This is a genomic window from Microbacterium sp. NPDC089320, from assembly GCF_040684875.1.
Taxonomy (GTDB): Bacteria; Actinomycetota; Actinomycetes; order Actinomycetales; family Microbacteriaceae; genus Microbacterium.
This window is the reverse complement of the sequence record NZ_JBFBGY010000005.1, coordinates 376,928-433,754: the sequence shown is the minus strand read 5'-3', so window position 1 is coordinate 433,754 and position 56,827 is coordinate 376,928. Positions and strand designations below refer to the sequence as shown.

Genomic DNA, 56,827 nt, shown 5'->3' with positions numbered 1-56,827 from the left:
CGATCGCGGCCATCGGAGCAGCAGCGACCCTGACCCTTGCCGGATGCAGCGGCGACGGCATGGGCGGCACCGGAGGCGGCACGGGCGGCGGAGACACCGGATCGGGCGACAAGGGCACGATCACGCTGGGCTTCCTGCCCTCGTGGACCGACGGACTCAGCACGGCATACCTGCTGCAGGACCAGCTCGAGAAGATCGGCTACACCGTCGAGATGAAGACGCTCACCGAGGCCGGCCCGCTCTACACGGGTCTCGCCCAGGGCGACGTCGACATCTACCCGTCGGCCTGGCCCGAGCTGACGCACGCCGAGTACATGAAGACCTACGGCGAAGACATCGAGGACCTCGGTGCCTACTACGACAACGCGAAGCTGACCATCGCGGTTCCGGAGTACTCCGACCTGAACTCGATCGAGGATCTCGCGGGCCAGAGCGCCGCGCTCGACGGCAAGATCTACGGCATCGAGCCCGGTGCCGGATTGACCGCGCAGACGCAGAAGATGATGCCCGAGTACGGCCTCGACAGCGAGTACGAGCTCGTCACCTCGTCGACCGCGGCGATGCTCACCGAGCTGAAGTCGGCGACCGACAAGCAGGAGGACATCGTCGTGACGCTCTGGCGTCCGTTCTGGGCCAACGACGCCTTCCCGCTGAAGGACCTCGAAGACCCGAAGGGCGCGATGGGCGAGTCCGAGGCCCTGCACTTCCTGGGCACGAAGGGCTTCGCCGAGGAGTTCCCCGAGGCCGCCGAGCTGATCGAGCAGATCCGACTCGACGACGAGCAGTACGGCTCGCTCGAGGACATGGTCGTGAACGAGTACGGCGAGGGCAACGAAGCGGATGCCATCGACGCGTGGCTCGAGGAGCACGGCGACGACTTCGACTGGGTCGTGAGCTGACCTGACGCACTGAGCTGATTCCGCCCGCGGTTCGGGCGGACTTCTCCGCGATGGGCGGGGGATCCGTGATGGATCCTCCGCCCATCGGTGTCTTCACCGCCGGATGCGTCTGTCGCCCGCTCGGCCTGTCGACGCTCGGCCTGTCGCCGTATCGATGTACCGAAACAGCGCCGTCGAGCCCTCGTCACGAACATCCCCGGCCTCCGTCCTGTGAGGTGCCGTCGAAAGATCGACGACACTCCAGACATGCGTCGCCGGGGCGGAATGCCGCGTGCGTCGGTCCGTCGCACGGATCGCGATCTCCCGCGGGCATGTCCCTGTGATTGAGGAAGCGATGACAGCACCAGCCCCCGCATCCGCACGTGTACCCCAGAGGCGCCACCGCCTGCGAGCGCTCTCGGGCCTCGCGCTGATCGGTGTGATCCTGCTCTCGGGAGGACTCCCGATGACGCAGGAGCCCGCCGAGGCCGTGGAGGATGCGACCAGCACGACCCGCACCGCCACCACCGCGACGATGAACTACCGCGGTGGGGTCACCGCCACGCTGACGCTCGCCCCCTCGACGACGCAGTACGGAAGCGCGGGCGTGCAGTTCCTGACCACGACCCCGCACTCCGGATACGGTGCGACGCCGGCCATGTTCGCTCCGGGGCTGGACCCGGCGAACACGCCGACGGTGGGTCTCGAGGCCTACGCCGGCATGTGCGGCGGCCTCGACTACACCGGGTTCTGCCCGGGAAACGGCACGCTGACGGTCGCGTTCAACCGACCCGTCACCGATCCGATCCTCGACATCTCGGGACTCGGCGGCTACGCCCAGTGCTCCGAGAAGAAGAACTCGTCCGAGACGTACTGCAACATCATCACGGGCAACGGCCTCACCGTCGGGACGAACGCCGACGGTGATCGCACGGCGGCGGGGTGGATCGCCATGCAGCTCGACATCGTCACCCCGGGCGTGACGTTCTCGGCGTTCGCGGGAGCGCAGAACTTCCAGACCACCCCGACGACCCTGACCACCGTGTCGAAGTCGAGCGGGTCGCGATGCGACACGATCCTGCCTGACGCCGCAGAGCTGGGCGGGCGCACCATGACCAGCACGTCTCTCGCCGGGTGCGGATCGGTCGCGCTGAAGGGAACGTTCCAGACCGTCACGTTCAGCCTCGGCACGCACATCCAGCGGGCGCCGGTCGCCGACGGCTGGGCGAGCGGCTACAACACCGCCGACCTGGGCACGAGACTCGCCGATCTCTTCCGGCTCTCGATCCGCCTGCACGAGGACATGGGCGATGCGCCGAGCAGCTACGACGCGGCTCAGGCGGCGGTGCACGTGCAGGGCCCGCTGCGCCTGGGCGCGGGCATCACCTCGGATGCCGATGCGACGGCCAAGCCGACGCTGTCGCCGAACGCCGGAGCGGGCGCCTCGCTCGACACGGACGACGCGATCGCCGACGGCATCCGGGCGCCGCGCGCGATCCGCGGCACCGCGTATTCGCTGCCGATCCCGCTGTCGGGCACCACGTCGCCCGGCACGGTCGCCGGATGGATCGACTTCAACAAGAACGGCACGTTCGATGCGACCGAGCGGGTGCAGGCCGCGTTCCTCGCCGGTGCGACGTCCGTGAACCTCGCGTGGACGGTGCCGGGAACGGCCGTCGTCGGCGACACCTACCTGCGGCTGCGCGCCTCTTTCACGGCATCCGAGGTGACCGATCCCCGCGGCATCTCGCAGTCGGGTGAGGTCGAGGACTACATCCTCACCCTCGCCGCGGCCGCCCCGGCGATCGAGGTCGTCAAGCTCGTGAACGGCGACGACGCGAACACCGCTCCGGGGGTCGCCGTCGACGCCGGGTCGGCGATGGCCTTCGAGTTCCGGGTGAAGAACACCGGCAACGTCGTGCTGACCGCCGTGCAGCTGGCAGACGACGTCATCGCCGCTGCCTCGATCCTTCCGATCGGCGCGTGGGACGGCACGCTCGATCCGGGGGAGTCGGTCGTGTTCGCCGCGACGTACCCGGCGCCGACCACGGGCGGCGCGCTGCACCGGAACACGGCGACCGCCTCAGGGCAGCCGGCGTCGGGCGGAGCGCGGGTCACCGACACCGATTCCGCACACGCGACCACGCGCGAGGTGCTGGCGTCGATCATCGTCGAGAAGCTCGGCGAAGACGTCAACGGCGACTGGGTGCGGATGGACGGCTCGGGCTTCCGTCTGCTCGCAGACTCCGCAGGACGCCCTGGTGCGCCGGTGACTCCGGGATTGATCGCGGGGACCGAGGTCGGGGTGTTCACCGCGGCGGGTCTGCGCCCCGGCGCCTACTGGCTCGAAGAGACCATGGCGCCCGACGGCTTCGCGCTTCTCGCCGAACCGGTGAAGATCATCGTGTCGGCGGCCGGGGCAGTGTCGATCGCCGACGGGCAGTCGAGTCCGCAGGTCACCCTGGCGGGCAGCACGCTGTCGGTGCGGGACGTGCCCGTGTTCGAGCTGCCTGCGGCGGGCGGCACGGGGTCGCAGGGCTTCACGCTCACCGGAAGTCTGCTGATCGCACTCGCGATCGCCGGCGCGGTCGTGGTCGAGGTCCGTCGTGCCCGACGCGGCCGACGCGAGGAAGTGCTCGACACCGTCGGCTGACCGGGTCACGTGCTGTGGGCTGCTCGGCCCGCCCTTTCGGGAGGAGTTCGCCCTCTCGGGAGGAGGATTCGCGGCGGATCCTCCTCCCGAAGCGCATCTCGCCTCCCGACGGAGCGCCGCCGCCCGCCCCGCGCAAGCCCCTCTTCGGCACCTCGCCTCCGGGGCTAGCCTGTGGCCGTGGACGGGTTCGCGGCGGTCGACTTCGGGTTCGCCCGTGAGGTTCTGCAGAGGGGCATCGCGGCGCTGTACCTCGTCGCGTTCATCTCGACCCTGAACCAGTTCCGGCCGCTGCTCGGCGAGCACGGGCTGCTGCCCGCGCCGGGGCTGCTCGACTGGGTCGGGCAGAAGAAGTCACGGCGGCGGATGCTGCATCCGACCCTCTTCCTCCGCATCCGATACTCCGATCAGCGACTCGCGCTGCTGTGCTGGGCCGGGATCATCGTGTCGGCCGTGCTGTTCGTCGGCATCCCGCAGTGGGGTCCGCCCTGGGTGCCGATGCTCTGCTTCCTCGCGCTCTGGCTCGGATACATGTCGGTGGTCAGCATCGGTCAGACCTTCTACTCGTTCGGCTGGGAGATGCTGCTGCTCGAGGCGGGGTTCTTGGCGGCCTTCCTCGGGTCGAACGACCAGCCGCCGCCGACCGTGGTGATCGTGCTGTTCTGGTGGCTGCTGTTCCGGGTCGAGTTCGGTGCGGGCATGATCAAGATCCGCGGCGGTCGCGAGTGGCGTGATCTCACGGCGCTCATGTACCACCACGAGACGCAGCCGATGCCCGGGCCGCTCAGCAGGCAGGCCCATCTGCTGCCCCGGTGGTTCCATCGCGCCGAGGTCGTCGGCAATCACTTCGCCCAGCTCGTGGTGCCCTTCTTCGTCTTCGCGCCGCTGCTGTCGGTGTGGATCCCCGGCCCTGTTCCGCAGATCGTCGGCGCGGTCGCCGCGGCCATCATGATCGCGACGCAGCTCTGGCTCGTGGCGACGGGCAACTTCGCGTGGCTGAACTGGGTGACGATCGTCATCGCGTTCTCGGCGATCGGGATTCCGGGGGTGGGCGCTGCACCGCGCGTCGATGCGCTGGAGGACTCGCTGTGGCCCGGCATCCCGCTGTACTGGTTCGTGATCACGGCGGCGGTGGGCCTGCTGGTCTCGGTGCTCAGCGGTCCCGCGCTGCGCAATCTGTTCGCGCGCCGGCAGCTGATGAACGCGAGCTTCAACAGGTGGCAGATCGGCAACGCCTATGGTGCGTTCGGCACCGTCACGACGCAGCGGGTCGAGATCGTCGTCGAAGGATCCGTCGACGACGACGGCCTGCTGTGGCGCGAATACGAGTTCAAGGGAAAGCCGGGCGATGTGCGCCGCGTTCCGGGTCAGTTCGCGCCGTACCACCTGCGACTGGACTGGCTGATGTGGTTCCTGCCGCTCGGCCGCTCGCTCGACGACTGGTTCACCGTGTTCCTGCTGCGGCTGCTCGAGGCGGATGCTTCGACTCTCGCCCTGCTGCGGTCCGACCCGTTCGACGGGCAGCCGCCGCGCTGGGTGCGCGCCGTGTCATATCGCTACCGTTTCGCGACGCGTGCCGAAAGACGCGACGGCGCCGGGGTGTGGGTGCGCACGCGGCAGTCGGTCGTGCTCGGTCCGCTCGGGCTGCGATAGCGGCGTCGCCGCTCGTGGTGCTCACCTCGTCGGGAGGAGAACACGGCCTCGGGAGGAGATTCGGAGCAGAATCCTCCTCCCGACGCGGAGATCTCCTCCCGGCGCGACCACGCGACCACGCGACCTCCCGAGCCCGACGCCGAGCGCGGCGAAACGCCCCGGCCGGGCGCGGGGCCCGGACGGAGCGTTCCGTCTCACTGCAGACGTTCAACTGACCTTCTTGCGGTAGGAGATGATCGCGAACACGTAGGCGACGACCAGGATGCCGACGCACCAGGCGAGAGCGACCCAGATGTCGGTGCCGACGGGCTGCTCGGCGAACAGCGCCTGGATGGTGTCGACGATCGAGGTGACGGGCTGGTGCTCGGCGAACCACTGCACCGGACCCGGCATCGTCTCGGTCGGCACGAAGGCCGAGCTGATGAACGGCAGGAAGATCAGCGGATACGAGAACGCACTCGCCCCGTCGACCGTCTTGGCGTTGAGCCCGGCGATGATCGCGAGCCACGTGAGCGCCAGGGTGAACAGCGTCAGGATGCCGATGACGCCGAGCCACGCCCACACGCTCGCCCCGGTGCGGAATCCCATCAGGAATCCGACCGCGAAGATGATCGCCAGGGTGATGGCGTTCGCGGTCAACGACGTCAGCACGTGCGCCCACAGCACGCTCGATCGCGCGATCGGCATGGAGTGGAAGCGCTCGAAGATGCCGCTCTGCATGTCGGTGAACAGCCGGAACGCGGTGTAGGCGATGCCGGATGCGATCGCGATCAGCAGGATGCCCGGCAGCAGGTAGTTCACATAGTTGTCGACCCCGGTGCTCGGCTGCAGAGCGCCACCGAAGACGTAGACGAACAGCAGCATCAGCGCGATCGGCGTGACGGCGGTGGTGATGATGGTGTCGGGGCTGCGGAAGATGTGCCGCATCGAGCGGCCGGTGAGCGTCGCCGTGTCGGCGGCGAAGTGCGTGCTCATGCGGCGTTCTCCTTTCCGGGGGTCGACCCTGACTTCGGGCCGATGAGGGTGAGGAAGACCTCCTCGAGGGTGGGCTGCTTCTCGACGTACTCGACCTTGGCCGCGGGGAGCAGCCGCTTGAGGTCGGCGAGGGTGCCGTTGGCGATGATCCGACCCTCGTGGAGGATCGCGATGCGGTCGGCCAGCTGCTCGGCCTCATCGAGGTACTGCGTGGTGAGCAGCACGGTCGTGCCGGTGTCCGCGAGCCTCTTCACCACGTCCCACACTTCGATGCGAGCCTCGGGGTCGAGGCCGGTGGTCGGCTCGTCGAGATAGATGACCTCGGGGTGACCGACGAGGCTCATCGCGATGTCGAGGCGACGACGCATGCCGCCCGAGTACGTGCCGACCTTGCGGGCGCCGGCATCCGTCAGCCGGAACGTCGCGAGCAGGTCGTCGGCCACCGCACCCGGATCGGACAGGTGGCGCAGCCGGGCGACGAGCACGAGGTTCTCGCGTCCCGTGAGGATCTCGTCGACCGCGGCGAACTGGCCGGTGAGGCTGATCCGCTGACGGACGCCGACGGGGTCGACGGCCACGTCGACGCCCCGCACGACGGCTGTTCCGGCATCCGACTTCAGCAGCGTGGAGAGGATGCGGACCATCGTGGTCTTGCCGGCGCCGTTCGAGCCGAGGAGGGCGAAGATCGTCCCCTTCTCGACCTCGAAGTCGACGCCGCGCAGCACGGGGAGGTCCTTGAAGGACTTCTCGATGCCGCGAACGGCGATCGCGGGTGCGTTCATGATCGTGACTCCTTCTTCTTCGCGTCGTCGACCGCCGCGTTCAGGCGGGCGCGCTCCTTGTCGATCCAGTGGGTTCCGCCGTAGGCCTCGGCGTAGGTCTCGGCGAACGAGACGGCGTCGTCTCCGACGATGTCGTCGATCGGGGTGCCGTCGATGGCGGCGCGCTCCCACAGGTCGGCGAGGTCGAGGAAGATCTGCACGAGGATGTCGCCGTCGGTGATGCCCCCGTAGTACATCGTGTAGCGGTGCTGGGCGTTGGCGACCGTGCGATACGGCTCGGGGAGGGCGTCGATGCGCTTCTTCGCATCGCGGTACTGCTTCTTCTGCTCGAGCGATCCGGTGAGCGCTTCGATCCACTTGGCGGCCATGTCAGTTCTCCTTGGTGTTCGTGTTCGTGTTCGTGTTCGTGTTCGTGTTCGTGTTCAGTCGTTCGATGTGCGCGGAGAGGAAGCTCCAGGTCTTCCAGAACTCCTCGAGCTCCAGCGTGCCCGCCGCGTTCAGCGAGTAGACCTTGCGCGGCGGACCCTTCTCGCTCGGCACCTTCTCGACGTCGACGAGCTTCTTCTGCTCGATGCGCACCAGCAGTGCATAGATCGTCCCCTCGGCGATGTCGGTGAACCCGTGATCGCGGATGCGGCTGGTGATCTCGTACCCATAGGCCGGCTGCTCGGCGAGAAGGGCCAGGACGATGCCCTCCAGGGTGCCCTTGAGCATCTCGGTCATCTGCTTGCCCATGAGAGCCTCCTTTCGTTGTTCGGTACTCAGTGTTGCTGGGTACCGGTACAAAGTAACACTGAGTACCGGTACTTAGCAAGACTGAATACTGATCTCCTGGGGACGGACCGCGCCTGCCGGTGTTCCGGTCGCACTTCGTGCCGCGCGCGCGTGAATCCGGCGGCGCGAACTGCGACCGGAGCGGGGTGATGGTCCGCGAACGGGCACGAACTGCGACCGGAGCGGGTGGGCGGGCTCCGCGAGCCGCAGACGCCCTCAGTCGTGCGTTCGCGCAGCGCGCCGCCAGGGGAGCAGCCGGTCGAGCAGTCGCCGTGGCCCCTCGGACACCGCGGCCGGCGGGGCGACGGCGAACTGCACGATCTCCTCGGCCCCACGGTGCACCAGCCGATACAGCGCAGTGCCGATGAGCACCCCGAGTGCGATCGACATGATCGAGAGCAGCGCGGTCATGAAGTCCGCGAAGCCGCCGTCGGTCGCGACGGCCTCGGTGAGACCGACCAGGCCGGCGGCGCCGGGGACCAGCAGCCAGAACGCCGGGAGGAAGGTGACCTGCACCGGAGCGCCGTGACGCAGTGAGGCGATCCAGAAGACGACGAGAGCCATCGCGACGGCTCCGAGGAACGCGCCCACAGTCGCACCCAGCAGCGCGGTGCCGACCAGCTGACCGGTATACGCGACGATCAGGGCGATGAGCACCCACCCGAATGTCGAGGCGGGCGCCGAGAAGTGCAGGTAGTTGCCCAGCGCGAAGACGAGGATGCCGATCAGCGCGACCCACCAGGGCAGGAAGGATTCCGCATCGAGCGGCTGATACGAGCGGGAATCGACGCCCGTGACCGTGCCAGCGGCGAGGATGCCGAAGGCCAGCAGCGCGAGCTGCACGAATCCGTAGATCAGACGCGAGGCGCCCGAGATCATCTGCCCCGCCGCGAGCTCGACGGTCGCCGTGGTCAGCACTCCCCCCGGCAGGAAGGTGACCAGCGGCGCGATGAGCAGGTGGATGGGATCGCCGATCTCGATGACCTCGGCGAGCAGGAACACCGCGCCGGCGCACAGGAACGCCGCCGCGATCGGCATCACGAGCTGCAGGGTGGGAGACCGCACGAGCTTGAGCAGTCCGATGCCTGCGCCCAGTGCGAAGGCGACGATCACGCCCTGCCAGGTGGGAGCGAGCAGCAGAGCCAGACCGGTGGTCAGCGCCGCGTGCCCGACGGTGCGGGTCACCCAGCCCAGTCGCGGTCGCATCGCGCCGATCTCGTTCAGCCGGCGGATGCCGTCGAGCGGCGACACCGAGGCGGTGCGCGCCTGCGCGATCAGCTCGTAGAGCGCCGCGATCTGGTCGAACCGGAAGGACGCGTTCGTGGCCGAGTGGATCGCCACCCGCGACTCCTCGTCATCGCCGGACTGCACCAGGATCACGGTCGGCAGCACCACGAAATCGATGTCGTCGACGCCATAGGCCCTGATGATCTCGGTCATCATGGTCGAGATGCGGTCGACCGACTCGGCTGAGGCATTCATGCCCTGCGCCAACCCGAGCAGGAACCGGCGCAGAGCAGAGCGGTCGGTGTCGATCGTCACGTCGCCGCGCCTGCGCTCGTCGCCACCACTTGAGACATGCCGCCACCCCGCCGTCGTCTGCGAATGCGCTCAGCGTATTGGCGTTCGGGGCGCTGCGGGAGGTGCTCTCACCCGGGCGGGGCGAGAAGCGGATCAGCCGTTCAGGCGAGCCATCGCGACCTGCGCCTCGAGCAGCGGCAGCGTGCGGTCGGCCTCGGGAGGCGGGCAGATGTCGAGGGCGTTCGCGAGTTCGAGAGCCAGCGCGGCGTGACCTGCGGCATTCGGATGGAACGGGTCGCCCATCAGGCCCCACGGCACGCCGCCGTTGCCGAGGTCGGTGAAGCGCGCGTGGTGGTCGACGGCGATCACGTCCTCGGATGCCGCGACGTCGCGCACCGCATCCGCGAACTCGGCGATGCGGGCGCGCTCCGGCGCGTTCGCCGTGTCTATCGTCGGCGGGGTCTGCAGCACCGGGACGGCGCCCAGCGCCCTGACCCGCACGACGAAGTCGCGCACCGAGCTGCCGTACTCGTCGGCGCCGATGACGGCGCGGGGCCCGCCGTCGGAGGCGTCGTTGGTGCCGATCATCAGGGTCACGAGATCGGGGCGCCACGACGCGACCCGGCGATCCCAGTCGTCGAGGATGTCGATGATCCGATTGCCGCTGATGGCGGTGTTGATGACGACGTCGCGCACGCGCCCGAGTTCTCCGCGGACCAGCTCGTGCAGATGCTCGGGATAGCTGCGGCCGCCCTGCGTGTGCAGCAGTCCGTGGGTGATCGAATCGCCCGTGATGACCCAGTTCAGCGGCTCGGCGCCGGCGAGCGATGCGGCGATGCGGCGGAGGTCGGATGCGGCGGAGGCGGGGGCGTCTGCATTCGGCACGCCCTAGAGCCTAGCTGCGGCGAGAGTGGAAGACTGGACCCATGGCCTCCCCACTGCTCGACACCCTCCTCGCCCGCGTCGTCGAGAGCGGGCTGCTCGACGATCCGGTCGCTGAGAACGGTCTCATCTACGGCCGGGCCACGATCGACGCCGCCGGCGCGGTCGTCACCGTCAACGTCGACCCCGAGCTCGAGGAGGACGAGGAGAGCCTCGATGTCGATGCGTTGATCGCGGCGATCACCCGCATCCTGTCGGTGTCGGAGTCGCGGTGGCGGGCCGTGATCGACGAGGTCGCCGACGACATCGACGAGGCCGTCGACGACGAGCCCGTGATCGAGCAGGTCGATCTGCGCGACGACCTCGAGGCCACATCCGCCGTCGTGTTCGCCGACGCCGTGCTGATCGCGTTCGACGCACCCAAGCAGTTCCCGGACTCCCGGATCCTGGTGCAGCTCGACGACGACCTCGAGGTCGCCAGCATCGAGGTGCGCGACCGCGACCTCGCCTGACTCACAACCACTTCTTGTACTTGAACACCCCGAAGAGGGCGACCGCGAAGGCCGCCATCGCGCCGATCGCCATCGGGTATCCGTGCACCCAGTGCAGCTCGGGCATGACGTCGAAGTTCATGCCGTAGACGGTTCCCACCAGGGTCGGAGCGAAGATGATCGCCGCCCACGAGGAGATCTTCTTGATCTCGTCGTTCTGGGCGAGGCTGGCGTCGGACTGCCGGCGGGCGACGAGGGCCGACTGCACGGTGAGGGCGTTCTCGAGGATCGCCCGGAACGAGTCGACCCGCTCGTTCACGCGGATGACGTGGTCGAGCACGTCGCGCAGCGAGCGCTGGAGCTCCTCGTCGATGCGGTACTTCTCGGATCCGCGGCGCAGCCATTCCAGCATCCCGGCGAGGGGGTGCACCGCGCGCTGGAAGTTGATGACCTCGCGCGAGAGCTCGTAGATGCGTCGCGAGAGGGCGTCGTCGTCGCTGTCGCCGAAGAGCTGGTCCTCGATCTCGTCGATGTCGTTGAGCAGTCCCGTCACGATGGGCTCGTACCCGTCGACGACCTCGTCGAGGATCGCGTAGAACACGGCCTCGGGTCCCATCGCGAGCAGCTCGGGGTGCGCCTCCATACGGCGCCGGACGGCGGCGAGGTCGGGCGATTCCGCGTGCCGGATCGTGACGACGAAGTCCGGACCCACGAACAGGTGCAGCTCGCCGAACTCGATCGACTCCTGCTCGTCGCGGTAGCGGGCGGGGCGCAGCACGGCGAAGAGAGTGTCGCCGTAGCGCTCGACCTTCGACCGCTGGTGGCCCGACAGCGCATCTTCGACGGCCAGCGGATGCAGGTCGAACTCGCGCGCGACCGACGCGACCTCCTGCGGGCTGGGACGGTAGAGTCCGATCCACGCGATGCCGCCGTGGGCGTCGAGCGACCGGTAGGTCTCGTCGAGGTTCTTCGGGGTCTCCACGCGACGTCCGTGGACGTACACGCCGTTGTCGATGAGGGCCATGGCTGGCTCCGTTCTCGCAGGCGCACGCCGAATCAGGGGGCGTGCGCAGTATTCGTCAGGGGGCGGATGACGCCGCCGACGGCTGCGGAGCAGGACGGGCAGGTGCGGAGGCGGGGCTCAACGCACGGATGCCGTCAGACGCGACGCAACGAAGGCGGCGTCGCAACTATCACCGGACATCGCCATCACCGCCTCTCGCGCTCTGAAGGGTCACACGACCCGGTGTGCCAGCATACTCCCGCCCCGCCACCCTTTCGAATCGCGCACCTGGCAGTTTCCGGGGCCGGCGAACTGCAAAGTGCGCGATTCGAAACCGGCGGGTGCGGTCAGCGGGAGGGGATGCCGACGAGCTCGGCGCTCTTCTGCCACAGCGCCTCGGCGAGGGCGGCATCATCGACCTGCGGATTGACGCGGTTGCTGAGGGTGCGTTCGTCGTAGTACGCGCCCGAGAACCACGTCTCGTCGGGCGTCCCCTCGATGAACCAGCGCAGGATGCTGCCGCCCTCTTCGACGCCGGTCAGCAGGAACCGACCGAGGAAGCTCTGGTAGACGAGTCGCATGATGCTCGACGAGTCGGCCGCGAAGTTCGTCCGCACCGTGCCGGGGTGGAAGGCGACCGAGCTCAGCCCGTCGGCGTGGAACTTCGTGTGCAGGCTCTTGGTGAACAGGATGTTCGCGAGCTTCGCGTCTCCGTAGGCCTTGTTCGCACTGTACTTGCGCGCGTTGTCGAGGTCGTCGATCTCCAGGTGCCCGAAGAGTCGGTGGCCGACGCTCGAGGTGTTGATGACCGCGGCGTCCGACTGCAGCAGCCGCGGCAGCAGCAGATTCGTCAACAGGAACGGCGCCAGGTGATTCACCTGGAACGTCTTCTCGTGTCCGTCGACCGTGGGGGTGCGGTCACCGAAGATCCCTCCGGCGTTGTTCGCGAGCACGTCGATGCGCGCGTCGCCGACGGCGTCCAGAATCCTCGCCGCGAGTTCGCGCACGTCGTCGAGTCGGGCGAAGTCGGCGGTGAACCACTCGGCGCCGGACTCGGCGGCGACTGCTCGGGTCTTCTCGACCGATCGGCCGACCAGGATGAGTCGGTCGCCGGATGCCTCGAGCTGGCGCGCCGCTGCAGCGCCGATGCCGTCGGATGCCCCGGTGATGACGATGGTCTTCGCGTCGCCGGTCACGCGGCAGCATCCTTCGCGGTGTCGTGCTCGCAGGGGATCTGGTCTGAGATGCCGCGCATCCGTCCGCCCTTCTGGTGGGACCCGGTCTCCCGAGGCTATCGCAGCAGGATCACGCCTCTCCGCCGAACACGACCTCGCCGCCGACGACCGTCGTCGTGACCTGCTGATCCGCGATCCGCTCGGACTCGATCTCATAGAGGTCGTCGCTGAGGGCGATGAAGTCGGCGAGCATGCCGACCTTCAGCGTGCCCTTGTGCTGCTCCTGCCCGACGGCATAGGCCGAGCCGTGGGTGTACGCCCGCACCGCCTCGTCGATGCTCACACGTTCGCGGGGCCCGAGCACCTCGCCGCTCGACGTGCGACGCAGCACCATGTCTCGCAGCGAGACCAGGGGATCGGCGTCGGAGATGGGCGAATCGGTCGAGCCGTTGAGCACGATCCCCGCATCCGCCAAGGACTTCACGCGGTAGATGTCGTCTCGGCGGTCAGCGTCGACGGCTGCCGCCATGCCGTCGCCGAAGTCCGACACGAAGACTCCCTGCGGCACGGGGATCACGCCGAGCGCCGCAGCCCGGGCGATGTCGGCATCGCTCGCGAGGGCGAAGTGCTCGATGCGGTGGCGCACATCGGGCCGCGGCGCGATGCTCTGCGCGTGCTCGATCGCGTCGAGCACGTGTGTGATCGCGCGGTCGCCGATCGCGTGCGTGGCCACTGTCCATCCCGCGAGGTGCGCCCCGACGATGTAGTCGCGCAGCGCCTCGGGCTCGTGCAGCAGCACTCCGAAGTTGTCGGATTCGCCCTGGAAACACGCGTGCATGGCGGCGGAGCGACCGATGAACGAACCGTCGGCGACGATCTTCACCGGGCCGACGCGCAGCATGTCGTCGCCGAGGCCGGTGCGGATGCCGAGGTCGAGGCCGAGCACCCGCTTGTCGGGCAGGTCCGAGAACGGGTGCAGCACCGTGATGTAGGGCATCAGGGTCGTCCGCACCCGCAGCAGGCGCTGCTCGACCGCCGTCTGGTAGGCGTGGTAGTCGAGCGGGTTGTTGCCGACCATGCGGATCTCGCCGATGCCCGGCTCGGTCACCGAGGTGAGGCCGTAGCTCAGGGCCTGGTCGCTGGCGAGTCCGAGGTTGCGTCGCACCTCGTCGAGGTCCATCGGCCGCACGAGCGCGAAGATCGGGGCCATCGCCGACTCCTGCAGCAGACCCTGCGGGCGTCCGTCGGCGTCGCGGGGGATGCCGCCGCCCGCGATGTCGGGGAATCCTTCGCGTCGTGGGTAGCCCGCGAGCTCGAAGGCCCGCGTGTTGGCGACCATCATGTGCCCCGAGACGTGCTCGAGGATCACCGGGCGTCCGCCCGACACCCGGTCCAGCGCCTCGGCGGTGGGATGCCCCTCGAGGAAGTTCTGGTCGTAGCCGGAGCCTCGCACCCAGGCATCCGGAGCCAGGCCGTCGGCATGGACGCGCACTGCGTCGTACAGCTCGTCGAGCGAGTTCACGGCGCCAGGACGCAGGTTCAGGGAGGCGAGCCGGAAGCCCGTGAGAGAGAGGTGGTGATGGGCGTCGTGGAAGCCCGGGAGCACCGGCTGCCCCTTCAGATCGATCACCCGATCCGCGTCCACGCCGTGCAGGTCGTCGTCGAAGCCGACGATGCGGCCGTTGAGCGTGCCGATGCTGTGCGCGGTCGGACGCTCGCTGTCGAGGGTGCGGATGCGGGCGTTGGTGAAGATGGCGTCTACGCGCATGTTCTCTCCGGTCTTCGATGACGGGTGGAAGCCCGACCGCCGGCGTGCGGCGGTCGGGCTGTTCTCTGACGGTCAGGCGGTGGTCACGGCCTCGGTCTCGGAGACCACCGAGCGGGTGATCCGCCGCTGCAGGCCCCAGACGCCGGCGATCGTGACGAGGATCATCGCGGCATAGAAGCCGGCGACACCCCAGACGCTGCCGCCGCTGGAGTTGAGGATCCACTGGGCGACGAGCGGCGTGGAACCACCGAAGACGGTCGCGCACAGCTGGTAGGCCAGCGAGACGCCGGAGTAGCGGATCCGCGCGGGGAACGCGGAGGCCAGGAGGGTCGCCAGCAGCGCGTAGTACGCGGTGCTGCCGATGATCGTGGCGTAGAGCGTGACGGTGATCCACAGCGGGGAGGCCGCCTGGATGGCGAGGAAGTACGGCACGGTGAGCAGCACGCTGAGCACGAGCCCCGCGAGCATGACACGCGCGATGCCGAGCCGCTCGGCGATCTTCGCGGCGATCGGCTGCCAGATGAACTGCAGGATCGCCATGCCCAGCAGGATGTTGAGCATCAGCTGGCGGTCGATGCCGAGCGAGCCGGTGGTCCAGGCGAGCAGGAACGTGTTCGAGAAGTAGGCGTTCGAGATTCCCATGACCGAGGCGAGCACACCGAGGCCGATGAGCAGCGGCGCGGTGCGGAGGGCGACGAGCACCGGGGCGCTCACGACCTCTTTGCTCTCCTTCGCGGCGACGAAGTCGGGGGACTCCTCGACCTTCACGCGGATCACGAGCCCCACGAGCACGAGGATCGCGGAGACCAGGAACGGGATGCGCCAGCCCCAGGTGATGAACTGCTCGTCGGGGAGCAGACCCACGAGCAGGAACATGAGGGTGGCGAGGATGGATCCTGCGGGTGAGCCCTGCTGCACCCAGGCGCCGGCGAGGCCCTTCTTCTTGGCCCGGGCGTTCTCGGTCGAGAGCAGCACGGCCCCGCCCCATTCGCCGCCGACCGCGAAGCCCTGGAGGCCGCGGAGCACGACGAGGAGGATCGGAGCCAGGATGCCGATCTGCGCGTAGGTCGGGAGGAGACCGATCAGGGTGGTCGCGCTGCCCATCAGGATGAGGGTGAGCACGAGCACGTTCTTGCGTCCGAACTTGTCGCCGAAGTGACCGAAGACCAGACCGCCGACGGGGCGCATCAGGAATCCGACCCAGAAGGTGGCGAACGAGGCGAGGAGGGCGGCGCCGGGCGCGACCTCCGGATAGAAGACGCGGCCGAAGACGAGGGCGGCGGCCGTGCCGAAGATGTAGAAGTCGTACCACTCGATCGCGGTGCCCACGAAGGCACCCACCATCGAACGACGTTGCCGGGCAGTGCTGAGGTCAGTGCGCGAGTTGGCCATCGGGAAGGCTCTCTCTGTCAGGGGGAGTCGGGTGCGGATCGGGTGTGCCCATCCTCACCGCCGCGACCCATGCCCGTCCAATGAAGAAAACGGGTAACCGCATACGCTTTGTGTATGTACGGAGAGCGAGAGCTGGAAGCATTCGTCGCGGTCGTCGACAGCGGATCGGTCAGTGTCGCCGCAGAACGCCTGATCAGAACGCAACCCACGGTGTCGCGACAGATCGCATCGCTCGAGCGGCAGATCGGCGCGGCGCTGTTCCGCCGCATGCCCCACGGGATGGTGAAGACCTATGCCGGCGACCGTCTCGAGCCGATGGCGCGCGACCTCGTGCGACGGGGCCGACGCGCACGCGAGGTGATGACGGGCGTCGTGCAGAAGGAGCGCTCGTTCGTCGCGGCCGCTCCCGAGATGACGAGCGTGCTCGTGCTCGCACCGTTCATCGCGGGCGGGGGCCCGATCTCCGACGTGGTCGTCGCGACGCCCCCTGAGACGTACGATCGGCTGCGCAGCGGGGCGGATCTCGCGGTGACGACGAGCGCCCCGGATTCGCGGCTCAGCAGCGTGCGGGTCATGACGCTTCCCCTGCTGTGCCAGATGCCGGCGTCCCATCCGCTGGCGGTGCACGAGCGGCCCGAGCTGCAGGAGATGCTGGCCGCCCCCTTCCTGACGTCGGGAACGGGGTCCGCGGCGTGGACGCAGATCCAGCGGGCGGCGGAGGGCGAGGGGTGGTCGACCGAGATGGCGGGCTTCGGCGCCGATGCCCCCATCATCCAGGCGCGTTCGTCGGCCGGACACGGTCCGTGCGTCGTCGTCGAGCCGCCGCGGTTCGGGCTGGTCTCCCGGCCGCTGCACCACCGGGGGCGACCGATGCAGTGCGCTCTCTACGCGAGCTGGGAGCGCACCCACTACGCCCGCGAGGACATCCGCGACGTGGCCGAGCAGCTCACGGAGTTCGCGGCCGATCACGTGCGGGGACTGTACGACCCCGCGGCGGAGATCGAAGGGGCCGCGGGTGACTCGCGGCAGGTGGAGAGGGCTGCTCGGGCGTGAGGGCGCGAGGCTCGGCCTCAGCCGGCGAAGGGCACGACCGCCTGGCCGCTCACCCCGGGGCGCACGGCGAACAGCGAGCCGGCCTCCGTGCCGTGGTCGGCGTCGAGACCCTGCGCGGAGGTCGTGATGAACAGCGTGCCGAGATCGTCGCCGCCGAAGGTGCACGCGCTCACCTGCGGAACGGGCAGCTCGATGCGGGCGATCTGCGATCCGTCGGCCGCATATCCGTGCACGGCGCTTCCGCCCCAGAGGGCGACCCAGACCGACCCGTCGGCGGCCACGGTCAGGCCGTCGGGGCTGCCGAGATCCTCGGGGATCGACACGAAACCGCGGCGGTCGTGGAGGTCGCCGTCGATCACGTCGAAGACGTCGACGCGTCCGGTCGCAGTGTCGACGTAATACGCGCGCGCCCCGTCGGAGGTGAATCCGATGCCGTTCGAGACCTCGACGCCCGAGAGCACCTCGGTCGTGCCGAGGTCGGCGCCGATCCTGAGGACGCGGCCCACCGCTCCGGCATCGTCGAGCGCCATCGAGCCCGCGAGAAGACGGCCGTGCGTGTCGACTGTGCCGTCGTTGAACCGCGCCTGCCCGAGGTCGAACGTCGCGGCGATGCGGGCAGGTCCATCAGCGGTGTCGGAGAGGTGCAGGCTGCGTGCACCCAGCGCGACGAATCCACCCGCCGCCCGCGGGCGGAAGAACGCGGCGTAGTCGTCGTCGAGGTGCAGGCGATGGATGCCGTCGTCGCGCAGCGTCACGAGATCGGCCGCCTCCCCGTCGACCCAGCGGATGCCGCCCCACGACGGCGACCACACGGGGGCTTCGGCGTGCACGCAGATCGGGCCGGTGAGGTTCTCGGGAGTCACTGCGTATCGTCCTTCCGCAGCGGCATCGGCATCCGCTGGGGCTCGGGTGGCGCTGTGGTGTCGGGGGCGGAGGCGGAGGTGCCGGCCGCATCGCCCGGGGTGGGGTGCGCCGGCAGTTCGCGAGCGACCTGCTTCTCGAGCACCTGCACGGCCTCGTCGCTCAACAGGATGAGTCCTTCGAGCTCGTCGCGCACGCGGCGGTACGCCACATTGCGCTCGGCCTGGGTGGCCGACTCGTCGACCGCGACCTTGAGCAGCTGCTGCGCGCGGTCCAGGCGCTTGCGCTCGGCGTCGGTGAACGTCGAGTCGCGCAGACGTCGGGCATCCTTCTCGGCGACCTCGAAAGCGACGGCGTAGGCGCCCACCGCGTCGAGGTACTCCGACACCTGCTGCTCGCTCACGGGCGCATCGGCCGAGAGCGGGCGCAGCGCATCCGCCGTCCTCTTGGCCCGCAGGAACGCGGCGACGAGAGGCTGCCGACCGTCGCTCATGGCGGGGAAGGCGATGAGCTTCGCGACATCGAGCTCGTAGTCGAGCCACCGGGCGGTGATCTCGTCGTGCTCGGTGAAGAGGCGCTCGAGGAGGGCGTTCGGGGCGACGGATGCCCGGGTGTCGACGACCGCCGGGCCCACCTGGCGCGACCTTCCGCTGCGGGCTTCGAGCTGCGCCGTCTTGATCTCGGCCTTGAGGCGCAGGGTCTCGAGGCGGCGCTCGTGTCGGCGCTTCGCCGCGCGCTCCCAGGTCTTCGCCGCGCCCCCGGCGACACCCATGATGGGAAAGACGAGCCACCAGTAGTGGCCCGCGAATTCCCAGAAGCCGCGGATGAACTCGTCCATGATGCCCTCAGCCTACTTCTCGGGGTGGGGCGGCGTGGGCCGTCAGAGCCCGAGCTTCTCGGCGCAGGCGACGCAGTGCGTGGCGAACGGGCGCACCTCGAGTCGCGCCTCGGGAATCGGTCGTCCGCAGTGCGCGCAGATCCCGTAGGTGCCGGCATCCAGGCGCGCGAGCGCATCGTCGACCTGCTGGAGTTCCGACGCCGCGGCCTCGGCGAGTCCCGTCAGCCGTGACCACTCCGACGAGAGCGTGACGCCCTCGGGATCGTGCTCGTCGTCGTCGTTCGAGCCCTCGCGGTCGTGCATGAGCTCGGCGAGGGTCGCCGCGGTCGATGCGACCCTCGCCGACGCGTCGGCGCGCAGCAGATCGAGGCGAGAGCGAGCATCCGAGGTCATCCGCACACTCTAGGCCGCGGCTCCGACATCCGGCACCCGGGCCACCGTCACCAGTCGTTCACCCAGCGTTCCGTTTCGAGTACGGCGGTCTCGTAATTGCCCGTCACCTTCGCGAGTTGGAATACTCCTGTTCTCGGAATTCGGGAACGTCTCCTCCCGAAAGGTCATCATGCGCCGCCTCACCCTGCCCGCCGTCGGCCTCCTCGGCGTCGCCGCCCTCGCCCTGACCGGCTGCCAGAGCCCGTCCGCCGAAGCGGCCCCCGCCGACCCGAACGCTCCTCTCACGATCGCGACCATCCCCGTCGGCGACGACCCCACGGCCGAGAACCCGATCGAGGTCTTCGCCGAGCTGCTCGAAGAGGCCACCGGGCGCGACGTCGAGATCACCGACGTGCCCGACTACCTCAGCGTCGTCGAGGCGATCCGCGCCGACCACGTCGACATCGGCATCATGAGCGGCTTCCCCTCGGCGCTCGCCGTCAACACGGGCGAGATCGACGCGCTCGTCGCCTTCCAGGGCGACGGCAAGCCCGTCTCGACCTGCGTGGTGCTGAACGACTCGCCGATCCAGACCGTCGAAGACCTCGAGGGCAAGACCGTCGCCTTCGCCGACCAGGCCTCGAGCTCGGGCTACTTCATGCCCGTGTACATGCTGCACGAGGCGGGCCTCGAGCAGGGAACCGACTACGAGGCGATCTTCGCCGGCGGACACGAGGGCAGCTTCGCCGCGCTCGAGCAGGGACAGGTGGATGCCGCATGCACCGCGGTCATGCTGACCGAGCTCGGCGCCCCGATGTTCCCGTTCGCCGATGGCGAGTGGCGTGCGGTGGGCGAGAGCCCGGCGATGGACATCCAGGGTGCCGTGCTCGGACGCCAGTCGCTCGACGCCGAGACCCGCACGCTCATCCAGGAGGGCATCGCCGAGGTCTTCTCGCCCGAGAACGCCGAGCGCCTGGGAGCCTACGGTGCCTTCGCCGCCGCGGAGCAGACGGTCGACCCCGACAGCTCGTCGTTCGCCTCCTTCGCCGAGATCGCCGCGGTCGCCGGTGTCGAGCTCAAGGACCTCAAGTGACGAGCCCCGCACTCTCCCTCGCCTCGGAGAACCGGGACGAATCGGATGCCGCAGGGCGCGCCGAGGCGAGACTCGCCGGGCCCGCCCCCGATGGTCTGGGTTTTCCGACGACGGCGGCGACGACGGCGGCGACGACGACGGGAGCCGTTGTCACGGTGCGCGACCTCAGCGTCGCGTACGACACCACCACCGTGCTCGACGGCGTCGATCTCGACCTGTTCCCGGGCGAGATGGTCGCGCTGCTCGGCGCCTCGGGCTCGGGGAAGTCCACCCTGATGCGCAGTCTCACCGGCTTCGCCCCGATCTCGGCGGGGTCGGCGCGCGTCGCCGGCCACGACGTCACCAACCTCGCGCGCGGCGAGCTGCGCACTCTGCGGTCGGATGTCGGCCAGGTGTTCCAGCAGTTCAACCTCATCCCGCGCCTGAGCGTGCTGACCAACGTGCTCGCGGGAGCACTGCACGGCGCCGGGCCCATCAACCTCGTCGGCGGCTTCTCGAGCGCGCATCGCCGCCGCGCGTTGGAACTGCTCGACCGCGTCGGCATCGCCCACAAGGCCACCGCTCCCGCTCGGTCGCTGTCGGGAGGGCAGCAGCAGCGTGTCGCGATCGCTCGTGCGCTCATGCAACAGCCTGCAGTGATCCTCGCGGATGAGCCCGTCGCCTCCCTCGACCCGAAACTCGCGGACTCCGTGCTCGGTCTGCTGCGCGAGATCGCCACCGAAGACGGCATCCCGGTTCTGGTCAGCCTGCACGTGCTGCCGCTCGCCCTCGCGCACAGCGACCGCATCATCGGCCTGCGGCACGGACGGATGCTGGTCGCCGGCGCCACCTCGCAGCTGGATGCCGCTGCCCTCGCGCCGCTCTACGACGACGAGGAGCACGATGATGACGCTCACCACTGACCCCCGCTCGACCGGCCGACCGGCTGACAGCGCACGCCCCGCCCGCACCCCCGACCGCGCGGTCACACGGCCCACCCTCGATGCCGCCGAGCGGTCGCGGCTCGAGCGTGCTTTCCGCGTGCCGCGCGCACGGTTCCTGCTCGGACTCCCGGTCGCCGCGCTGCTGCTGATCTGGTCGTTCAACGGCGCCCAGTTCAACTTCATCAAGCTGGGCGACGGCGCGGTCAACATGGGCGAGTTCCTGTCGCGCCTTTTCCCGCCGGACTTCTCGAAGATCGGCACGATCCTCGCACTGCTGCTGGAGACCTTCCAGATGGCGGTCGTCGGCACGGTGCTCGGAGCCGTGCTCTCGCTGCTCGTCGCCTTCGGGGCGTCGTCGAACATCGCGCCGAAGTGGGTCTATTACCCGACGAGATGGGTGATGAACATCATCCGCTCGGTGCCCGATCTCGTCTTCGCGCTCATGTTCGTCTCGGCCGTCGGGCTCGGCCCGTTCGCCGGCATCCTGGCCATGACCCTCGGCTCCATCGGGTCGATCGGCAAGATCTTCGCCGAGGCGATGGAGCAGGTCGACCGCGGACCCGTCGTCGCGATGGAAGCGGTCGGCGCTTCGAAGAGGCAGGTCATCCAGTACGGCATCCTGCCGCAGGCCGCGCCCCTGCTCACGTCCTACACGCTGCTGCTGTTCGAGGGCAATGTGCGCGGCGCGACCATCCTCGGCCTCGTCGGCGCGGGCGGCATCGGCCTCGAGCTGACCACCGCCATGCGCATGTACGACTACGGCCACCTCAGCGCCATCATCATCTGCATCATCGTGCTCGTCACGGCGATCGACCAGGGCAGCGCCCTCATCCGAAGGAGAATCACATGACCATCGCCGACATCGACCTGGTGCTCAGCGCCCCCGTCAACCTGCGCGACCTCGGCGGCATCCCGATCGAGGGTGGCGTGCTGCGTGAAGGGCTGGCGATCCGCACCGATGACCTCGCCTATGTGCCGACCGAGATCGCCTCTCAGCTGGTCGCGGCGGGGCTCACGGCGATCATCGACCTGCGCTCGCCGCTCGAGGTCTCGGTCACCGGGCGGGGTCCGCTCGCTGACTACCCGGTCGCGTACCACCACCTGCCGCTCATCGCGGACGTCGGAGAGTCGATGAACCGGGATGCCCCCGAGCTCAGCCACGACGCCATGGGGCGGATGTACCTGCGCATGGTCGAGGTCGCCGCGCCCCAGCTCGTCACTGCGCTGAACGTGATCGCCTACACCCCGGGAACCGCGGCGTTCCACTGCGCCGCCGGGCGCGACCGCACCGGAGTGGTGGCGGCGATGCTGCTGCTGGCGCTCGGGGCGGCCGATGACGACATCGTCGCCGACTACGCCCTCACCGGCGGAAACATGGTCGCGATCATGCGTCGGACCGCGCCCGTGATGGGTGCGATGTGGAAGGCTCTCGGCTTCGATGCGGATGCCGTCGGCGCGACGTCGTCGCTGCTCGAGGGGTCGATGGAGGTGTCGATGCGCACCCTGCTCGACACGCTTCGCGCACAGCACGGTGACGCGCTCGCGCCGCTGCGCGCGGCGGGACTGTCGGACGCCACGATCGGCCGCCTGCGCGAGCGGGCGCTCGCCGCGTGACGGTCGCAGTTGGTGCCGCTTCCGGTGCGGCTCCCGCCGTTCCGGTCGCAGTTGGTGCCGCCGTGGACCCCCTGAACGCGGCACGAACTGCGACGGGAACGCCCGGGGCGATGGATGCCGGGACTGCGGTTCGCCGCCGTCCTGGCCGTCCGCGCGATGAGGACATGGACGGGCAGATCGTCGCCGCCACGCTCGAGATCATCGATGCGGGGCACGAGGTGACCGTCAGCCGGGTGGTCGAGCGCAGCGGGGTCAGTCGCGCGGCGCTGTATCGACGCTGGCCGTCGCTCACGACGCTGATCGCCGCGGCCCTCGATGTCGGGCGCACGATCCCGCCGGAGTATCCGGAAGGCGTCGACCTGCGAGTGGCGCTGATCGACGGCTTCGGCCTCGGTGAAGGCGGTGCGACCCTCTCGGTCGCGGCATCCGGGTATTCCGAGGAGCGCTTCCGTCAACGCATCCGTCTCGTCATGTCCGATCGCGCCCTGCAGAAGGCGTACTGGCAGTCGCATGTGTCACGTCGTCGCGCACCTCTGCTGAACGCGCTTCGGGCGGGCGTCGCGCGCGGCGAGCTGCGGGCCGATCTCGACGTCGAGGCGTGCTTCGACGCTATCGCCGGCACCGCCTACTACCAGATCGTCGTCCGCGGCGACCGGATGGACGACCCCGCCGTGGCCGCGCGGCTGCGCGCCGCGGTCGACGTGATCTGGCGCGGGATGGTACGCCGGAAATGAAGGAGAACTCCGGTTCTGAAGGAAGAGATCCGACGACTTCTCCTTCAGAACGGGAGTTCTCCTTCGATCCGGTCGATCGCCCGCGAGGTCAGTGCCCCGAGTGCCTCTTCTCGCGCGGCACGACCGTGATCGTGTCGGTCCGGACGCCGGGGTGCTCGCGCTCGAGCGCAGCGCCCTCCATGTCGACGTTCGGCAGGATGCGGTCGAGCCACCGCGGCAGCCACCAGGCCGAGCGTCCGAGCAGGTGCATCAGCGCCGGCATGAGCAGCATCCGCACGACGAAGGCGTCGAGCAGCACGCCGAAGGCGAGGCCGAAGCCGATCGAGCGGATGATGGTCGACTCCGAGAAGATGAACCCGCCGAACACCGACACCATGATGAGCGCCGCCGCGATCACGACCGAGCGTCCGGCTCGGAAGCCCTGGGCGACGGCATCCCGTGCCGAGGCGCCGTGCACATACGCTTCGCGCATTCCCGAGGCGAGGAACAGCTGGTAGTCCATCGCGAGCCCGAACAGGATGCCGACGAGGATCACCGGCAGGAAGCTGAGGATCGGCCCCGGGCTGTCCAGCCCGATGAGGTCGGCTCCCCAGCCCCACTGGAACACGGCGACGATCAGACCGTAGGTCGCGAACAGCGAGAGCACGAACCCACCGGTCGCGATGATCGGCACGAGCAGCGATCGGAACACGACGATCATGATGAGCAGCGAGAGTCCGACCACGACCACGAGGTAGAGCGGCAGGACGCCGGCGAGCGCCTCGGAGATGTCGATGTTGGTCGCAGCCTGCCCGGCGACGCCGAGCGTGATGCCGCCGTCGAGCTGCGGCAGCGCGCGGATGTCCTGCACGAGCTTCTCGGTCGACGCGCTGTTCGGGCCTTCGGCAGGGAGAACCTGGAACGCGATCAGCGTGTTGTCGTCGGACGTCGCGACCGGCGCGACTGCGACCACGTCGTCCTGGTCGGCGATCTTCTGCGCGACCTTGACCTGGGTGGCGAGCAGATCGTCGTCGCTCACGGCGTCATCGAGTGTCGCGGTGACCAGCAGCGGGCCGTTAGCTCCTTCGCCGAACTGCTCGTCGACGATGTGGAACGCGCGGTAGCTCGTGGAGTCGGAGGGTTCGCTCGCGCCGTCGGGCAGTCCGAGACGCATCGACATCGAGGGGATCGCGACGACCAGCAGGGCGATCACGCTGACGAGCACGGTGACGATGGCCCGCAGCGTCGACATCTGCGTCACGGGCTTGCCGGCGGCGTGCGGCTGGCCGATCGTGGCGCGGGCCTTGCCGCTGAGCAGTCGCGCGCCGACGAGTCCCAGGATGGCGGGAGCGAGGGTGATCGCGACGAGCACGGCGACCGCGACGCAGACCGCGCCGACCGTCCCCATGAGTCCGAGGAAGGGCACGCCGGTCACGTTGAGGGCGAGCAGCGCGACGATCACGGTGGTGCCGGCGAACACGACCGCAGTGCCCGAGGTGCCCGTGGCCAGCCCGATGGACTCGCGCACCGGTACGCCGTTGAGCAGCTGCTTGCGGTGTCGGTTCACGATGAAGAGCGAGTAGTCGATGCCGACGGCGAGGCCGAGCATCACGCCCAGCACCGGAGTGACGGATGCCATGTCGACGACGCCCGAGAAGGCGAGGGATGCGGTCACGCCGACGCCCACGCCGACGACGGCCGTCACGATGGGCAGTGCGGCGCCGATGATCGTGCCCAGCATCACGATCAGCACGACCGCGGCGAATGCGAGTCCGATCGCCTCGCCGACGCCGAAGATCTCGGGCACTCCCTGGGCGATGTCGGTGCCGAAGTCGACCTCGACGCCGTCGATCGGAGATGACTCGAAGTGCTCGATCGTGCCCTGCTTGACCTCTTCCGAGAGCTCGAGTCGAGGGTCTTCGAACGAGACGTTGACGATGGCCGTCGAGCCGTCGTCGGAGACGACGCCGATGCCGTTCGTGAGGTCGAGGAGCGTGGAGCCGAGGTCGACCTGCTCGGCGTTGGCGTCGAGCTCGGCACGCGAATCGTCGATGGTCTTCTGCTGGGCGTCGAGCGCGGCGGCCTGCTCGTTCAGCGCGGCGATCTGGGCGTCGAGCGCGGCGAGCTGCTCGGCGGGAGCGCCGCCCGCCTCAGCCTGCGTCCGCGCGGCGGTCAGCTGTTCGAGACCCGCGTCGAGCTGGGCGCGCCCCTCATCGAGCTGCGCCTGGCCGGCGTCGAGCTGCGCGCGGCCCCCCTCGATCTGGTCCTTGCCCTCCGCGAGGTCCCGAGCCTGCACGGCCTGCTGCTGCTGGGCGTCGAACGGGTCGACCACCGAGGCGACCCCGTCGAGGTCCTCGGCGCTCTTCGCGAGATCGGAGATCTCCTGCTTCTGCTCCTCCGTGAAGGCAGAGCCGTCGGTCGTCTGATAGACGACCGTGCCGGTGCCACCCGCGGTGTCGGGCAGCTTCTCGGCGAGCTGATCGGTGACGGCGCCCGAGGCCGTTCCCGGGATGTCGAAGCTGTTGCTCAGCGTGCCCCCGAGCGTGAGGAACGCGCCGATGCCCAGACCGAGGATGACGACCCACGACACGATCACCGTCCACGCTCTGCGTGCAGCGAACGAACCCAGGCGGAACAGCAGTGCAGCCAAAACGATCTCCTTCAGACGAATAGATCATACGGGGCGTCTCGTCTAGTGTTCTGTGGTTATCCTGAACGTGTGGTGAACGAGCATCGGAGCGGACCCGTGCGGAGCACGGCTGCGCGCGAGGCCATCCTCGACGCCACCTCCCGGCTGTTCCACAACCAGGGATACGACCGTCTCACGATCGAGGGGATCGCGAAAGAGGCCGGCGTCGGCAAGCAGACCATCTATCGGTGGTGGCCGTCGCGCGGTGCGCTCATCGGCGAATGCCTCGCCGAGGGGCGCCTGATCCCGGTCGACTTCGTGGTTCCCGACACGGGCGACCTCGCCGCCGACGTCGAGACCTGGCTGCGCAGCGTGCTCTCGATCCTCGAGGCCCCGGAGGGCGGTGCCCTCCTCCGCTCTCTCGTCGCAGCCGCGACCGAGGATGCCGGAGTCGGTGCGCACCTCGGCGAGAGCCTCGGCGTCGAGAAATACCTCACCGAGCGCATCCGAGGTGGCATCCGCGACGGGCAGCTCGCCGAGGGCGCACCGGTCGAGCAGCTGGGCCGGGCGATCCTCGGGGCGATCATCGTCGAGTCCCTCGGGCGCGAGCACCACGATCCGGAGTCGATCGTGCAGCTGACCCGCTTCTTCTTCTCGCGCTGACCGCCTCGCAGTCCGGTGCAGAAGACGCGGGCGTGACAGGTGCATGCCGAAACGACAGATGCATGCTCAGAACGCGGTTCTGAGCATGCATCTGTGCAGGGAGCATGCGCCTGTGGGCGCAGCCGACCCGGTCAGCCGAGAAGCAGAGTGATCACGGTCGCGCCGCCGCCACCCAGGATGAGGGCGATGATGACGGTCCAGGCGACGATGCGCATGCGGCGATTGCGCTTCTCGCCGAGATCGCCGTAGTCCTCGCTCAGGCCGTCGCCGCTCATGCGCTGACCGGCTCGGTGACGGTCGGGCCGAAGGCGGCGGGCAGCGTGGCCTGCGAGCGCTCGCGGATCTCGGCGATCGACACGGTGAAGACGTCCTGCACCTCGAGCTGGTCGCCCTCGGAGTCGGTCACGCCGATGCGCATCACCGGGTAGTCGCGGCCTTCGCAGAGTCCGCGGAACTTCACGTCGTCTTCGCGCGGCACGGTCACGATGACGCGACCGGTCGATTCGGAGAAGAGGGCGGATGCGGCATCCACACCGTCGCGCTCGATGATCTCGTTGAGCCAGACGCGTGCGCCGACGCCGAAGCGCGAGACGCCCTCGGCGAGAGCCTGCGCGAGGCCGCCCTCGGAGACATCGTGCGCCGACGAGATCAGCCACTCGTCACGGGCCGCGCCGAGCAGACCCGCGAGGCGCTTCTCGCCGGCGAGGTCGACCTTGGGGGGCAGTCCGCCGAGGTGCTGGTGCACGGTCTCGGCCCACGCCGAACCCGAGAGCTCGGTCGAGGTCGTGCCGAGGAGGTAGATGTTCTGACCCTCGTCCTGCCATCCCGAGGGGATGCGGCGCGAGACGTCGTCGATGATGCCGAGCACGCCGACCAGCGGGGTCGGGTGGATCGGCACGTCGCCGGTCTGGTTGTAGAACGAGACGTTGCCGCCGGTGACCGGGGTGCCGAGTTCGTAGCATCCGTCGGCCAGGCCGTCGACGGTCTGCCCGAACTGCCACATGACCTCGGGGTTCTCGGGGGAGCCGAAGTTCAGGCAGTCGGTGATCGCGGTGGGAACGGCGCCGGTGACGGCGACGTTGCGGTAGGCCTCGGCCAGCGCGAGCTGCGCACCGGCATACGGGTCGAGCTGGCAGTATCGGCCGTTGGCGTCGGTCGAGATCGCGAAGCCGAGGCCCGACTCCTCGTCGACGCGGATCATGCCGGCGTCGTCGGGGAACGAGAGGGCCGTGTTGCCGAGCACGTAGTAGTCGTACTGGTTGGTGATCCAGCGGGTGTCGGCGAGGTTCGGCGAGGCGACGAGGTCGAGGAACTGCTCGCGAAGCACCTCGGGGTCGTTCGACCGGGGCAGGTTCTCGGCGGCATCCGCCTTCAGCGCGTCGATCCACGTCGGGTACGCGACCGGACGGTCGTAGACCGGGCCGTCGACCGCGACGGTCGAGGGGTCGACGTCGACGATGCGCTCGCCCTGCCAGTCGATGACGAGGCGGCCGTCTCCGGTGACCTCACCGAGCACCGACGTCTCGACGTCCCACTTCTGCACGACGGCGAGGAAAGCGTCGAGCTTCTCGGGAGCGACGATCGCCATCATGCGCTCCTGCGACTCCGACATGAGGATCTCCTCGGCCGTGAGCGACGGGTCGCGCAGCAGCACGTTGTCGAGCGAGACCTTCATGCCGCTGTTGCCGTTGGCCGCGAGCTCGCTGGTCGCGCACGAGATGCCGGCGGCACCGAGGTCTTGAATGGCCTCGACGAGCTCGTCACGGTAGAGCTCGAGGCAGCACTCGATGAGCACCTTCTCGGCGAAGGGGTCGCCCACCTGCACCGCGGGGCGCTTGGTGGGTCCGCCGTCGGCGAAGGTGTCGGATGCCAGGATGCTGGCGCCGCCGATGCCGTCGCCACCCGTGCGGGCGCCGAAGAGCACGACCTTGTTGCCCACGCCGGTGGCGTTGGCGAGCTTGAGGTCTTCGTGGCGGAGCACGCCGACCGCCAGCGCGTTGACGAGCGGGTTGGCCTGGTAGACGGAGTCGAAGACCGTCTCGCCACCGATGTTCGGCAGACCAAGGCAGTTGCCGTAGAAGCTGATGCCGCTGGTCACGCCGTGCACGACGCGGGCGGTGTCGGGGTGGTCGATCGCGCCGAAGCGCAGGGCGTCCATGACCGCGACCGGGCGTGCGCCCATCGAGATGATGTCGCGGACGATGCCGCCGACGCCGGTCGCCGCGCCCTGGAACGGCTCGATGAAGCTCGGGTGGTTGTGGCTCTCGGCCTTGAAGGTGACGGCCCAGCCCTCGCCGACGTCGATGACGCCCGCGTTCTGGCCCATGCCCACCATGAGGCGTTCCTTCATCTCGTCGGAGACCTTCTGACCGAAGCGGCGCAGGTAGTTCTTCGACGACTTGTACGAGCAGTGCTCCGACCACATCACGGAGTACATCGCCAGCTCACCGGAGGTGGGGCGGCGGCCCAGGATCTCCTTGATGCGGGCGTACTCGTCATCCTTGAGGCCCAGCGCCGCGTAGGGCTGCTCCTTCTCCGGAGTCGCGGTGGCGTTCTCGACGGAGTCGGGGACGTGCTTGTGGGCAGGTGCAGGGGCGGTGGTCACGCGCACTCCTAGATGAGGGGCCGGCGGGGCAGGGCCAGTCTACCGGGGGATGCCGGGGGCCTGGGTTCGTGCTCCGGGGCGACGGATGCCGGCATCCGCTGCTCACGTCTATGTCACGAGCGGTCCGAGCTCCCGGGCTGCCGCGATGACGGAGCCGGCGATCGAATCGGACTCGTCGATGTATCTGCGCGGACCCGAGTACGACAGCGCTCCGGCCAGCGCACCGGAGGCGTCGGTGATCGGCGCGACCAGACACCCGCGCTGACCGTCGCGCGTGCGGATCACGCCCTGCTCGCGGAGCTCGGCGACGAGGTCGTCGGTGACGTGCTCCCCGCGCACGTCGTCCCCTCGCACGACGAGGGGCAGCAGGCCCAGCGCGTATCGGGTGGGCTCGTGCTGCAGGCCCTGCCGGTTCGAGAGGGGGAAGTCGGGGTCCTCATCGGCGATGACGACTCTGCCGTCGCGGTAGAGGACGAGGTGGATGCCGCCCCGCGCACTCGCTCTCGTGCGCTCGAGGACGTCCCGTGCGGCGCGGGGGACGCGTTCGACGCCGACGCTGCCGGCCAGCAACGCCACCTTCGTGCCCAGGGCGAAACCGGTGAGATCCGGTGTCCGGACGAGGTATTCGTCCTGCACCAGCAGATTGAGCAGGCGATAGGTCGTCGCGCGCGGCATCCCCAGATGCTCGGCGAGCTGCCGCGCGGTGACACCGGCCCCCATCGCCGCGACGGCTTCGAGCATCGACAGAGCGCTGTGGATGGCGGTGGGCTGGCGGGCCGAGATCACTACCGCGTCACCGCCCGTCATCCGTCGGCGTCCCCCGGTTCGCCCCCGTCTGCGCTGCTGCTGCTGTCGCCTGCGCTGCCGCTGCGCGCGACGCCGCCGAGCACGTGAGAGGCGACCGGCTCGTCGTAGCGTCCGACCTCGCCGAGGGGCGCGCGACGCCGCCATCGGATCAGCGCCGCCGCGATGACGGCGATGCCGATGGTGAGCCAGACTCCCGGATTGCCCGCCGTGGCCTCCGCGGCGAGGTAGACGGCCAGGCATCCCGTGAGTGCCACAGCCGCGGTGGCGGCCACGATCACGGATCCGGCGGTGACCTCTCCGATGCGACGCAGGAACAGAGGCGCGGCGATGCACACCAGCACGTAGGCGACGATGTAGCCCGAGGCCGAGATCAACAGAACGACCCGCATCGCGTCCCACGGCGACACCCCGGCCGCCACGACCGCGATCGGGACCAGGGCGATCGGCGGAGCTGCGATGGCGATCGCGGCGATCGGAGTGCGGTGGCGGCGGTGCGTGCGTCCCAGCTCGGCCGGGGCCACGCCGTCGCGGGCGAGTGCGAACACGATGCGGGTGAGGGCGGTCGTCGATGCGATGGCGCAGGCCAGGCCCGAGGTGGCGATGCCGACGTCCGCGACGGCGGCCCAGGCGGAGAGACCGAAACGCGACGCCAGCTCATCGAGGAGGGCGACCGACGTCGTGCCCCCGATCGCGGCGGCCCCGGCGATCTGCGTGTAGCCGGCGATGAGGTAGAAGACGCCGGTCACGCCGACGCTCCACACGATGGCGCGGGGGATGTTCTTCAGGGGCGAGCGCGCTTCGACGCCGAGCGTCGCCGAACTCTCGAAACCGACGAACGCGGTGATCGCGAGCACTGCGCCCCCGGCGATGCCTGCCACCGATACGTCGTCGGATGAGAAGACCGCCGCCGGATGGATCGGTCCGATCTGCACGAGGAGCACGATGAGAAGCAGGAGGATCAGCGCGACCGAGACGAGTTCGACGACGAGAGCGACCCGGGATGAGAGACGGATGCCGCGCACGAGGACGATCGCGAGCACCGCTGCCTCGACGACCAGAGCGCCGAGAGCGATCGGGGTCGGGGGGAGCTGTGGCCACAGCCGGGTCACGAGCATCGTCGCGTAGTGCGCCCCGCCGAGGAGCGCGAAGACCGAGATGAAGGCGTACCCGACGACGATCGCCGCGCCCGTCGCGAGCCCGGCGGTCGTGCCGAGTCCCCGCGCGGCATAGGTGTAGAGCGAGCCGCTGGCGGCGAACCGCCGCGTGAACTGGTTGATCGTCCGAGCGACCAGGAACGTGATGATCGTCGCGAGGGCCATCACCAGAACCGTCGCTCCGCCGGCCAGATCCGCGACCATCAGCACGGCCATCGCCGACGCCGCGGCCGGCGCGATGGCGGCGACCGACTGCGCGAGGATGTCGGCGAAACCCACGGTGTGCCGGTCGAGTCCGTCCAGCGGTGAGCGGGCGGCGAACGATCGAACGGCCTCCGGGCTCTCGATCGCCTCTTGGAGTGCAGACATGGGGCCTCCGCCTGTTGCGCGATGAACGCTGCTGCGCGATGAGACGAGGCTACGAGCGGTCGGTTGCAGGGACGCTTCAGGCGTGTTTCGCGCAGATCTCACCCGAATGAGACAGCCCGCATCCGCGTGTCCCGTTCACGGCGACCGCAGACGTCACTCCACCGAGACGGCCGGGAAATCCCTCCGCGGCAGGGTGAGGGAATCGCTCCGCTCCGCTTCTCTCAGAAGGGTTTGCACATGGTTCAGATTCACCCCAGCGCCGCCGAGGCCTCCTCGAAGAAGGTCCTGTCGGGATCGCTCGGCGCCACCGCGATCGTCTTTATGGTCGTCGCCGCGGCCTCGCCCCTGACGGTCATCGGCGGGTCCGCCCCGCTCGGCATCCTGCTCGGCAACGGGTCCGGTTTCCCGGCGCTGTACGCGATCAGCGCCGTCGTCCTCCTGCTCTTCGCGGTCGGGGTCTCGGCCATGGCCAAGCACGTCCCCAATCCCGGTGCGTTCTTCACCTACGTCGGATACGGCCTCGGGCGCTCGACCGGTCTCGCCTCCGCCTGGATCGCGATGCTCACCTACACGACGATCCAGGTGTCGGTATACGGCTACATGGGGTACGTGCTGAGCTTCACGTTCGAGGGCTTCGGCATCTCGCTTCCCTGGTGGCTGTACTCCGTCGCGGTCGTCGCTCTCGTCGGCCTCCTCGGCTACCGGCACATCGATCTGTCCAGCAAGGTGCTCGGCGTGCTGCTCTGCGCCGAGGTCGGCATCGTCCTCATCCTCGTCGCCGCCGTCGTCCTCTCCGGTGGCCCCGAGGGGCTGAGCCTGGCGCCGTTCGAGCCGGCGAACGTCGCGAGCGGTTCGCCGGGTGTGGGCCTGATGATGGCGATCGCCGCCTTCATCGGCTTCGAGGCGACCGCCGTGTTCCGCAGCGAGGCGCGCGACCCCGACCGCACGATCCCGCGGGCGACCTACATGGCCGTGATCGGCGTGGGCGTGTTCTACACGCTCGCCTCGTGGGGCCTCGTGATGGCGTGGGGACCCTCCAACATCCTCGACGAGGCCGCTGCCGACCCCGGAACGCTCATCCTCCGCACGATGTCGGCGTATCTCGGCCCGATCGGCGAGATCATCACGAACATCCTCCTCATCACCGCGATGTTCGCGTGCGTGCTGTCGTTCCACAACGTCGTCGCCCGCTACCAGTACTCCATGGCCGGCGCCGGTGTGCTGCCCGACCGCGTGGCCTCTGTGCACCCGCGGCACATGTCGCCGCACGTGTCCTCGCTCGCGCAGACCATCACGGCGATCGTCCTCGTCGCGCTGTTCGCCGTGCTGGGCCTCGACCCCGTGCTGCAGGTGTTCACCTGGTTCGCCGGCGTCGCGACCGTCGCCATCGCCATCCTGATGGCGGTGACCTCGATCGCGGTGATCGTCTACTTCGCCAGGACCCGCAAGGACAGGCGGATGTGGAACACCGTGGTCGCCCCGGTGCTCGGATTCATCGGACTGGTGCTCTCGGTGGTCATGATCGTCGTCTACTTCCCGATCATGGTCGGCGATGCGGATGCCGAGGGGAACCCCGTCTTCGGTGCGGTCAGCTGGTGCCTGCTCGGGCTGGTGATCGTCTTCCCGATCATCGGGTACATCCAGGCGGCGTGGATCAGAACCCGCCGGCCCGCCGCCTACGCCAAGCTCACCGACGCCATCGCCGGCTGATCGCACCCCGAAACCCTCAAGGAGAATCACCATGACACTCACCGCACCCGCCGGCATCCCTGCTGATCTGCCGGAGAACGCGAATGACACCGCGACGCCCCTGCCCCACGTCGACTTCCTCTACCTCTCCGAAGCCGACATGATCGCTGCGGGCGTGACCGACATGCATCAGTGCGTCGACACGATGGAGGAGATGTTCGCTCTGTTCGCCGCCGGCGACTACCGCATGACCGGTGAGAGCAACGATTCGCACGGCGCGATGATGACGTTCCCCGAGACGTCGCCGTTCCCGAACATGCCCGTGCCCACCGAGGACCGACGGTTCATGGCGATGCCGGCCTACCTCGGCGGCGACTTCCAGACGACCGGCGTCAAGTGGTACGGCTCCAACATCGCCAACCGCGAGAAGGGGCTTCCGCGGTCGATCCTCATGTTCACGCTCAACGACACCGATACCGGGGCGCCGCTCGCCTTCATGTCGGCGAACCTGCTGTCTGCATACCGCACGGGTGCCGTGCCGGGTGTCGGTGCTCGGCACTTCGCTCGCAAGGACTCGCGCGTCGCGGGGATCGCCGGCCCCGGCGTCATGGCGCGCACTGTGCTGCTGGCCTTCATGGACGCGTGCCCGTTGATCGACACGCTGAAGATCAAGGGTCGCGGGGCCGAGAGCCTCACGCGATTCCAGGAGTGGGTGCGCGACGAGTTCCCGACGATCACCACGATCGAGGTCGTCGACACGATCGAGGACGTCGTCCGAGGAAGCGACCTGGTGAGCTTCTGCACCACGGGCACCGGGGCCAGCGGGTCGGAGAACTATCCGACGATCCAGCGAGAGTGGATCAAGCCGGGGGCGTTCTTCGCGATGCCCTCGCTGTGCAACACGGATGACTCGCTCCTGGAGAGCGACATCACCAAGGTCGTCGACGCGTACGGACTGTACGAGACCTGGTACGAGGAGTTCCCGAAGCCCTCGTTCGAGTACATCCCGATGGTCGGGCAGAAGTGGATGGACCTCGTGAAGGCCGGAGAACTCGCGCGCGAGGAACTCGTCGACATCGGCGACGTCGTCTCAGGAAGACGGCCGGGCCGGCAGAGCGACGACGAGATCGTCATCATGTCTGTCGGCGGGATGCCGGTGGAGGACGTCGCCTGGGGCACGAAGGTCTATCGCAACGCGCTCGAGCGCGGCATCGGCCAGAAGCTGAACCTGTGGACCGAGCCGGCACTCGCATGAGCGCGGGGGAGGTCATCCGGATCGTCGACGTCGCGGTGGTGGGCGCCGGCTCCATGGGGTCGATGGCCCTGTGGCACCTCGCGAAGTCGACGGGGCTGTCGGTGCTGGGCATCGAGCAGTACGGCCCCGCGCACGGCCACTCCGCTTTCGCCGGCGAATCGCGTCTGTTCCGCGCGGCCAACAAGGAGGGCGCGCTGTACACGACGGCGGCACTCGAGGCGCGGGCGCTGTGGACCGAGCTCGAACGCGAGTCCGGGCGCCAGCTGCTGCTGAAGACGGGCGTCCTCGCGGTCGCACCGGAGGGACACCCGTTCCTCGAGTCCACGCGCCGATCCATCTCGGACGGGGATCTGCCGCACAGGTTCCTCGACGCCGCGGAACTCCGTCGCGAGTACCCGCAGTTCGCGATCGAGGACGGCGATGCCGGGGTCATGGATGTGCTGGGAGGGGGACTGCGCTCCGAGCTGGCAGTGGCGACCGCGCAGCGGGCCGCGATCCGTCGCGGAGCGGAGATCCTCTACAACACCCCGGTTCTCGACATCGAGGAGAGCGGCGACGGCGTCGCGATCCGGACATCGGCCGGGATGATCCACGCGCAGCGAGTGATCGTCACGACCGGTGCATGGACGACGAGGATCGTGCCGGAGCTGCGCGATCTGGTGAGCGCGATCGCCATTCCGCTCACGTGGTTCATGCCGGAGGACATCACACAATTCGCCCCGGATCGCTTCCCGTGCTGGATGCGGGACATGGACGGCGAGCATGCCTTCGGTGTTCCCTCGCTCGACGGCTACTCGGTCAAGATCGCCCCCACGACCGACATCGAGGTGATCGACGACCCCGCCACGGATCCTCGCGAACTGTCGCGCGAGCAGCTGAGGGAATGCACGGCGATCGCCACCCGGATGTTCCCCGGCATCCTGCCCGAGGTGGTCCGCTCGTCCATCCATCCCGAGTCGACGACGGTCGATCACGTCCCGATCCTCGACGTCTCCGAGTCAGGGCGGATCGTCATCGGCGCCGGGTTCTCGGGAAACGGCTTCAAGTTCTCCCCCGCCTACGGACGCGTGCTGGCGGAGCTCGCCGAGAGCGGGTCCAGTCCGCTGCAACACCCCCTCTTCACGCTCGATCACCATCGTCGCCGCGCCCGAGCACGCGCCGACGACCTGGTGCTCGCCGACGACTACCCGGTCCTCCAGGGCCACTGAGACGAAAGACGAAACCGATGTTGATCACCAGTGTGAAGAGCGGAAGCAAGTTCGAGACCATCGCGAGCTACTCGCGGGCGGTCGCGATCGGCGACTGGATCTTCGTCTCGAACACCGCCGGCATCGATTACGAGACGAGGACCCTCCCCGATACGGCAGCCGAGCAGCTGCGTCTCGCGATCGCCACGGTCGAGCGGGCGCTCGCCGCCGTGGACGCCTCGCTCGCCGACGTCGTACGCATCCAGGTGTTCGTGCCCGACGAGTCGCATGTCGACGAGGCGACGGAGGTGCTCGGCGAAGCGTTCCGCGGCATCGACCCGGCGCTCACCATGACGCGCAGCCCGCTGGCCGGCGAGTACAAGGCCGAGATCGAGGTGACGGCGTATCGCGGAGCCGGGTCGGCACAGCGCGTGCGGATCGATCTGTGAGGGCGCCCGCCTTCCCCTGACCCTCCGCAGTCACGGCATGAGGTCCGGGAGTTCAGGATGCGGCGCCGAAGCGCGCGGCGAGGGATTCGGCGGCCTGCGCCAGGGCCGGCGGACCCACGACGGTGAACGGCGCGTCGAAGCGGGCGATCGAGGCGAGGATGCCGACCCACGACCACGATCCGACGGTCACGCGGCACGACCGGGCGTCGACCGGCTCGACCGTGCCGTCGCGACCGATCCACTGCGCGACCTCGTGGGCGGGGAGCTCGAGAGTGAGCTCGCCGATGCAGGGCCAGCGGTCTTCGGCATCCGATCCCTTCGCCCGCGCGGCGAGGTACGTCTGTGCATCTGCGGCCGGCAGCTCGCGCGGGGTGAAGGTCGGCCCGGTCGGGATGCGCGGGGTCGCCCGGTCGAGGCGGAAGGTGCGCCAGTCGCCGGCGTCGAGATCCCAGGCGAGCAGATACCAGCGGCCCTCGCGCGCGACGACGGCGTGCGGTTCGGTGCGTCGAGCGGGGCGGTCGTGATTCTCCCCGTAGTCGAAGCGCAGCACGCGGCGGTCTCGCGCCGCACCGCTCACGGCCTCGAGCACCGCGGGGTCGACGCGCGTCTCGTTCTCGACGCCCGTGAAGCGGATGCCGTCGACGCGGTGTCGCAGGCGTGACGGCATCACCTGCCGCACGGTGGCGAGAGCCCGGGCGGCGCCCTCGTCGATGTCGATCCCGGTTGCCGGCACGCTCTGCAGCGCGACGGCGATCGCGACCGCCTGCTCGTCGTCGAAGAGCAGGGGCGGCAGCTCGGAACCGGCAGCGAGGCGGTAGCCGCCATCCGGTCCTTTGATTCCGCTGATGCGGTATCCGAGCTCGCGCAGACGGTCGATGTCGCGCCGCACCGTGCGGGGCGTGACGTCGAGGCGGTCGGCGAGCACCAGCCCCGGCCAGTCGCGAGGCGTCTGCAGCAGGGAGAGCAGCGCGAGCATGCGCGAGGAGCTGCCGGTCATGACGTCCATTCTGCGTCACGTAGAGGACCGAAACTGACCTCTTCTGCTGTGAGTGTGGATCTCGACGGCGCACCGCCGCTCACGACGAACGAGGAGTCACCATGTCCATCACCACCACCACTCACCTGAACTTCCGCGGCACGGCCCGTCAGGCGCTCGAGTTCTACGGATCCGTCTTCGGCGGCGACGTGACGCTGGCCACCTACGCCGACTTCGGCATGCCGGCCGGGGTGCCCGGCGCCGACAAGGTCGTGTTCGGTCAGGTCGAGAACCCTGACGGCATCCGTCTCATGGCCTATGACATCCCCGGAGCGGACGAAGACCTCCGTGCGACGTCGGGCACGACCTCACGTCAGAACGGCATGACCATCACCGACCGTCCGTTCTTCCAGTCGCTGCGCGCCGACTCGCTCGACGAGCTCGCCGGGTACTGGAATGCCCTCGCAGAAGGCGCCGCGATCGTCGAGCCGCTCGCGGCATCGTCGTGGTCGCCCGGATTCGGCATGCTGACCGACCGCTTCGGCGTGACCTGGGTGCTCGATGTGCGAGTCGCGTATGCAGGCTGACGCGGAGATCGTTCGCCACGGATGACCGAGCGTCAGTCCCTCTAGGACCGGAGGAGGCCGTTCTCGGGCCTAGCCCTTGCCGCCCTTGCCCGAGTTGCCGTTGTTGCCGTTCCCGTTCCCGTTGTTCCCGTTCCCGTTGTTCCCGTTCCCGTTCCCGTTGTTCCCGTTCCCGTTGTTGCCGGAGTTCCCGTTGTTGCCGGAGTTCCCGTTGTTCCCGTTCCCGTTCCCGTTGTTCCCGTTCCCGTTGTTCCCGGAGTCTCCTGCATCGGAGACGACCTCGACGGGAGCCGCGGGCACCTCCGCGGGGGGAGTGTCGACGGCTGCCGCAGGCGCGGCCGGGGTGCGGACGACCGACTCGGCCGCGGTGCGCGAGAGCACGACGGCCGAGGGTGCGGTGAAGGCCGCCAGCCCGACGGCGAGCGCTCCGGTCGCCACCAGTCCCGCGGCGCCGACGATCACGCGGTTGCGCTGACGAGCACGCGGGCGTGTCCGATCGCGGACGCGCAGAGAGGGGCTGTCGCTCGCCGGAAGCGCGGTGGTCACTGCGGTCGGCACGGCCTGCGGCTCGTCCGGCGACTCGACCTGTGGCACCGGCGCATCCGGCGACACCGCCGCCACGTCCGCGGTGTCCGAGAATGCGACGACGGGGTCCGCCGCGGTCGTCGGGTCCGCTGCCGGGTCGGGCCCGGCCGCCGCGACGATGGATGCTGCGGCCGCCGCCACGGCCGAGCCACCGACGTCTGCGGCGTAGTCGCGCAGCAGGCGACGGGCGGTTCGTGCCACCTCGACGGCTGTCGGCCGCTCTTCGGGCTCGAGACGCGTCATGCGGGTGAGCAGATCGCGCCACTCGTCGGGGACGGTCTCGGAGATCGTCGGCGGATGCATGAGCCTCGCGATCGCCGCCGCCCGCCCGGAGGCGAGAGAGGAGTATCCGGGCTCTCCGCTCAGAGCCTCGATCGCGACGAGTCCCAGCGCGAAGATGTCGACCGGCGTGCCGGGGTCGGCGTCGCGCAGCTGCTCGGGCGCCATATAGGTGAGGGTGCCCAGCACGATTCCCGGGGTCGTGAGTCGGGTGTTCTCGATCGAGCAGGCGATGCCGAAGTCCGCGAGCTTCGCCGCGTCGGGTCGACCGGTGCGGCCCTGGGCCAGCAGCACGTTCGACGGTTTGACGTCGCGGTGCACGATGCCGGCGGCATGCACGGCGGTGAGTCCTTCGGCGAGGTCGCGCACGATACGCGCGACATCGCGCGGGGGCAGCGGGCCGGCGGCCATGCGCGCGGCGAGGGTCGGGCCGTCGACGAACTCCATCACCAGATACTGCGGTCGTCCCGGCGTGAGTTGGGCGTCGTACAGCGTGACGAGCGACGCGTGGCTCAGCGAGGCGAGCAGAGCCTTCTCGGTGTGCGCACGCTCGATCGACTCCACTGGGCCGTTGCCCTGGTGGATCATCTTGATCGCGACAGTGCGCCCGAGATGGGAGTCCTCGGCGCGGTAGACGGTCGCCATGCCGCCTTGCCCCACGCGGTCGTGCAGCACATATCGTCCGTCGAGCAGTGCCGCGGTCGGCGACATCACTTCCAGCGTCATCAGTTGCTCCTCGCAGGTGCATCCGGGTCATGCACCCGACGACAGTAACCGGGCCACGACGCGCGCGTCATAGGGGTTGACGTGCGGCCGAAATGGTGGGTGTATTCAGACGGATGGAGCACGGAGTGGTCGGACGAGCGCGAAGGATGCTGTCAAGGCCCTCTCCTGGTGTCGACGGTCCGGGATACAAAAGGATGCAGATCGAAAGGACGAGTCATGGCCGTAGGCGATATCGAGACGTTCCAGCGAGACGGCATCTGGTTCAACCGCATCATCGGCGAGTCCCGCACCCTGGGCTCCGGTTTCGAGACCGAAGACGAGGCGGTCCGGGTGGGTCGCGGCGCGGCGACCGCGCGTCAGGTTCTGCACACCGTGCGCGTCGAAGAGGGTCCTTCCGGCACGGGCAACCTCTACGACTGGCACCCGCGCGATCTCATGAACTGAGCGCCGTGCCGCGCGACGACCGACACGGGCCGATGCTGGTGCAGGCGTGCCTCAACGGCGCGCGATCTGCCGAGCAGCATCCTGCCCTCACTGCAGATGCGACACTCGCCGGTGCCGACGCGGCGCGTGCCGTGGCGATGGGAGCAGGTGAGATCCATGTGCACCCGAAGGATGCGCACGGGGTCGACAGCCTGCGGGCCGCAGACGTCGAGCGATGGCTACGCGCGCTGCGAGCGGCCTGCCCTGAAGTGCCGATCGGGGTGACGACCGGCGCCTGGATCGAGCCTGACGTCGAGCGCCGTGTCCGAGCGATCCGCGAGTGGACCGCTCTGCCCGACGTCGTCTCCGTGAACTGGCACGAAGCAGGGGCCGACCAGGTCGCGGCGCAGCTGGTCGCGCGCGGCGTGCGCGTCGAGGCGGGCATCTGGGATGCCACCGGGCTCGATGCATGGCAGCGTTCACCCGTGCGCAGCGAGACATGGCGAGTGCTCGTCGAACTGCCCGATGAGGCAGCCGACGCGGTGGCGCCGCACGCCGAAGGACTGATCGCACACGTGCGTCTCGCCGATCCCGACGTGCCGATCCTGCTGCACGGCGAGCAGCGGTCGGCGTGGCCCGCGTTCTCTCTGGCTGTCGAGCTCGGCCTCGACTCGCGCATCGGGCTCGAAGACACACTGGTGCTGCCGGACGGACGCACGGCCCCTGACAACGCCGCGCTGGTGCGCGCCGCCGTCGCATCCGCGCACACCGGACCCACCGCCTGACCCGGTCGTCACCCGCCGTCACGTGACTCGCGACCGATGCATCGCTTCCTTAGTGTGGAAGCTCCCGTTGTGAAGGAGTACGCGTGTCCGAGACTCAGACCGCTCGCACCCCTGGTGCCGCTCGATGTCGGCTCGTGCGCTGAGCGACGCACGCCATGACCGACCACCGCGCGCACACCGACCCGCATCCGTTCGACTCCCGCACGAGGATCGATCTCGACCGGCCCGAGAGCCGCAAGTGGAGTCTGCACCCCGGACACATCGGCGCCTGGGTCGCCGAGATGGATTTCGGTGTCGCTCCGGTGATCGCGGATGCCATGCACCGCGCGATCGACGAGGAGAACCTCGGATATCTGTCGCCGCCGCTGGCCGCCCGGCTCGGCGAGGCGACTGCCGCGTGGATGCAGCGCGAGTACGCCTGGGAGGTCGACCCCGAGCGAGTGCATCCGGTGTCTGACGTCATGGCCGCGCTGCGCGTCGCGGTCGAGGAGTATGCGCCCCTCGGGTCGCCGGTCATCGTGCCGACTCCCGCGTATATGCCGTTTCTGACATATCTGCCGACCATCGGGCATCCGGTGATCGAGGTGCCCGGCGTCGAGGTCGACGGACGCTGGCATCACGACCTGCAGCGCATCGACGAGGCCTTCGCCGCGGGTGCCCGCACCCTGGTGCTGTGCAACCCGCACAACCCGACCGGCACCGTGGTCGAGCGCTCGGAGTTGGAAGCCCTCGCCGAGATCGTCGAACGTCACGGCGGTCGCGTCTTCGCCGACGAGATCCACGCGCCGCTGCGGTACGACGGTCGGCCGTTCATCCCCTACGCCGCGATCTCGGAGGCGACGGCCGCGCACACCGTCACGGGCACGAGTGCGTCGAAGGCGTGGAACATCCCCGGGCTCAAGACCGCGCAGCTGATCACGTCGAACGACGCCGACCAGGCTCTCTACCGCCGATTCGGGTTCTCGGTGCAGCACGGTGCCGCCACACTGGGCGTCGTCGCATCGACCGCGGCCTATCGCGAGGGGAAGCCGTGGCTCGACGGGGTGCTGGGGTATCTCTCGGAGTCGCGGCACCTCGTCGGTGACCTCGTCGCCGAGCACCTCCCCGGCGCGGTGTATCGCGAGCCGGAGGCGACCTACATCGGCTGGATCGACACGTCCGCGCTCGAGATCCCGGGCCCTCCGGCCGCGTTCTTCCGCGAGCGGGCAGGCGTCGTGCTGACCGAGGGAGCGCTGCTCGGTCGAGGCTACGAGAACTTCGTGCGGGTGGTGTTCGCCACGCCTCGGCCCATCCTCGCCCAGGCGTTCGCGGCCATGGGGGATGCCGTCCGGTCGCGCTGACGCGTATCCGTCGAACCCGTCGCGCCCTGCGGGGCCACTTGCGCAGCTTCCGGCGGATGCGGGGCCACTTCTGCAGCTTCCGGCGGATGCGGGGCCACTTGCGCATCCGAAATGCCGACTTGCGGTGCGCAACTGACCCCGCTCGCGTCGGCTCGGGGCCGCATCCGCTCGTCCGCGCAGCGATCGGGAGAGACAATCGTGCCCTGCAGCCTGTAGATTAAATATAACTATTGGCTGACACGAACGGATCGGCGTGCTCTACAAGCGGGTGTACGAAGCGTTGCGCGAGTCGATCTCGCAGGGGGAGTACGCGGTCGGTGACCGACTGCCTTCCGAGGCCGAGCTCTCCAGCCGGTTCGACGTGAGCCCGATCACGGTGAAGCGAGCCCTCGAGCTGCTGCGCGGCGATGGCATGATCATGCGCCGCCCCCGCATCGGCACGGTGGTCACGAGCGCGACCCCGACGGCGACGCCGCAGGCGCCCGCTCGGACACAGAACGATGCGGACCGCGTGCCGTCGCTCATCGGGTGTGTCATCACCAGCTTCGACGACACGTTCGGCAACAAGGTGATCGAGGGGATCCTCGCCGCGACGGGGGCCGACGCGCACGTCGTGTTCAAGCGCTCGGGCGGCGACCTCGCGGAGGAGGACGCCTGCATCCGCGCGCTCGTCGGTGCGGGAGTCGAGGGGCTGATCCTGCTCCCCAGCTCGTCGGAGTACATCCCTCCGGCCGCCCTGGAACTGGTTGCGAAGAAGTTCCCCGTCGTCATCCTCGACCGGCTGTTCGACGGCATCCCTGTGTCGGCGGTGTGCTCCGACAACCTTTCCGGGGGGCGCGCCGCCACCGAGCACCTGCTCGACCTCGGTCACAAGACCATCGGATTCGTGAGCTCGACCAGCCACGTCTCGTCCAGCGACGATCGGCGCAACGGCTACATCCACGCGCACGCCTCGAACCACTTGCCGCTCGAGAACAGTGCCGAGCTGCGCACGATCGGATCGACCGTGCCCGGAAGCGCCGACACCGTCGAGCAGGACATCGCGCGGCTGGTGGAGTTCGTCGAGCAGCATCCGGACATCACAGGATACGTGGCGGCGGAGTACAACATCGCCCTGATGCTGCGGGAGGCCTGCCATCGGATCGGTCTCGAGGTGCCGACCGACATCTCGATCGTCTGCTTCGACCACCCCGACGCGACGTTCGACACCCGGCTGTTCCGTTACACGCACATCCGTCAGGAACAGCGCACGCTGGGCGAGAAGGCCGTCGAGTCGGTGCGGCGCCAGATCATCGCGCCGAGCGAGATCGAGAAGGTCGTGCTGCCCACCGAGCTCGTGATCGGTGCGTCGTCGGCAGCTCCGCGCGCCTGACCCCGGCGGGTCCGCACGCCGCCCACCCCAGCGCAGAGATCCGCCCGCGGGCCGAAGCCCACGGGCGGATCTCTGAGCAGATGGCGGTACGGATGCCGTCAGCGGCCCGCGCGCACCGGCGCCTCCGCTCCCGCACCGACGCCCGCGGCGACCCCGGTGTCGCGGGCTTCGAGTCGCGCCCGCTGCTCGACGGCGAAGATGGCGCTGACCATCGTGGAGTAGGGGATCCACTCGACCGGCGGCTGCGACCAGTCGTTGCCCGGCCGCAGGTGCCCGTCGATGAGGCCGTTCTGCCACAGAGCATCGGTGCCTGCACGCAGGAACCGCTCGAGCTCGTCCCTCTCGTCGGCATACGACTCCCGCCCTGCGAGCACCGCGAGCAGCTCGCCGAGGTAGCGGTAGAAGACGCCCTTGAAGAGGCCTTCGTCGCCGCCGTCTCCCTCGTCGGGGAAGACCGTTCCGTCGCTGAGCTCGCGCACGGCGGTGGTCGCCGTCTGCACGGCGCGCTGCAGATAGGCCTCATCGCCGGTCGCTCCGTACAGCTCGACCGCGGCTCCGACGTACAGCCCCTGGTTGTAGGTGAAGCGCCACTGCGTGTCGACCGCACCGTCACCCTCCCGGTTGATGCCGTCTTCGACGAAGCCGTCGTCGCCGACGAGGTTCGCGGTGAGCCAGTCGAACGCCCGCCGCGCATACGCCAGGTAGTCGCGGGACGCGTCGAGGCGACTCAGCCTCACCCCGAGGATCACGAGCGGACCGTTCGCGGGAGTGTTCTTGTACGCGAGCTGTTGCTTGCGCCAGGCCAGGCTCCACCCGAGCGTCTCGTTCCATCCTTCGGCGATGACGTGGTCCCAGATGGCGATCGCCTCATCGAGGTACTGCTGCTCGTCGGTCGCGCGGTGCACCCTCTCGAGCGCGAGGGCGAACCACAGCATGTCGTCGAAGTAGTCGTTGAAGAGCTCACCCCCGTTGCGTTCGACGATGTTGTCGCGGGCGGCGATCGCCTGCTCGATCCACGTGGAGTCCCCGGTGCGCACCCAGGCATCCACCCGGGCGTCGATCACATGGGCCAACCACCAGTAGTTGAACACCTCGGTGTTGCCGCGGTCGTGCGGGTGGCTGTTGGCGAGGAACTGGATGCCGGAGGCACCGAAGAAGTGGTCGAGGCTCTGCTGCGCGGTGTCGGCACGGGCCGACCAGATCTGCGGGGACGTGCTGGTCATATGTTCTTTTCCTGGGTCGGTGAGTCGGTCGGTGAGTCGGTCAGTCATCCCGTTCGAATCGCGCACTGTGCAGTTTCCGGGCCGGGATTTCTGCACAGTGCGCGATTCGAAAGAGGGGGAGGGACGGAGGAAGCGCGGGTCAGCGGTTCTGCGCCAGCAGCTGGTCGCCCTGCTCCTGGGCATCCTTCAGGGCCTGCTCGGCCGAGATCTCGCCCGACAGGAATCGCTCGAGCGCGGGCACGAGCGCCTTGCCCTCGACGTCAGAGAAGCCCTGCACGTTGGGGCGCGTCTGCGCGTAGTTCATCGTCTCGATGAAGGCGGCGTAGTGCTCGTCCTCGGTGAAGTACGGGTCGTTGGCTGCCTCGATGTTGGCGGGGATCCAGCCCGAGATCTCACCGAACGCGACACCGTTCTCGGCCTCGGTCGTCCACCACTTCATGAACTCCCAGGCGCCTTCGGCGTTCTTCGCGCCCTCGGGGATGACGAGTCCGAAGCCGCCCATGTACGCGCCCTGGTCGCCGTTCGGGCCGGCCGGCGGCTGCACGACGCCGTACTCGAGGCCGTCGACCTGGTCGAGGGTCGACAGCGCCCACGGTCCGTCGAGCTTCATGGCCGTGCGGCTCTCGGCGAACGAGTCGCCGGTGTCGCCGAAGCCCTGCTCGTAGACGCCCGCGTCCAGCAGGCTCTGCCAGAAGTTCAGCACCTCGAGGCCCTCGGGGCTGTTGAACGCCGTCTTGGTCTCGTCGTCGTTGAGCAGCTGGCCGCCCGCCTGCGCGAGGTACATGTTGAACAGCCCGGGGTCGCTGAGGTCGAGGCCCGCCTGCGTCAGCTTGCCGCCCTCCTTCACTGTGAGGGCCTCGGCCGCCGTCTTCAGCTCGTCCCAGTTCGTGGGCGCGGTGACTCCGGCATCCGTCAGCAGCGTCTGGTTGAACAGCAACGACCGGTTGTCGACCAGCAGCGGCAGGCCGTAGAGCTCGCCGTCGACCTCCATCTCACCGAGCGCGGGCTGGTAGAAGATGCTCGTGTCGACGGCATCCTCTTCGATGAACTCGTCGATCGGGGCGAGTGCTCCCTTGGGGGCGTAGAGCGAGGTCTGATAGCGGTCCCACAGCACGACGTCGGGCACCTGACCGCCGGCGAGCGAGGTCAGCAGCTTCTCCTCGACCAGCTCCTGCGGCACGTACGAGACCTCGTAGTCGTCCTGCGACTCGTTGAATCGCTCGGCCTGGGCCTCGAGCTGGTCGACCTGGTCGCCCGACCACGACCCCCACATGACGACGGGTTCGGGACCGTCTCCGGCGCCGCCCGCGTCGCCGCCGGACGCGCAGCCCGCGACAGTGACGACGAGGGATGCCGTGGCGAACACGGTCAGGACTCTCAGGTGCTTCTTCATCGAAATCTCCTTGGTGGTGGGTGTGATGCAGAGGGGAAAGAGCAGGGGGGTCACTTCGAGCCGACGTGCGCGACGCCCTCGATGATGTAGCGCTGCGCGAAGAGGAACACGAGCAGCACGGGCAGGCTGGCGATCACGGTGCCGGCCATGAGGGGGCCGTAGGCGGTCTCGTAGTTGTTGACGAACGAGGCGAGGCCGACCTGGACGGTCATCATGTCCTGGCTGTTGAGCACGATGAGCGGCCACAGGAAGTTGTTCCAGCCGGCCTGGAAGCTGATGATGCCGAGCACCGCGAGTCCGGCCTTCGCGAGCGGGAAGTAGATGATCGCGAAGATGCGGAACTCGCTCGCGCCGTCGATGCGGGCGGCTTCACCGAGTTCGTCGGGCAGGGTCTCGAAGAACTGCTTCATGAAGAAGACCGCGAAGGCTCCGGCGGCACCGGGGATGATGACGGCCCAGTACGTGTTGATCAGACCGAGTCCGCCCTGGCCGAAGACGTCGTTGCCCCCCGCGAACGGGATGGAGCGCAGGATCAGGAACGACGGGATCATGGTGATGATGCCGGGGATCATGAGCGACGAGAGGAAGACCGCGAAGACCGCCGCGCGTCCCTTGAACTGCAGCTTGGCGAGGGCGTAGCCGCCGAGGGCGCCGAAGAAGATGTTCGTCGCAGCGCCGCCGATGCCGAGCACGAGCGAGTTCACGAAATAGCGACCGAACGGCACCTCCTCGAACACCTGCAGGTAATTGTCGAGCGTGGGGTTCGCCGGGATGAGGTTGAGCGCGCCCGAGAGGATCTCCGTGGCGGGCTTGAGCGAGGTCGAGATCGTCCACACGAGAGGGGCGACGGTGACGACGCTGATCAGGATGACGCCGATGTACCAGCCGAGTGTGGCGAGACGCTTGCGCGTCGTCGGGCGGCGGCGCGAGGGCAGGGGCGGCGCGACGGGCGTGCCGGCGGCCAGAGCGGTCTCGATGGCACGGCCACCGCTGAGCGTGTTCGTCATCAGACGCCCTTCCGGTTGTTGAGCTTCGCGTTCAGCAGCGAGAACACGAGGATGATCAGGAAGAGCACGAAAGACAGGGCCGAGGCGTATCCCATCTCGAGCGCGCCGAACCCCTTGTTGTAGATGTAATAGACCATCGTCACGGTCGAGTTGCCGGGCCCGCCCTTGGTCAGCACGTAGGCCTGGTCGAAGACCTGGAAGGCGCCGATGATGAGCAGGGTCGACACGAGGAACGTCGTGCGGGTCAGCGACGGCAGCGTGACGTAGCGGAACTGCTGCCATGCGTTCGCGCCGTCGAGACGTGCGGCTTCGTACAGCTCGCCGGGCACGCCCTGCAGACCGCCGAGGAAGATGATCATGTTGGCGCCGAACCCGGCCCACACGCTCATCATGACGATCGCGATCATCGCCCACTGCGACTCGTAGAGCCAGGCCGGCCCGTCGATCCCGAACCAGCTGAGCGCCACGTTGAGCAGGCCGTTCTGCGGGTTCAGCATCCAGAACCAGATCGTCGCGGTGGCGACGGTCGAGGCGACGACCGGAATGTAGAAGAGCGTGCGGAACAGGCGCACGGCGCGGTGGCGGCGGTTGAGCAGCAGCGCGGTGCCGAGGGCGACCACCAGACCGGCGGGCACGTAGAGCAGCGTGTAGTAGGCGGTGTTGCGGAGGGCGATCCAGAAGAACGGGTCGACCGCGATGTCGAGATAGTTCTGGATGCCGAGCCACTCGAAGTCGCCGACGATCGCGTAGTCGGTGAGGCTCAGCACGAGCGCGATGACGATCGGCAGCGCCATGAAGACGACGAAGAGCACACCGGGCACGAGCAGGAACAGCCACGCGTTCCACGTCATCTGCTTCGCGCTGGGGTTGCGTGTCTTGCGAGCGGTGCGAGGGGCGGATGCCGGGGGCCGGTGGTCCTGCTCGGATGCCGGTTGCTCGGTGATCGTGGCGCTCATGCCGGTCGCGCCTCGGTCAGGGGCTGGTGGCGCTCGGGGCTCCGCTCGACCGTGCGGAGCCCTGTCATGTCCAGCACCAGCTCGCAGAACATCGCGTTCGCCCACGAGAACCACTCCCGCGTGAACACCGACGGATCGGTGACGAGGAACGACTCGTGCATGAGGCCGGTGCCGGCATCCGTCTCGAGAAGCAGCCGCAGGATGCGCTCCTTCTCGGCTCGGTCGTCGGTGGTGAGGGCTTCGATGCAGAGACCGATCGGCCAGACGTGGTCGACGGGGGTGTGCGGGCTGCCGAGTCCGCTCGAGTCAGTGCCCGAGGGGAGGGAGCCGGTGAAGAACGTGGGGTTGGCGGAGCTCAGGATGAAGGCGCGGGTCGCGAGGTAGAGCGGGTCGTCGGTCGCGCACCATCCGATCAGCGGCAGCGAGAGCAGGCTCGGCACGTTCGCGTCGTCGAGAAGAAGGATGCCGCCACGGCCGTCGACCTCGTAGGCGTAGATGTCGTCGCCGGAGGGGGCGATGACGACCGTGTGCTCGGCGATGCCCCGCTCGATGTCGGCTTGCAGGTCGCGGGCGCTCGCCGCGAGCTCGGGGTCGTTCAGCACCTCGGTCGCGATGGTGTCGATGTGCCCCAGCTCGACCGCCGCGAACATGTTGCCCGGCACGTTGTAGCCGTACTCGCACGCGTCGTCACTCGGGCGGAACGCCGACCAGGTGAGGCCCGTCGGTGCCGTCTCGCTGCCTCGGCCCCCTCGCACAAGCGTGTCGGTCGAGGGGCAGTCGAAGCGCTCGAAGCGGTAGGTCGACCGGGCTTCGTGGTCCTGTTCGGTGCGCCACAGCTCGATGATCGTGCGAGCGGCGCGGGCGAACGAGTCGCCGAGATGGTCGGTGCGACCCGTCGTCGCCCACAGGTCATGCGCCAGCTGCACCGGGTAGCAGAGGGAGTCGACCTCGTACTTGCGTTCCCAGATCCACGGCGACTGGTCGGTGAGGTCGCTCTGGTGTCCGCTGCCGTCGGGCTCGGCGTTGAAGGCGTTGGCATACGGATCGAGCAGCACGTACTCGATCTGCCGACGCGAGACCGCGGCGATCATGTCGCTGATCGTCTCGTCTTCCGCCGCGAAGTGCAGGTAGGGACCGAGCTGAGCGGTCGAGTCCCGCAACCACATCGCGGGGATGTCGCCCGTCAGCATGAACAGGGTGCCGTCGGGCATCTCCCGCAACGTCGTGCCGAGGGTGTTCTCGAAGCAGCGCTCGAACATCGCCGCTGTCGCCTCGTCCGTCCGCGCTCTCACACGCTGTGCGACGGAGTGGATGAAGTCCGAATGGGTCTGAGCCACGATGCTCCTCGGTGAACCTGAGGTCGCCCCGCTCTGGGCGACATCGCCGAGTGTAGTCCGAAATCCAGATTAAATCTATTTATATGTTTAGTTATGCAAGAAGTCGGCTGAGTCGTGCGATTGGGCGGCCTCCTGCCCGGCAATAAGTATATGTAATGATCCGGTGATGGGCGCTGCGGCTGCTCGTCGGGGCTCGAGCCGAGCCCTGTCGCCGAGGCGCCGGCCCGCGACACGGCCGACCGCCGTTCACCGCACCGCGCGCATCCTGTGCCAGCGTGTGAATCATGACTGCCGACAGCGCCGCTCGCGCGGCGACGCCGCCCGCACGCCTTCTTCCGTTCCTCCTCGGGGTCGGCGGCGGCGTTCTCGGACTTCTGCCGTGGATCCTCGGCGGCGCTCGTCTGCCGCTGCAGAACCTCTGGGTCGTTGCGACGATGCCCGACGAGATGCCCCTCGTCCTGTTGCCGGTCAGTCAGTACTACGTCATCGTGCTCTTCTCGATCGTGCTGCTCGGTGGAATCTTCGCCGGTCTCGCGGTGCGCATCCTGTCGCGTCGTCGCGCGCTCGCGGTGTGGCCTGCCGGGCTCGGCGTGCTGGCGGTGCACGCGGTGGCGATCGTCGAGAGCTTCGGCATGGCGGCGAGCGGCCTCGCCCTCACCTCCGACGCCCGCGCCGTCATCTACATCGTCGGGCTGCTCGGCGGGGCGATCGCCGCGACCCTGTTGGCCCAGCTCGCGTTCTGGATGACATCGCACCGATCCGCGGGCATCGCCGCGTTCGGCGTCGCGCTCGCCGCGGTGCCGCTCGGCGAGTGGGTGGCGCGCTGGTTCCTAGCCGTCACCGGCGAGGTCTTCCCGCCGGTGTTCCTTCCCGCTGTGGTGCAGTGGGTGCCGGCGATCGTGGTCGGTCTGGCGCTCGCATGGTGCGGCATCCGCCCGGCGTGGCGACTCCTCGTCTGGGTTGTGTCGCTGCTCGCGCTGTGGGCGCTGCCGGCCGCGTTCATGTCGATTCAGTACGCACTCGGGTATCGCCTGATTCTCGGCGACTTCGCCGAGATGATCGCCGCGGGGGTGGGTATCTTTCCCGCTCTGCTCAATGAAGACGGCATAATGCCGGTGATCGCGGCGCTGGTCATCGCGGTCGTCGGCACGGTCGTGCGGATGCTGGTGAGGCGCACGCGCGACTGACTGCCGGCCGGGATCGCGGCGCCGCTCAGCCCCGCGCGTCGAGGGCGGCGGCGATCCGCTCGACCGCCTCGACCAGCACCGGACGCGGCATCGCGAAGACGAAGCGGGTGTATCCGATGGCGGCCACCCCGCACGCGGCGCCGTCGGTCATCGCGACGCCCGCGTTGTCGCGGAACCACTCGCCGAGGTCACCCGTGAGCCCGGTCTCGCGGAAGTCGAGCAGCGCGATGTAGCTGCCTTCGGGCACGATCATCCGCACGCCGGGCAGCTTCTCGTCGACCAGCTGCGCCAGCATCCGCCGGTTGCCGTCGAGGTACTCCACGACGTCGGCGAGCCACTCGCGGCCGCCCGTGTAGGCGGCGGTGTTCGCGATGACGCCGAGGGTCGAGGTGCCGTGTCCGGCCCAGAATCCGAGGCGCTCCCAGAGCTCGGCGTCGGCGTCGTTCGACAGGATCACCTGCGCGCACTTGAGCCCCGCGAGGTTCCAGGCGTTCGACGCGGAGGTCGCGGTGAACGTGTGGGCTGCCGCGGCATCCGACACCGAGGCGTAGGGGATGTGCTGGGCGGGTGCGTAGACGATCGGCGCGTGGATCTCGTCGGCGAAGACCCGGCCGCCTGCCGCGGTCACGACGTCGGCGATCGCGAGCAGCTCGTCGCGGGTCGCCACGGTGCCGAGCGGGTTGTGGGGGTTGCAGAGCACCAGCATCTCGCCACCGTCGCGGAAGGCCTGGGCGACCGCATCCAGATCCATGGTCCAGCGTCCGTCGACCTCGATGCTCGGCACCTCGATCACGCGACGGTCGCGCATGGGTGGCACCATGAGGAACGGCATGTAGGCCGGAGTCGGCACGATCACGGCCGAGCCGGGGGTGGTGAAGTGCTCGATCGCCAGCTCGAAGGCGGCGATCACGTCGGGCACGTGGTGCACGCGCGCCGCGGGGATCTCCCACCCGTACGACTCGGAGTACCAGCGGGCCGTCGCCTCAGACAGATCCTTCGCGAGCTTCTCGGGCAGGTAGCCGGTGACGCCGAGGTCGAGGGCATCCTTCACCGCGCTGTTGACCGCGGGGGCGAGTCCGAAGTCCATCTCGGCGACGAATGCGCCGATGGTGTCGGGAAAGTTCGTCCATTTGACGCTGCCCGCCGCGCGGAGGTCGTCTTGCGTGATCAGGTCGAACGCGGGGGAAGTCATGGCTCAATCCTTCCATCCGCCGACGCTGGCGGGCCCGGTTGCGGCTGCGCCCTCGGTTCCGGCCCGGTCGTTCGCAGGTTCCGACGACACTTGCATGCCGAATCAGCCCGATCGGGCATGCAGCCGTCATTCGAGCGTGCACCCGGGCCGGCACCCGGTCCCGGCGCAATCCCATTGAGCACCATCCGCACCCGTGGGAACTGCCGAAGCCCGGGCGTCGCTGTATATCGGATAGTCCTCATATGTGTGCTTACATCCTCCATATGGCCATGTTGAGGAAGTGTTCATCGACAAGGAAGTGGGAACATCACATGACATCATCCCGGCGTAATCGAGTGCTCGCGGGCGCCTTCGCCGCTTCGGCCCTGCTCGTCGTCTCGTTGACGACAGGGCAAGCGGCACAGGCGAGCGGAACCAACATCGTCGCTTCTCATGGTCTGGGCGGTTCGACCTATCTGCACATCGCGGGTGCTTCGACCACCGTCACCGGATGGGACACCAGTCACGGCCATTCCGGAGAAGCTTGGCTCAACTACTGTGGGTTCCGTTCGAAGGCATGGGGAACCCTGTCCTCAGGGTCCGCATGGAGTCAGACGACCGGCATCAATAGCGGATGCATCCCGATCGGCTTCGCGGGAGGCTATACCGGGCTCAACGTGAAAATGAAGAGCGGCACGACCGTGAAAGGCCAGTCCTATCACGATGGCGCGTGGGCTCCTGGCATCCCGCAGGTTGGCGTCTGGGCGTGATCCGTTCGAGAGGCGGAGGCTGCGTCGCCCTCGCAGCGATTGCGATGTTAGTGCTCATGGGCTGCAGTGGCAGCGAGCAGCCTCCGCCTCTCGATGTGGACTCGCTCGTCGAATCGACGAGCGAGTACCAGAAGCTGCTGCTCGAGGACGGCGTCGTCTCTGCCGACGAGTATGAGCAATCCCTTCTCGCGTATCGAACATGCGTAGAAGACGCGGGCGCGACCCCCTCGGAGATCTACGAGACGGGAAATGGCGAGAGGGCCTTCGACTATCAGGTGTTCGCCGCGGACGATGAGGATCTCGAGCGCATCAACGCCCTCGCCGAGGAGTGCCTGCCGAAATACTTCCAGGATGTGGGGAAGGTGTGGGCGTACCAGCAACTGCTCTCGCCCGCAGAGCTGCAGGACCTGCGCCCCGAGGTGGCTAAGTGTCTGCGGGGAGTCGGGATAGATGTCGACAACGACTTCACGCTTGACGACCTGGCCGATCGAGTGGCCGAGCTGGACGACCAGTCAGTGATCCAGCCGTGCGTGCAGAAGTACCCGGGCTTCTTCGCCGTCGCGCCCGACCCGAACAAGACCGATGGTGACTCGAACGAGTCGGGCGACGGGTGATTAGGTCAGGTGCCAGGCACGGCGCGAGGACGAAGCTCCTTTTCATGGTCGTGCTGATGGCGGTTCCGTTGCTCGGTCTGGGGCTGGGCGCGCTCGCCGCGGCGACGGTGAGCTCGGACGCGACCGAGGTCGCGTCCGAGACGAGCTGGATTCCCGTCGACACGTCGTCGCTGGTGGGTGAGCAGCAGGTCGGGCTCGATATGACGTGGGAAGAGCCGGTCGCTGTGATGAGCCCTGGGTGGTCAGGGCTCATCACCGCCGTCTTCGTCGCAGAAGGAGACGCTGTCACGACCGGGACGCCCGTCGTCGAGGTGGACGGGGTGCGTCGACTGGCCTACAGCGCCGAGAAGCCGCTCTTCGGGCCCGTTGGCGCCGACAGTCGGGAGGTCTCCAGGTCGACGGTGAGCGCCTTCCTGACGTCGCTCGGATACTCGACGGGCGGATCGGCCTGGACTCGCAGCGTGCTGTCCGGTATCCGTAAGTTCGCGAGCGACATCGGTGTGCCGTCAGCCGGGGAGGTCACCGCATTCGATCCGACCTGGATCGTATGGATCCCCGCCGGGCAGGTGCAGGTCGGGGGCGGCGTTCCCCGCGTGGGGAGCCCCGCGACCGACGAGGTGTTCGTCCTCCCGCCACGTCTCACGGGCATTCGACCTTCCGAGGGGGTGCGGATCCCCGACCTGTCAGGGCAGAGGTGGCAGTTGACGATAGGGGCGACGTCGAGCCCGGTGCAAAGCATTCCCCTCGTCGATCCGCCGCTGCTCGCGGCCTTCGCCGCGCAGTTCGGCGCCGACGCGCCGGAGACCGTGACCGCGACCCTCAGCCTCGAGGCACCGATGCTGGGATGGGCGGTGCCATCGAGTAGCATCCTCGTCGGTCCGAATGGTCGGCACTGTCTGATGTTCGCCGAGTCCGATGCCCTGACTGCGGCGAGCGATGCGGGTGACTTCGAACTGAGAGGGATCGAGCTGCTGGCCGGATCTCCTCCGGGTGTCGCCTGGGTGGGAGGAACGCTACCCGATAGCGGAATGGTGCTAACCCACCCTGCCGACGAGAACGATGTCGGCCAGTGCACCTAGCGTTCGAACGGGTCGGATTCCGGTACTCAGAAGCCGACCCCTGGGTGGTCGAGATGCTGTCCTTCACGGCGGAGGCCAGCAGGATCATCGGACTCGTCGGTCCCAGCGGATGCGGGAAAACGACGGTGCTTGACCTCATCGGCGGGCTTCGCCGGCCGCAGAACGGGCGCATCGTTTGGACCGGATCGGGGTCGACTTCCGGGCCTGGGGAGCCGCGCACCTCGTGGGTGATTCAAAGCAATCCCGTGCTGGTCGGGCGATCGGCGCTCGACAACGCCGCGGTGGCGTTGCTCGCACAGGGGAACAGCATGCGGCAGGCGCGGGCGGAGGCCAGAACAGTGCTGACAGCGCTCGGGTTGGCATCGCGGGCCGACGCACCTATCGGCGAGCTCTCGGGCGGCGAAACGCAGCGCGTCACCATCGCTCGCTCACTGCTTGCATCGGCACCGATCCTGATCGCCGACGAGCCGACCGGGCAGCTCGACGCAGCGAGCTCGAATCTGGTCTACGAGGCCCTGCGGGCGGCGGCCGACGCAAACAAGCTGGTGTTCGTCGCCACGCACGATCCTTGGCTCGCAGACCGTTGCGACCAGCAAATCACCCTGCGATCAGGGGGCGACTATGCGGTCGGTCGCGCTCGGTGAGCTGGTGCTCGAATCGGTGCGCTCCATCGTCGCCCGGCCCGCACTCTCCGTTCTGACCGGTCTTGCCATCGGTGCGCTGAGCCTCGGGGCCGGGCTCCTCGAGGTGCACGCGCTGAGCTCCCTCGAGGCCACTGTCGCGCAGCAGGTAGCGGCCGGATCCGAGGTCCTGGTGATCGACGCGGACGGCTCTCCGATTCCCTCCGGCCCCTGCGAGGCTCTGGCGAGGTCGGGCGACGTGCTCGAGGTCGGCAGCGTGCGGTCGGTCGTCGCTGTGAGATTGGACGATGGCGGGGCGTCGTCGTTCCAGCTGGCGACCGTGAGCCCCGGCTACCTGCGCGTCGTCGCTCCCACGTCACTGAGCGTGCACGCCGTGGTCGCGGGCAGCGCGATCTCCGACACTCTCGGGGTCGGCGCCGGAAGCCTGGTGCGTCTGACCGATGGACGAAGTCTTCGGGTGGGGGCGGTGCTGCCGGCCGGTGCGAGGACGCGAGATCGCGACCGATGGATGCTCGAGATCGCCCCTGCTGCGGCAGGCGCGTCTGTGGCGGAGTGCTGGATCGAGAGCAGGCGGGGGAGCCTCGACCGGGTTCGAGAGATGGTGCCTGCGCTGTTCGGTTCCGTCGACAACCTCCGGGTGCGTTCCCTTGTCTCGACCGACGTGGTGACCGCCGCACAGGCGCAGTATGAGGGCCGCGTCACCCGGTGGAGCTGGGTGCCGGTCGCCGTGACCTGCGTGGGCATGCTGGTCATCTCGCTGCGACCCCGGTGGCCCGAGTTCGCGCTGTACAGGATCGTCGGCTTCTCTGCGGCCGACATAGCGGTGATGTTCGCGCTGGAAGCTTGGCTTCTGGCGACTCCCGCTGTGCTGCTGATGCTCGTTGCCGGCGTCTCCTTCCTCCTCTCTTCGGGCGGTCTCACGCCCCAGACGTTCAGCGTGCTGGCCGCGACTTCCGGGATGTGCGCATCGACGATTTCTCTGGGGATCGCGGCGCTGACTCCGCTGCTGTGGAGCATCGATCTGCCGCGTTACCTCAAAGGGCGAGGGTAGGCCACGCCATTGAGCACCATCCGCACCCGTGCCAGGATTGCCCCGACTCGGCTCGCGGCATCGCGGGCCGACTGTGACGAAGGGATTCTCATGCAGCTGGCGATGATCGGACTCGGCCGGATGGGCGCCAACATCGTGCGCCGCCTCATGCGCGACGGGCACGAATGCGTGGTCTACGACGTCAACACGGATGCCGTGCAGGCGCTGGTCGCCGAGGGGGCCACAGGCGCCGACAGCATGGCCGATCTGGCGTCGAAGCTCGAGGCGCCGCGGGCAGTGTGGATGATGGTGCCCGCCGGACTCACCGGAGCGGTCGCCGACCAGGTCGCCGAGGTGCTCGACGAGGGCGACATCCTGATCGACGGCGGCAACTCGAACTACCGCGACGACGTGCGCCGGGCGAAGGCTCTGCGCGAACGCGGCATCCACTACGTCGACGTCGGCACGAGCGGCGGAGTCTTCGGACTCGACCGCGGATACTGCCTGATGGTCGGCGGACCCGATGAGGCCGTGCAGCGCATCGAGCCGGTGCTGAAGACGATCGCTCCGGGTGTCGGCGAGATCGAGCGCACCCCCGGCCGCACGGGAGACCTGACCCCCGAGGAGCAGGGCTATCTGCACTGCGGACCGTCGGGCGCGGGGCACTTCGTGAAGATGGTGCACAACGGCATCGAATACGGCATCATGGCGTCGATCGCCGAGGGACTCAACCTGCTGCACAACGCGGATGCCGGGGTGCGCGAGGCCGAGCACTCGGCCGAGATCGCCCCGCTGGAAGAGCCGGAGTACTACCAGTTCCCCATCGACACCTCGAAGGTCGCCGAGCTGTGGCGGCGCGGGTCGGTGATCTCGTCGTGGCTGCTCGACCTGACCGCCGCCGCGCTCGCCGACAACCCGACGCTCGATGGTCTCGCCGGCCGGGTCTCGGACTCGGGTGAGGGCCGCTGGACGGTCAAGGCCGCCGTCGATGTGGGCGTGCCCGTGCCTGTGCTGTCGGCATCGCTGTTCGAGCGCTTCGCCTCGCGCGGCGAAGACCACTTCGCCAACCAGGTGCTCTCGGCGATGCGCCTGCAGTTCGGCGGGCACCAGGAGCTGCCGGCCGGCGATGTG

At 68.7% G+C, this 56,827-nt stretch carries 53 protein-coding genes (2 of these 53 cut by a window edge); 27 read left to right on the top strand and 26 right to left on the bottom strand.

From position 1 onward, the window contains the following. The 3 genes from AB0N61_RS16130 to AB0N61_RS16120 form a co-directional block, all read left to right on the top strand. Positions 1-899, top strand: the 3' portion of a protein-coding gene (locus AB0N61_RS16130) for a glycine betaine ABC transporter substrate-binding protein (protein ID WP_167947285.1). The gene continues 19 nt to the left of window position 1, outside the view; 899 of the gene's 918 nt are visible here — the last part of the coding sequence; its start codon lies beyond the left edge, outside the window; it ends in the stop codon at positions 897-899. Between the two features lie 334 nt (positions 900-1,233). Next, the gene (locus tag AB0N61_RS16125; RefSeq protein ID WP_363365367.1) at positions 1,234-3,531 is read left to right on the top strand and encodes a GEVED domain-containing protein; all 2,298 of its coding nucleotides are present in this window, start codon (positions 1,234-1,236) and stop codon (positions 3,529-3,531) included. Between the two features lie 177 nt (positions 3,532-3,708). Then, complete coding sequence (locus AB0N61_RS16120) at positions 3,709-5,181, top strand: lipase maturation factor family protein (protein ID WP_363365366.1); 1,473 nt, start codon at positions 3,709-3,711, stop codon at positions 5,179-5,181. Between the two features lie 207 nt (positions 5,182-5,388). Here the strand turns inward: AB0N61_RS16120 and AB0N61_RS16115 are convergent, their stop codons facing one another. The 6 genes from AB0N61_RS16115 to AB0N61_RS16090 form a co-directional block, all read right to left on the bottom strand. Continuing rightward, positions 5,389-6,156, bottom strand: a complete 768-nt coding sequence (locus AB0N61_RS16115; RefSeq protein ID WP_363365365.1) for an ABC transporter permease — start codon at positions 6,154-6,156, stop codon at positions 5,389-5,391. Further along, positions 6,153-6,938 carry an ATP-binding cassette domain-containing protein gene (locus AB0N61_RS16110; protein WP_363365364.1) on the bottom strand — a complete coding sequence of 262 codons (786 nt, stop codon included), beginning with the start codon at positions 6,936-6,938 and terminating at the stop codon, positions 6,153-6,155. Before AB0N61_RS16110 ends, AB0N61_RS16115 begins: the two co-directional genes overlap by 4 nt. After that, entirely contained in the window at positions 6,935-7,306 is a 372-nt protein-coding gene (locus AB0N61_RS16105; protein WP_167947276.1) for a DUF1048 domain-containing protein, read from the bottom strand. Before AB0N61_RS16105 ends, AB0N61_RS16110 begins: the two co-directional genes overlap by 4 nt. A gap of 1 nt (position 7,307) precedes the next feature. Continuing rightward, positions 7,308-7,673 (bottom strand): PadR family transcriptional regulator, encoded by a 366-nt coding sequence (locus AB0N61_RS16100; RefSeq protein ID WP_363365362.1) that lies wholly within the window; start codon positions 7,671-7,673, stop codon positions 7,308-7,310. A gap of 255 nt (positions 7,674-7,928) precedes the next feature. Then, entirely contained in the window at positions 7,929-9,254 is a 1,326-nt protein-coding gene (locus AB0N61_RS16095) for a threonine/serine exporter family protein (RefSeq protein WP_363365361.1), read from the bottom strand. A gap of 132 nt (positions 9,255-9,386) precedes the next feature. Continuing rightward, positions 9,387-10,118: an SGNH/GDSL hydrolase family protein gene (locus tag AB0N61_RS16090; RefSeq protein WP_363365360.1), complete on the bottom strand. Its 732-nt coding sequence runs from the start codon at positions 10,116-10,118 to the stop codon at positions 9,387-9,389. Positions 10,119-10,159: 41 nt separating this feature from the next. On the opposite strand from AB0N61_RS16090, the gene AB0N61_RS16085 reads away from it, so the two are divergent. Then, positions 10,160-10,627, top strand: coding sequence for a cytochrome C5 (locus tag AB0N61_RS16085; RefSeq protein ID WP_363365359.1), 468 nt, complete (start codon positions 10,160-10,162; stop codon positions 10,625-10,627). Between the two features lies 1 nt (position 10,628). Here the strand turns inward: AB0N61_RS16085 and AB0N61_RS16080 are convergent, their stop codons facing one another. From AB0N61_RS16080 to AB0N61_RS16065, 4 genes are all read right to left on the bottom strand, one after another. Continuing rightward, a complete protein-coding gene (locus tag AB0N61_RS16080; RefSeq protein ID WP_363365357.1) occupies positions 10,629-11,630 on the bottom strand; it encodes a magnesium and cobalt transport protein CorA in 1,002 nt (333 codons plus the stop codon). Positions 11,631-11,956: 326 nt separating this feature from the next. Next, positions 11,957-12,805, bottom strand: a complete 849-nt coding sequence (locus AB0N61_RS16075; protein WP_363365356.1) for an SDR family NAD(P)-dependent oxidoreductase — start codon at positions 12,803-12,805, stop codon at positions 11,957-11,959. Between the two features lie 109 nt (positions 12,806-12,914). Next, positions 12,915-14,552, bottom strand: a complete 1,638-nt coding sequence (locus AB0N61_RS16070) for an amidohydrolase (protein WP_363365355.1) — start codon at positions 14,550-14,552, stop codon at positions 12,915-12,917. Positions 14,553-14,624: 72 nt separating this feature from the next. Further along, a complete protein-coding gene (locus AB0N61_RS16065) occupies positions 14,625-15,896 on the bottom strand; it encodes an MFS transporter (RefSeq protein WP_363365353.1) in 1,272 nt (423 codons plus the stop codon). Between the two features lie 162 nt (positions 15,897-16,058). Here AB0N61_RS16065 and AB0N61_RS16060 point away from each other — a divergent pair, with 162 nt between their 5' ends. Then, a complete protein-coding gene (locus AB0N61_RS16060; protein WP_363365352.1) occupies positions 16,059-16,997 on the top strand; it encodes a LysR family transcriptional regulator in 939 nt (312 codons plus the stop codon). Positions 16,998-17,014: 17 nt separating this feature from the next. On the opposite strand, the gene AB0N61_RS16055 is transcribed toward AB0N61_RS16060, so the two are convergent. From AB0N61_RS16055 to AB0N61_RS16045, 3 genes are read right to left on the bottom strand one after another with little or no spacing between them, the layout of a single operon-like run. Continuing rightward, the gene (locus AB0N61_RS16055; protein WP_363365351.1) at positions 17,015-17,860 is read right to left on the bottom strand and encodes an SMP-30/gluconolactonase/LRE family protein; all 846 of its coding nucleotides are present in this window, start codon (positions 17,858-17,860) and stop codon (positions 17,015-17,017) included. Then, on the bottom strand, positions 17,857-18,696 hold the full coding sequence (locus tag AB0N61_RS16050; protein ID WP_363365350.1) for a hypothetical protein: 840 nt from the start codon (positions 18,694-18,696) through the stop codon (positions 17,857-17,859). The genes AB0N61_RS16055 and AB0N61_RS16050 overlap by 4 nt, the downstream gene beginning before the upstream one ends. Before the next feature lie 42 nt (positions 18,697-18,738). Then, a complete protein-coding gene (locus tag AB0N61_RS16045; protein WP_363365349.1) occupies positions 18,739-19,089 on the bottom strand; it encodes a TraR/DksA C4-type zinc finger protein in 351 nt (116 codons plus the stop codon). A gap of 169 nt (positions 19,090-19,258) precedes the next feature. On the opposite strand from AB0N61_RS16045, the gene phnD reads away from it, so the two are divergent. From phnD to AB0N61_RS16020, 5 genes are all read left to right on the top strand, one after another. Beyond that, a complete protein-coding gene (phnD, locus tag AB0N61_RS16040; RefSeq protein ID WP_363365348.1) occupies positions 19,259-20,161 on the top strand; it encodes a phosphate/phosphite/phosphonate ABC transporter substrate-binding protein in 903 nt (300 codons plus the stop codon). After that, a complete protein-coding gene (locus AB0N61_RS16035; protein WP_363365347.1) occupies positions 20,158-21,063 on the top strand; it encodes a phosphonate ABC transporter ATP-binding protein in 906 nt (301 codons plus the stop codon). The genes phnD and AB0N61_RS16035 overlap by 4 nt, the downstream gene beginning before the upstream one ends. Next, positions 21,047-21,934 (top strand): phosphonate ABC transporter, permease protein PhnE, encoded by an 888-nt coding sequence (gene phnE / locus AB0N61_RS16030; protein ID WP_363365346.1) that lies wholly within the window; start codon positions 21,047-21,049, stop codon positions 21,932-21,934. The genes AB0N61_RS16035 and phnE overlap by 17 nt, the downstream gene beginning before the upstream one ends. After that, entirely contained in the window at positions 21,931-22,698 is a 768-nt protein-coding gene (locus AB0N61_RS16025) for a tyrosine-protein phosphatase (protein ID WP_363365345.1), read from the top strand. Before phnE ends, AB0N61_RS16025 begins: the two co-directional genes overlap by 4 nt. 164 nt (positions 22,699-22,862) lie before the next feature. Next, positions 22,863-23,432: a TetR/AcrR family transcriptional regulator gene (locus AB0N61_RS16020; RefSeq protein ID WP_363365344.1), complete on the top strand. Its 570-nt coding sequence runs from the start codon at positions 22,863-22,865 to the stop codon at positions 23,430-23,432. A gap of 88 nt (positions 23,433-23,520) precedes the next feature. Here AB0N61_RS16020 and AB0N61_RS16015 read toward each other — a convergent pair whose 3' ends face one another. Continuing rightward, complete coding sequence (locus AB0N61_RS16015; protein ID WP_363365343.1) at positions 23,521-26,061, bottom strand: MMPL family transporter; 2,541 nt, start codon at positions 26,059-26,061, stop codon at positions 23,521-23,523. A gap of 72 nt (positions 26,062-26,133) precedes the next feature. Between AB0N61_RS16015 and AB0N61_RS16010 the strand changes: the two genes are divergently transcribed. After that, positions 26,134-26,703, top strand: a complete 570-nt coding sequence (locus AB0N61_RS16010; protein WP_363365341.1) for a TetR/AcrR family transcriptional regulator — start codon at positions 26,134-26,136, stop codon at positions 26,701-26,703. Positions 26,704-26,834: 131 nt separating this feature from the next. Here AB0N61_RS16010 and AB0N61_RS16005 read toward each other — a convergent pair whose 3' ends face one another. The 4 genes from AB0N61_RS16005 to AB0N61_RS15990 form a co-directional block, all read right to left on the bottom strand. After that, positions 26,835-26,978, bottom strand: a complete 144-nt coding sequence (locus AB0N61_RS16005; protein WP_167947250.1) for a hypothetical protein — start codon at positions 26,976-26,978, stop codon at positions 26,835-26,837. After that, positions 26,975-29,308 carry a phosphoribosylformylglycinamidine synthase subunit PurL gene (gene purL, locus AB0N61_RS16000; protein ID WP_363365340.1) on the bottom strand — a complete coding sequence of 778 codons (2,334 nt, stop codon included), beginning with the start codon at positions 29,306-29,308 and terminating at the stop codon, positions 26,975-26,977. Before purL ends, AB0N61_RS16005 begins: the two co-directional genes overlap by 4 nt. A 108-nt stretch (positions 29,309-29,416) precedes the next feature. Then, positions 29,417-30,115: a helix-turn-helix domain-containing protein gene (locus AB0N61_RS15995; protein ID WP_363365339.1), complete on the bottom strand. Its 699-nt coding sequence runs from the start codon at positions 30,113-30,115 to the stop codon at positions 29,417-29,419. Further along, complete coding sequence (locus AB0N61_RS15990; protein ID WP_363365337.1) at positions 30,112-31,638, bottom strand: APC family permease; 1,527 nt, start codon at positions 31,636-31,638, stop codon at positions 30,112-30,114. Before AB0N61_RS15990 ends, AB0N61_RS15995 begins: the two co-directional genes overlap by 4 nt. A 237-nt stretch (positions 31,639-31,875) precedes the next feature. Here AB0N61_RS15990 and AB0N61_RS15985 point away from each other — a divergent pair, with 237 nt between their 5' ends. From AB0N61_RS15985 to AB0N61_RS15970, 4 genes are read left to right on the top strand one after another with little or no spacing between them, the layout of a single operon-like run. After that, a complete protein-coding gene (locus AB0N61_RS15985) occupies positions 31,876-33,348 on the top strand; it encodes an APC family permease (protein ID WP_167947242.1) in 1,473 nt (490 codons plus the stop codon). Between the two features lie 31 nt (positions 33,349-33,379). After that, complete coding sequence (locus tag AB0N61_RS15980) at positions 33,380-34,582, top strand: tyramine oxidase subunit B (protein WP_363365336.1); 1,203 nt, start codon at positions 33,380-33,382, stop codon at positions 34,580-34,582. Further along, on the top strand, positions 34,579-35,790 hold the full coding sequence (gene solA / locus AB0N61_RS15975) for an N-methyl-L-tryptophan oxidase (protein ID WP_363365335.1): 1,212 nt from the start codon (positions 34,579-34,581) through the stop codon (positions 35,788-35,790). Before AB0N61_RS15980 ends, solA begins: the two co-directional genes overlap by 4 nt. A gap of 17 nt (positions 35,791-35,807) precedes the next feature. Next, positions 35,808-36,218 carry a RidA family protein gene (locus tag AB0N61_RS15970; protein ID WP_167947236.1) on the top strand — a complete coding sequence of 137 codons (411 nt, stop codon included), beginning with the start codon at positions 35,808-35,810 and terminating at the stop codon, positions 36,216-36,218. A 52-nt stretch (positions 36,219-36,270) separates the two neighbouring features. On the opposite strand, the gene AB0N61_RS15965 is transcribed toward AB0N61_RS15970, so the two are convergent. Further along, a complete protein-coding gene (locus tag AB0N61_RS15965; protein WP_363365334.1) occupies positions 36,271-37,215 on the bottom strand; it encodes a WYL domain-containing protein in 945 nt (314 codons plus the stop codon). Between the two features lie 101 nt (positions 37,216-37,316). Between AB0N61_RS15965 and AB0N61_RS15960 the strand changes: the two genes are divergently transcribed. Continuing rightward, complete coding sequence (locus AB0N61_RS15960) at positions 37,317-37,781, top strand: VOC family protein (RefSeq protein ID WP_363365332.1); 465 nt, start codon at positions 37,317-37,319, stop codon at positions 37,779-37,781. Between the two features lie 69 nt (positions 37,782-37,850). Here AB0N61_RS15960 and AB0N61_RS15955 read toward each other — a convergent pair whose 3' ends face one another. Next, positions 37,851-39,368 carry a protein kinase gene (locus AB0N61_RS15955; protein WP_363365331.1) on the bottom strand — a complete coding sequence of 506 codons (1,518 nt, stop codon included), beginning with the start codon at positions 39,366-39,368 and terminating at the stop codon, positions 37,851-37,853. Positions 39,369-39,584: 216 nt separating this feature from the next. Here AB0N61_RS15955 and AB0N61_RS15950 point away from each other — a divergent pair, with 216 nt between their 5' ends. The 4 genes from AB0N61_RS15950 to AB0N61_RS15935 all read left to right on the top strand — a co-directional run bounded on the left by AB0N61_RS15950 (position 39,585) and on the right by AB0N61_RS15935 (position 43,288). Continuing rightward, positions 39,585-39,812, top strand: a complete 228-nt coding sequence (locus tag AB0N61_RS15950; RefSeq protein ID WP_167947230.1) for a hypothetical protein — start codon at positions 39,585-39,587, stop codon at positions 39,810-39,812. A gap of 5 nt (positions 39,813-39,817) precedes the next feature. Beyond that, positions 39,818-40,576: a 3-keto-5-aminohexanoate cleavage protein gene (locus AB0N61_RS15945; protein WP_363365330.1), complete on the top strand. Its 759-nt coding sequence runs from the start codon at positions 39,818-39,820 to the stop codon at positions 40,574-40,576. 155 nt (positions 40,577-40,731) lie between these two features. Then, the gene (locus AB0N61_RS15940) at positions 40,732-41,916 is read left to right on the top strand and encodes an aminotransferase class I/II-fold pyridoxal phosphate-dependent enzyme (RefSeq protein WP_363365329.1); all 1,185 of its coding nucleotides are present in this window, start codon (positions 40,732-40,734) and stop codon (positions 41,914-41,916) included. Between the two features lie 253 nt (positions 41,917-42,169). Further along, a complete protein-coding gene (locus AB0N61_RS15935) occupies positions 42,170-43,288 on the top strand; it encodes a GntR family transcriptional regulator (protein WP_363365328.1) in 1,119 nt (372 codons plus the stop codon). Positions 43,289-43,386: 98 nt separating this feature from the next. Here the strand turns inward: AB0N61_RS15935 and AB0N61_RS15930 are convergent, their stop codons facing one another. The 5 genes from AB0N61_RS15930 to AB0N61_RS15910 form a co-directional block, all read right to left on the bottom strand. After that, a complete protein-coding gene (locus AB0N61_RS15930) occupies positions 43,387-44,511 on the bottom strand; it encodes a glycoside hydrolase family 76 protein (protein ID WP_363365327.1) in 1,125 nt (374 codons plus the stop codon). A 139-nt stretch (positions 44,512-44,650) separates the two neighbouring features. Next, entirely contained in the window at positions 44,651-45,904 is a 1,254-nt protein-coding gene (locus AB0N61_RS15925; protein ID WP_363365326.1) for an ABC transporter substrate-binding protein, read from the bottom strand. Between the two features lie 50 nt (positions 45,905-45,954). Then, on the bottom strand, positions 45,955-46,911 hold the full coding sequence (locus AB0N61_RS15920) for a carbohydrate ABC transporter permease (RefSeq protein ID WP_363365325.1): 957 nt from the start codon (positions 46,909-46,911) through the stop codon (positions 45,955-45,957). Next, positions 46,911-47,867: a sugar ABC transporter permease gene (locus tag AB0N61_RS15915; protein ID WP_363365324.1), complete on the bottom strand. Its 957-nt coding sequence runs from the start codon at positions 47,865-47,867 to the stop codon at positions 46,911-46,913. The genes AB0N61_RS15920 and AB0N61_RS15915 overlap by 1 nt, the downstream gene beginning before the upstream one ends. Beyond that, the gene (locus tag AB0N61_RS15910; protein ID WP_363365323.1) at positions 47,864-49,204 is read right to left on the bottom strand and encodes a glycoside hydrolase family 125 protein; all 1,341 of its coding nucleotides are present in this window, start codon (positions 49,202-49,204) and stop codon (positions 47,864-47,866) included. The genes AB0N61_RS15915 and AB0N61_RS15910 overlap by 4 nt, the downstream gene beginning before the upstream one ends. Before the next feature lie 284 nt (positions 49,205-49,488). On the opposite strand from AB0N61_RS15910, the gene AB0N61_RS15905 reads away from it, so the two are divergent. Then, positions 49,489-50,391: a hypothetical protein gene (locus AB0N61_RS15905; RefSeq protein ID WP_363365321.1), complete on the top strand. Its 903-nt coding sequence runs from the start codon at positions 49,489-49,491 to the stop codon at positions 50,389-50,391. A 25-nt stretch (positions 50,392-50,416) separates the two neighbouring features. Here AB0N61_RS15905 and AB0N61_RS15900 read toward each other — a convergent pair whose 3' ends face one another. Next, complete coding sequence (locus tag AB0N61_RS15900; protein WP_363365320.1) at positions 50,417-51,583, bottom strand: aminotransferase class I/II-fold pyridoxal phosphate-dependent enzyme; 1,167 nt, start codon at positions 51,581-51,583, stop codon at positions 50,417-50,419. 311 nt (positions 51,584-51,894) lie between these two features. Between AB0N61_RS15900 and AB0N61_RS15895 the strand changes: the two genes are divergently transcribed. The 6 genes from AB0N61_RS15895 to gnd all read left to right on the top strand — a co-directional run. Further along, the gene (locus tag AB0N61_RS15895) at positions 51,895-52,332 is read left to right on the top strand and encodes a hypothetical protein (protein WP_363365319.1); all 438 of its coding nucleotides are present in this window, start codon (positions 51,895-51,897) and stop codon (positions 52,330-52,332) included. A 95-nt stretch (positions 52,333-52,427) separates the two neighbouring features. Next, on the top strand, positions 52,428-52,946 hold the full coding sequence (locus tag AB0N61_RS15890; protein WP_363365318.1) for a hypothetical protein: 519 nt from the start codon (positions 52,428-52,430) through the stop codon (positions 52,944-52,946). Positions 52,947-53,002: 56 nt separating this feature from the next. Then, positions 53,003-54,025 carry a hypothetical protein gene (locus tag AB0N61_RS15885; protein WP_363365316.1) on the top strand — a complete coding sequence of 341 codons (1,023 nt, stop codon included), beginning with the start codon at positions 53,003-53,005 and terminating at the stop codon, positions 54,023-54,025. A gap of 53 nt (positions 54,026-54,078) precedes the next feature. Beyond that, positions 54,079-54,669, top strand: coding sequence for an ATP-binding cassette domain-containing protein (locus AB0N61_RS15880; RefSeq protein WP_363365315.1), 591 nt, complete (start codon positions 54,079-54,081; stop codon positions 54,667-54,669). Then, entirely contained in the window at positions 54,647-55,717 is a 1,071-nt protein-coding gene (locus AB0N61_RS15875; RefSeq protein WP_363365314.1) for a hypothetical protein, read from the top strand. Before AB0N61_RS15880 ends, AB0N61_RS15875 begins: the two co-directional genes overlap by 23 nt. Before the next feature lie 90 nt (positions 55,718-55,807). Then, positions 55,808-56,827, top strand: the 5' portion of a protein-coding gene (gene gnd, locus AB0N61_RS15870; protein WP_363365312.1) for a phosphogluconate dehydrogenase (NAD(+)-dependent, decarboxylating). The gene runs 42 nt beyond the window's last position; only the first 1,020 of its 1,062 coding nucleotides appear in the window; it begins with the start codon at positions 55,808-55,810; the stop codon falls past the right edge of the window.

Coding starts and splice junctions, on each gene's coding strand:
- AB0N61_RS16125 (WP_363365367.1), top strand. CDS start 1,234: ATGACAGCACCAGCCCCCGCATCCGCACGTGTACCCCAGAGGCGCCAC.
- AB0N61_RS16115 (WP_363365365.1), bottom strand. CDS start 6,156: ATGAGCACGCACTTCGCCGCCGACACGGCGACGCTCACCGGCCGCTCG.
- AB0N61_RS16110 (WP_363365364.1), bottom strand. CDS start 6,938: ATGAACGCACCCGCGATCGCCGTTCGCGGCATCGAGAAGTCCTTCAAG.
- AB0N61_RS16105 (WP_167947276.1), bottom strand. CDS start 7,306: ATGGCCGCCAAGTGGATCGAAGCGCTCACCGGATCGCTCGAGCAGAAG.
- AB0N61_RS16100 (WP_363365362.1), bottom strand. CDS start 7,673: ATGGGCAAGCAGATGACCGAGATGCTCAAGGGCACCCTGGAGGGCATC.
- AB0N61_RS16085 (WP_363365359.1), top strand. CDS start 10,160: ATGGCCTCCCCACTGCTCGACACCCTCCTCGCCCGCGTCGTCGAGAGC.
- AB0N61_RS16080 (WP_363365357.1), bottom strand. CDS start 11,630: ATGGCCCTCATCGACAACGGCGTGTACGTCCACGGACGTCGCGTGGAG.
- AB0N61_RS16070 (WP_363365355.1), bottom strand. CDS start 14,552: ATGCGCGTAGACGCCATCTTCACCAACGCCCGCATCCGCACCCTCGAC.
- AB0N61_RS16065 (WP_363365353.1), bottom strand. CDS start 15,896: ATGGTGGGTGCCTTCGTGGGCACCGCGATCGAGTGGTACGACTTCTAC.
- AB0N61_RS16060 (WP_363365352.1), top strand. CDS start 16,059: ATGTACGGAGAGCGAGAGCTGGAAGCATTCGTCGCGGTCGTCGACAGC.
- AB0N61_RS16050 (WP_363365350.1), bottom strand. CDS start 18,696: ATGGACGAGTTCATCCGCGGCTTCTGGGAATTCGCGGGCCACTACTGG.
- AB0N61_RS16045 (WP_363365349.1), bottom strand. CDS start 19,089: ATGACCTCGGATGCTCGCTCTCGCCTCGATCTGCTGCGCGCCGACGCG.
- phnD (WP_363365348.1), top strand. CDS start 19,259: ATGCGCCGCCTCACCCTGCCCGCCGTCGGCCTCCTCGGCGTCGCCGCC.
- phnE (WP_363365346.1), top strand. CDS start 21,047: ATGACGCTCACCACTGACCCCCGCTCGACCGGCCGACCGGCTGACAGC.
- AB0N61_RS16025 (WP_363365345.1), top strand. CDS start 21,931: ATGACCATCGCCGACATCGACCTGGTGCTCAGCGCCCCCGTCAACCTG.
- AB0N61_RS16020 (WP_363365344.1), top strand. CDS start 22,863: ATGGACGGGCAGATCGTCGCCGCCACGCTCGAGATCATCGATGCGGGG.
- AB0N61_RS16005 (WP_167947250.1), bottom strand. CDS start 26,978: ATGAGCGGCGACGGCCTGAGCGAGGACTACGGCGATCTCGGCGAGAAG.
- AB0N61_RS15995 (WP_363365339.1), bottom strand. CDS start 30,115: ATGACGGGCGGTGACGCGGTAGTGATCTCGGCCCGCCAGCCCACCGCC.
- AB0N61_RS15990 (WP_363365337.1), bottom strand. CDS start 31,638: ATGTCTGCACTCCAAGAGGCGATCGAGAGCCCGGAGGCCGTTCGATCG.
- AB0N61_RS15985 (WP_167947242.1), top strand. CDS start 31,876: ATGGTTCAGATTCACCCCAGCGCCGCCGAGGCCTCCTCGAAGAAGGTC.
- AB0N61_RS15980 (WP_363365336.1), top strand. CDS start 33,380: ATGACACTCACCGCACCCGCCGGCATCCCTGCTGATCTGCCGGAGAAC.
- solA (WP_363365335.1), top strand. CDS start 34,579: ATGAGCGCGGGGGAGGTCATCCGGATCGTCGACGTCGCGGTGGTGGGC.
- AB0N61_RS15970 (WP_167947236.1), top strand. CDS start 35,808: ATGTTGATCACCAGTGTGAAGAGCGGAAGCAAGTTCGAGACCATCGCG.
- AB0N61_RS15965 (WP_363365334.1), bottom strand. CDS start 37,215: ATGACCGGCAGCTCCTCGCGCATGCTCGCGCTGCTCTCCCTGCTGCAG.
- AB0N61_RS15960 (WP_363365332.1), top strand. CDS start 37,317: ATGTCCATCACCACCACCACTCACCTGAACTTCCGCGGCACGGCCCGT.
- AB0N61_RS15955 (WP_363365331.1), bottom strand. CDS start 39,368: ATGACGCTGGAAGTGATGTCGCCGACCGCGGCACTGCTCGACGGACGA.
- AB0N61_RS15950 (WP_167947230.1), top strand. CDS start 39,585: ATGGCCGTAGGCGATATCGAGACGTTCCAGCGAGACGGCATCTGGTTC.
- AB0N61_RS15940 (WP_363365329.1), top strand. CDS start 40,732: ATGACCGACCACCGCGCGCACACCGACCCGCATCCGTTCGACTCCCGC.
- AB0N61_RS15930 (WP_363365327.1), bottom strand. CDS start 44,511: ATGACCAGCACGTCCCCGCAGATCTGGTCGGCCCGTGCCGACACCGCG.
- AB0N61_RS15925 (WP_363365326.1), bottom strand. CDS start 45,904: ATGAAGAAGCACCTGAGAGTCCTGACCGTGTTCGCCACGGCATCCCTC.
- AB0N61_RS15920 (WP_363365325.1), bottom strand. CDS start 46,911: ATGACGAACACGCTCAGCGGTGGCCGTGCCATCGAGACCGCTCTGGCC.
- AB0N61_RS15915 (WP_363365324.1), bottom strand. CDS start 47,867: ATGAGCGCCACGATCACCGAGCAACCGGCATCCGAGCAGGACCACCGG.
- AB0N61_RS15905 (WP_363365321.1), top strand. CDS start 49,489: ATGACTGCCGACAGCGCCGCTCGCGCGGCGACGCCGCCCGCACGCCTT.
- AB0N61_RS15900 (WP_363365320.1), bottom strand. CDS start 51,583: ATGACTTCCCCCGCGTTCGACCTGATCACGCAAGACGACCTCCGCGCG.
- AB0N61_RS15895 (WP_363365319.1), top strand. CDS start 51,895: ATGACATCATCCCGGCGTAATCGAGTGCTCGCGGGCGCCTTCGCCGCT.
- AB0N61_RS15885 (WP_363365316.1), top strand. CDS start 53,003: ATGGCGGTTCCGTTGCTCGGTCTGGGGCTGGGCGCGCTCGCCGCGGCG.
- AB0N61_RS15880 (WP_363365315.1), top strand. CDS start 54,079: ATGCTGTCCTTCACGGCGGAGGCCAGCAGGATCATCGGACTCGTCGGT.
- AB0N61_RS15875 (WP_363365314.1), top strand. CDS start 54,647: ATGCGGTCGGTCGCGCTCGGTGAGCTGGTGCTCGAATCGGTGCGCTCC.